This is a genomic window from Posidoniimonas polymericola (assembly GCF_007859935.1).
Taxonomy (GTDB): domain Bacteria; phylum Planctomycetota; class Planctomycetia; order Pirellulales; family Lacipirellulaceae; genus Posidoniimonas; species Posidoniimonas polymericola.
Genome location: NZ_SJPO01000011.1, coordinates 173014 through 228702, shown reverse-complemented (window position 1 = coordinate 228702; position 55689 = coordinate 173014). Strand labels below are relative to the sequence as shown.

Sequence of the window (55689 nt, the reverse complement as noted above, 5' to 3'; positions counted from 1 at the left end):
ACCTCGACTAGATCGCCTCGCAGTGACGAATTGGCGTGCGCAAATCGCGTGCCGAACAGTATTGGGACAGGTCCAGTTTGTGAACCTCGCTTTACTCTAGGTGGTTGAGGGACTTACTGACGACCGGCGGTCGTATGTTTGGTCAGGTCCTCTTGCTCCCAAGTCACTCCGGGCCACTAAAGGTGTCAGGAATCGTTCTCTGCTTCCGCCGGGAGACCGACTCTCACGCCGCGGCACGTGGGCGCGGCGTCGGCGGCTACGAGGCAGGGGCGGGACTCACGCCCCAACTCCTACGTGAACAACGCCGCCACACCATCGAGTGTAACTGAGGTTGGCGCCGTCGTGCTACTCGCGTCGTGACGCCTGCTCGCCGGCGACTGTAGGCGGGGACGGCCCTTGGTCGCGTCGTTTCGCCCCAACTGCCCTGCCCCCCCGCGGTCCCGATAGATGTCGGTCGATGCCTGGGCGCCGGCGATCGACCGGCGTGTGCTGGCGTGCGATTCTTTGCGTGGGCGGCTGACGCCGAGCCGGGGATGACGCTCCGCGGCTGATGTTGGTACCGGGTGGGCCGCCGTGGCAGACGTGGTCGCGCCGCTGTTGATTCACGACGCACTCGGGGCGCGCCACACGCTCTCGCTGCTCGTCGGGATGGCGGTCTCGCCCCTTTTCGCGAGGGCCATCACGGCGGGAATCAACGTGCCACAATCGGGGGCCGCTTGTCATTTCTTTGTAGAAATCGGGCGCCCCGCGCGGTCCAATAGAGGGGCTGCGGGGTCGTTGTTGGAGGGGGCGCTGCTGGCGACCCAGAATCCCGCCGACCGCTGCCGGCGGTCTCTGGGAGAATTCGCAGGCGTCCGCGTCGCTGGTGCTGAACGACTTTTGTCCGCGCTGGCGAGCAAGATCGGACAATAGTCGGCCAGGCCCGCGGCGGGGCGATTCCGCAACCACAACGATATACATCACTTGCGGCGATCGACGCCAGAAATGGGGCCCGACTTTTGTCCTTAGCAATCGATAGCGCCAGGAGGGACAAAAGTCGCGTGGCAGCCAAGACTGCTCGGCGGGGACTCGCTTGGAGCAGTTTGCAGAGCAGCGATGAGCCAGGAGGCCAACGATGAGCCAGGGGGCCCGTGGAAGCCACGGCCAGGAAGCCACGGCCAGGAAGCTCGAGCCCAGAGATGAGGGCCGGCGGAATGGGGCCCCGTGCTCGCCGAATCAACCCGTGTCGGGCCAACCCGCGGCGGCGGAGAAAAGAGAAATCGGGGCAACTGGACGCCAGTTGAACTTTTTCTGGCTCGGCTTGTCGACCTAACGTTGTCACAAGTCAAGGCGATGAAGGAGCTTGCGCAAGATCCGAATTGACTGGTGTCACCGCGGCTTGGCCATCGTGGCTGCGGCCGGGAGAATTGAGGGGCTGCCTTATGAGCCTCTTGCCTTCCGTCGCTGTCACCAGCTCTTTTCTATGATCTTCGTTCGGGCGATGTACTGGACTTTGAAAGCGGCGGTGGCTCCGCGGGCTTGCCTAGCGGCTGAGAACGCCGCGTTGCGGCAGCAACTGGCTTGCTACAAGCGGAAGCGAGGCCGGCCGCGAATTGCTGCCCCCGATCGGCTGTTCTGGGTGATGCTCAAGCGTTTTTGGAGCGGCTGGCGGTCGTCGCTGGTGATCGTGCAGCCCGACACCGTGTGCCGCTGGCATCGGCAGGGCTTTCGACTCTTCTGGAAGTGGAAATCGCGACGGGGTGGCAGGCCACTGATTGACGCCGAAGTTCGGGCGTTGATCCGGCAAATGTCCCGCGAGAATCCGCTTTGGGGCGCGCCGCGGATCCGGGCCGAGCTGCGACTCTTGGGTTATGAGGTCGCCGAGTCGACCGTCGCTCATTACATGGTGCGGCGTCGTGGGAATCCCTCGCCTGGCTGGAAGACGTTCCTCGCCAACCACTCGAAGGAGATCGCCGCCTGCGACTTCTTTGTCGTTCCCACGGCTACGTTTCGGCTGCTGTACTGCTTCGTGATCCTCTCGCACGACCGGCGCCGGGTGCTACATTTCAACGTCACGACCAACCCGACTGCGCGGTGGACGGCCCAGCAGCTCAACGAGGCCTTCCCATTTGACGCGGCGCCGCGCTGCCTGCTGCGCGACAACGACGCCATCTACGGCCAGGTGTTTCAGCAACGCGTCGCGGCGATCGGGATCGAGGATTGCACGACGGCGCCACACAGCCCCTGGCAAAATCCGTATGTCGAGCGGCTGGTCGGGACCGTTCGGCGGGAGTGCCTCGAGCATTTGATTGTCCTGGGCGAGGATCACCTGCGGCGAGTGCTCGAAGAATTCTTCTTCTCTTACTACAACGGTCATCGCCCACACCAGGGACTGGAGGGCGACGCGCCGCTTGGCCGAGAGCCTGAGCCGCCCGACATCGGCCCCGTCGTGGCCACGCCTGTCCTCGGTGGGTTACACCACAGCTACTCACGCCGCGCGGCCTGAGAGTCACTTTTCTCGTCGCCCGCTGCGCGGGCTGCCTCGGTGTCTGCGCCGAATGCGAAAGCAGCGTCACTCTAGGTCGCTGACGGGCTTTCTGACGACCGGCAGTCGTCTGTTTCGCAGATCCTCTTTTCTCCAAAGTCACTCCGCGACGCCTTGCCTAGCTTGCCGGATTGAGTTTTCGGGAGAGATAGGTATTCGGCTATCAGAACGCGGAGCCGAGCGAGTTTGCGACGCTACTCAGATCCTCTTCCTCTTCGTGCTCGTCCGCTTCGCTGCTCTCGCCGCCAACCAATAAGGCGTCGAAGTCTCCCTGGTATTTGTCGAACATCGCCGAGTCTCGTAGCTGCTGTGCGAGAAGCTGCAGCAGCGAATCTGATAAGACGGGCAGGGGGGCCATAGGATAAATATCGGCAGGCGCGGACGGAATCTCGGGGTCTCCGATCGAGCCGAAAACTATGTCCGCAAGCGTGGGTTCACTTTCAGCAGGCAACGACAATTCATTCTCTCCCTCGCTTGCCTCAACTCGCGCTGCGGTGGCTGCGAACGCGGTGTGAGCCGCCTCAGGCGAAGCGGAAAGAGAGGCGCCAAGGTTGTCCCGCCAAATGCTGTAGTCTGCGGAGTCGACTACCCCATCGGCATTTCCATCGGCCCCATCGCCGGCTGCTGCGGGAGTCAGGCCATACTGGTTCTTCCACAGCTGATAGTCGAGCTGATCGACCAGGCCACTCCGGTCGTAGTCGCCCGCTAACGTAGGCGTTGAATTGCCGTCGGAGCCAGGCGATCCACTGTCAGACATGCTGGCTCGCCAGTTTGTCGGATCGTTGGGGTCTCCGGAGGGATCGATGATTTCAAGCGATGGGCCATCACCATCCGGTGCTTCGGGCCAGGGCGCGGTGTCGTCGTAGGTGAAAGACAGGATCTGGACGCCGTTTGCAGCGAACAGGGAGATGGTCTCGCCGCCATTGCTGAGGTTAGCGTCGGCGTACCCGCCGGGTGCGAGGTTGATCCCGGTCCCGTAGATAGATTGGAACACGGCCGGGTTGCGCGCTACGATAATGTATTCGTTCGGGTCGAGCGATAACCCATCGGCCAACAAATACGGCGTGTTCGAGAAGTCGGTAATCTGGACGCCCGACAAGTCCACCGTCTGGGCGCCCGTATTTAGGATCTCGATGAACTCCTGGTCGGACTCGTCGAGGAGGCTTGGGTTGTTGGGGTGGTAGTGCAGTTCGGTTATGGCGAGCGTGGGCACACTAACCGGCGGGCCGGCGATGAATTCGATCGGGTCCGACCAGTGGCTCCAGCGGTCGCGGGAGTCCATCGTTCTTACCCGCGCCCGGTAGGTGCGTCCCTCTTGAAACTGCCCCGCGCCAACCGTGATTGAATCTTGGAACGAGTTAAGTTCCCCACTCTCCCAAACCGCGTCGATTTCGTACTTCCACGGCGCATTGGGGTCGAACCCCGGCGTGTTGGGGTTCGAAACCTCCGCAATCCGCCACTCCATTGCGCTGAATGCTGTCGGTGATCCTGGGAAATCGTTGGTGGTGAACTCCCACCCCCCGAGGGCGAACCCCGCCTGCCCGGTGTAGCTGATGGTCGGCGTATCGGGGATGTTCGCTTCATCAGTCAAGATGTTTTGATCGATCCACGCGCCGCGTGTGATTGAATAGTCTACGAGCACCTGCTTCATCCCCGCGTAGCTTCCGGGCGGTGGGACGCTCCCCCCACCCGCGTAAAAGCGGCCGTGACCTGCCTGCCCTAGGTTCACGTAGTCCGACACGAGAATCGGGTTGAAGTCCCACATCGCTCGATCCGCGTCGACGAGCGAAGGCTGACCCTCCGTGAAGACGAAGGACGACGACTCATCCACAAGCAGTGATACCTGCTCTTCGTTGTAGAGCAAGTCACGGATTTCCCGCATGCGGTTGCGGTAGGCCTGCGCGTAAGCGCCAAAGTCTAGCACCCGATCGCGGAAAGGCTCGGCGCCATTCCCGTATTGATTGTCTGCCCACGTCAGGTCGAGGTCCCATGGCAGCGTTTCCCACTCGTCCGTTTCCGGGTTGTGGTAGTAGTAATAATTCTTGCCGTAGCCGGTGTCATAATGGTGGATCGCTTCGAGGATCGACCGGTAGCTGTAGTAGCTCTCAAGGTTTAGGTTTTGATCCCACCACTCGGCGGTTTGTGGCCCGCTCTCGTAGGTGGTTTTGAACGCGATCAGGTCGGACGAGTCGCTAACCTCGGGGTAGTCGCCCTGGTTGCTAAGCTCGCCGCCAATGCCGCCGACGCCTGTACCGTTCTCCATCTTGTAGAGGTTGCCATCCGGTAGGCCGTGCTGTTCGAGGAAGTTGTCGTTCAGCTGCTCCACTGCAAGGTACAGTCCCTGGAAGTCGCCGCTGTACTGGTCTGGTCCATTCTCGGCGGCACTCTCAACGATGCGGAAGCTGACGTAGTTGGTGTTTGGCGACGCCACCCCCGCCATGTTGAACAGCTTGAAACCCACGGACTCGAACAGCCCTTGCTCGCCCCGGTGCTGCGAGAACCCCTGCGAGATAATCGCGCTTAGGTTCAGCTTGGTCCACGATGAATCGTACGTCTCGCCGTAGTCATCGCGTGCCTGAAAATCGTGACCGCGGTTGAAGTCGAACTTCCACATGTTCTTGCCCATCGCGTAACGCCACGTTCCGCCCCGGGCGCGGTAACGTATGTGGTCGTACACGACGCCGTCGTAAACCAGAGCGCCGTTCCACAAATAATCACTCCCGGCGTAGCCATTGAAACGGGATGAGTCGGGGATGAACTGGGAGTCCTCGTGCGCTTCGCGGGTCGTGATGAGGTGGTAGGTCGAGACCGAGTCGAGCAGCTCGCCATCGTACGTAACCTCCTGGGTCTGCCCTGGTCGCACTGCGCCGGTCCAGTCGGGCGTGTCGTCGTAGACGAAGTAGGCAAAGTTGCGTTGGCCGTCGTCGGCGTAGGGGACCGCGACGCTCTCACCGAGGCTGTCGGTGGCGATTACCCGGTACCGGACCAGGCGCCGGTGCAGTTGGAGGTCGCCCGTTAGCACGGCGGTGTAGATGTCATCCCCCGGCGTCACATCGCCTCCGGCGCCGTCGTCGGTCATCGGCAGCGTGGTCCAGCTAGTCGTGTATCGGGGATCGTCAATTGCGATGTAGTCGCCCGGCTCCACGAGCTGGTACTGCAGCGCCACGGTGGCGACGCCGTCTGGGTCAGTGGCTTTGACCGTTATCGTGACGTCCTCTCCCGAGCGGGGTGAGACCGGGAAGTGATCTACCTTCCTCGTCTGCGGCGGAGCATTAATCGCAAACACGGAGTTCGGGGCGTTCGGCGTCGCCGGCGCCGAGCGCCAGCTGCCCCCCAAGTCGTTCTCCAGCAGCGGATTGATTAGCTGGATGGAGTAGCCTTCAATGTCGCCCACAGTGGGCCAAGGGTAGCCGAGCTGATAGTCGACCTCATCCTGCTTGTCGCCGTTGGCGTCACGGAGTTCAATCGTTTCTCCGCTATTGCTGAGGCGGCCGTCGAACGGACCCAGCACCGGCACGCCGAACTGCGATGTAAACTCCGTGGGGTTCTGGGCGATCACCACGTGCTCACCCGACTGCAGCACAACGTTAGCGGGCAGCGTGTAGCGTACTCCTTCGTCCAGGCTCCAGCCCGAGATATCGATGGCTTCGGCGCTTACGTTAAGAAGCTCGATGAACTCCCAAGGCTGCGAATCGTCTCCGACGTCGTAGCCGATCTCATTGATGACGATCCCGCCGCCCGATAAGATCGCAAAGGTTCCGCTGAACGGTGAGATGGGCAGCCCCGAATCGCCGCCTAGCAAGGCCCCCTCGGCTATCGTGACGGTATGAAGTCCATCCCCGGTGATCACCGGCAGCATGAACTCGATGGAGTCTGAATCAATCATCGCCGCCGACACGGCGGAAATACCATCGACTGCCAGATCCGATGCGTCCAGGCTTGCCGCCGCCAGCGGCTCGCTGAGGTGAACGGTGTAGCTCGTAGGCGCAGAGGTCAACGCCGCCCCATTCACTGGATTGACGCCCACGACGTGGAACGCCGGGTCGCTCTCTACGAATTGGATGGCGGTGAGCGCGTAGCCCTTGGACCCGCCCGCCGCGGTTCCAGTGCCGACGCCAGGGGTCGCCCCAAGATACTGCTCCGACACCACTTCAAACTCGCCGTCGATGCCCGGGTCGATGTCGCTCCAACCGACGACAAACCCTTGATCTTCGAGGTGGTTCTCTCCGGTCCAGAGAGCCACCTGGTTCGCCGGGAGACCGTCCGTTACGACCCCGATCCCTGCGCTGTGATCCAGGCTAAACGAGTCGGCGCCGACGAGGGTTACCAGGGTCCAGCGGCTGGTGTACCCCGCGTTCCCCCTTACGCTGGTGCCGGTGAACTCATAAGAGCGATCTGACGACAGCCCTGAGAACGAGTGGACGTAGCGGTCCCCGCCTGTCAGGGCGATACTTGCGCCGCCCGCGCTGCTGAAGTCGATCCAGCCGTTGAAGGCGTTTGCCGCATCGGTGCCGTTTGCGGGCAGGCCGGTGACGCTCTCGTAGGACGCGCCAATGGAAGTTGTCGCGAGCGTGATCGAGGTCGCTGCGCCGGTTTGGCTGTCGATGAGTTGTCCGGAACTGCTCCCAAAAGCAGCGTATCCAGTGACAAACGGGTGCGTCGCGGCGCCGGTCACGTGGTCGTTGTACATCACAACGTCCCCCGCCAGCAGCACTCGAGACTCGAGGACCTCGAACCGACGCACCCGCCTGACGCGGCCAACTGCGTCGGGTGTTCGGGACCGCGTCAACTTACGCCGCCAGTGCCGCATGCCACTTCCCTCGTCGCGTGATCTTGCAGATGAGAAAGACTGCAGGAGAAGGTGTAGAACGATTTCTGCCTACCAGCAATTCATACTAGCTGGATGCTGCGGTCTTGTCACGCGACGATCAAGGCACAAAGGTACCAGACAACTATGCAACGATGCGAGGAAGTCCTCGTCGGGCACTGTGCAAACTCATGCGGTCCGACAGCGCGGCTAGATGCGATAACAGCAGAAGGCCGAGCGATAAATCTCGGCCTCCTGCTGGCTGATCACCTAGTGCGGGACAACGATCAACTCATTTCTCGGGTCGATAACGCATTGAGCTGAATCGGCTCGATATCGCGAAGAGCACTGACAGCAGTCGCTTCGCCTAGGCGCAAATTCGCTTCCTTACGCCGGCCAGCCCTATAGCGGCCATAGCTAGCAATAGCGAGCACGGTTCGGGAGCAGCCTGGGCTGCCGAAAGGCCGCCCCCAGTCAAGATTGAAACGAAGGGGTCAATGTCGAGGGTGTTGACCACGCCATCGATATTCGTATCGGCCACTTCGAGTAGATCGACCCCGGGGAATGCTGACGCGTAGCCGCCGGGATCAGTTAGTGCAAGGACGAAGGGGTCAATGTCGAGGGTGTTGACCACGCCGTCGTTGTTGGTATCCCCTAGTATGAACATCGGGTCGACCAACTCTTCGTAGCTTACCACCCCGAAGGCAGGCGCCGCGAATTCGTCGGCAAAGAAGAACTCGAGCGTGAGGTCTTCTTCGCCAGCGGTGTCGAAGATGGCGCCCAGGTTGTAACTCGTTCCCTGGGCAAGAACCGTAGACCCCGCCGACTTTAGTTCGCCGAGTTGTCCCGAGTCGGCGCCAATCTCAAGCCAATCGCCTCCGGCGGTGGCCTGATCTTCAAGACTGGTCCACCCACCGGTGAGCAGGGCGCCGCTGGCGGACTTGACCGCGTAGCCGTCGATCGTAATGGAAAGCGGCGATTCGTTCACCAGCACTGCCTCCCCGGTGACGGGGTCGACGTTGAGCACTAGGTTGTTGAACTTCTTGTTGCCGTCGTAGACCACGACGCCGCCGATGGAGTCGTACAGCTCATTCGTGTAGCTGAAGCTAAGGTCCTCGTAATCCGTTCCGAGTTCTGCAACGGTCGGGTCGAACACGGCCCCAATCGACCGCGAGGCCCCCGCCGCTAGCGACGTAATGCCGCCATTCCGAAGTTCGCCGATAGACTCGTTGGCCAACACGCCGAACTCTCCCCAGGATCCGCCGTCAAGGCTCTGATCGCTGAAGCTGTTAAAGGCTGATGGGTTGATCGATCCAAGCCCCGACTCGATGACGTATCCGTCGAGGTCGATGGCGCTGGCAGACATGTTGGTGATTGTACCGACGCCGGTTGAGCGATCGATCGATAGCACGACGCGGTCTTCAAGCTGCAATGTGCCGACCGCGCCATTGGCTCCACCCGCGCTCGTGCGAATCGCATATTTCTGCCACGGGTCGAGGGTTAGGCCGCTACCGACCTCCACATCAGGCATGTTTCCGACCACAGATCCGCCGTCGAAAAGGTTCCATGTGTCCGAGGGTGACGGCGTGTAGCCGAAGTCCAGGCTCACCGTACCGCCGAGAAGAGTAATCGGACCCGGCGTGGAGATCGCGTTGAACGAAGCGCTGTCAAGTTGCGGATTGAAGGTGCTGCCACCGTTGAACGTGATCCCGTCAGACGTGGAGACACTGGCGGTGGATCCCACCTCCAAGGCGCCATTCACGGTGAGGTTTTCCGAGTTGAATGATCCGCCCGACGCAACCGACATCCGGCCGCTGGCGTTGATCGTCGCACCGCCGCTTCCCGCGACGTTCCCAGAAACGACTATCGAAAGCGAGCCGGTGCTGGCCACTTCGACGGCGCCAGCATTGATCGTCAATCCGATCGGCGTGGGCGGGGTGTCGGTGACTTGGGCGATGCTATCAGCATTGCCGATCGTCGCCGTCTCGTCGAAGTCAATGCTCGGCACAAACATGTTGGGAGGGTCGGCGCCGTCAGACCAGTTGGCATCGACGTTCCAGTTTGCCGCCGTGGTCGGCAGGAATGTGTAGTTGACCTGAGCCTGAGCGGGCGCTACCAATGCGGCGACTGCGGCGACCGCCACCAGGGAGGGAACAGACTTAAAGAAGAGACGCATCATATGTCGAGCCTTTATGATTTAGCCAAGTTGCTGTTTCGCCGATGCGGGTCTCACGTACGCCACTTGTTGCGATGTTTGATCGTTCCGAAGAACGCACGTGCCTCGTTGAGGAATCAAGACACGCCAGGCTGACGCTGCCGGCTTCGACCGAGCCGGTGCAAGCCGAGTAAGGAAATTGCACAGAGCGTAAGCGAGTGCGGTTCCGGCACAATGGCGGCGAGTGCTGCAGGGGTCGCGTTCTCTTTCCACAGCTTGAAGTCGGTCCAGTCAACTCTCTTGTCGAGGTTGACGTCTCCATCACCCGGACTAGCGTTCGTCATAAAGAAGTTCGCGCGGATGATATCCAGATCGTCGATGTCGACAACCAAGTCCAGGTTTATGTCACCCAACTGGAATGGGTTGTCTACGATCTGAAAGCCAGCGACCGGTGACCGGTTGTTGTCGTCGATAAACTCGATCGCAAGTGAGCTCTGCGACAGTCCTCGAGTGACAAAGTGGGTGCCGGTTCCTCCCGATTCAGTAACCTCTGTGAAGGTTAGTGGATTGCTGCCGAGAAGCGTCCCGTCAACTCCTTCAACGATAGAGAAGTCGGTGAACGCGCCGCCCGTCTCGGTAAAGGTGTTGTTCTCTCCGCCACGGTCGTGTGCGACGTAGATAAACAGGTCGTACTTGTCGTAGGGAATCTCTGAGACCGTGATTGTGCTGGGCGCCTCGTCCGTGAGGTTTTCGGAGATCCAGCCGTTCAGAAGCACGCCGTCGGAGGTTGCAGGTGTTCCGCCTGCGCCACTCCAGCTTTCCTCGGCGGCCCAGCTGACGTCGATGGTGGTGGCAGTCCCGCTGTCGTCGACGGCGTTGGTTATGGTGCCGCCGGTTCCTGAGGCGTTGTTCCAGTTGGCCTGGGCCACAACGCCAGCAACGTCGGTGGGCGCCAAAGAAGAGAGTCCGCCGGTCCCACCGGCGTCGTCGGCGCCGAAGTTGACTCCCACGGAATCCGCGTAAACCTGGGGAGCCGAGATCCCAGCTACGACTACTGCCGCCACAGCTATACTGCAGGCGGACAGGCGACGCTTCGATCGGGACGCAAACATGCCAAGACCTCCAATAAGGACGAGGCAGACCGCCGTGGGTTCGGGCACGATTGATAGACCTGCGGCCAGACCGGGAGCGGCCTCTGCCTTCCAGATCCGGAAGTCTTTGAAATCAACAGTGAGGTCGTAGTTGAGGTCGCCCTCGGAACGCATCCCAACACGCTGAAACATGTTTGACTCGATGATGTTGTAGTCGTCGAGGTCAACGCTTCCGTCGCCGTCAACGTCGCCTGCGACTTGCCCGACCGTGTTGACCACCTGGAAACCGGAGAATGGGGCTCGGTCGTTGGCAGAACCAAACTCGATTGAAAGAGAGCTGTTGGTGAGCCCAGTGGCCACAAAGAAGTTGCCCGTTCCGCCTGAGAACGGAACCGCGTCGAACTGGAATGGATCGGCCGCCACGGTTGTGCCTGTGACGTTCTCGCGGGCGTTGAAGTCGGCGAAAGCGCCGCCTGCTTCGCCGAAGATGGTGTTTTCGCCGGCGCCGCCGCGGTCGTGGGCCAGGTAGAAGATCATGTCGTACTGGGCGTACGGGATCTGGGAGATCGTCACAGTGCTGGGCGCCGCATCAGTGAGATTCTCGGAAATCCAGCCATTCAAAAGCTTACCGTTGGGCGTCGCGGGCGTGCCGCCGACGCCGCTCCAACTCTCCTCTGCGACCCAGGTCACGTCTAGTGTCGAGGCGGCGCCAGCACTATCGACTGCATCGGTGATTGTTGCCGTGGTTCCTTCGGCATTGTTCCAGTTGGCTTGGGGGATGACGCCGGCCACTTCTGCAGGAGCTAGAGCGGAATTGCCACCCGTGGAGCCCGCGTCATCGGCTCCAAAGGTTACGCCAATCGACTGAGCGTGCGTGGAGCTGGCCAAGAGAGCCGCGGCGAGCGACCACGCCAGCGGGGAAAATCGCGACAATGTTTTCGGATCCATAAGGGCTACGCCTCCAAAGCGTCAAGCGTGCGAATCAATACGGCGTTGCGTGCACCGCCGAAGAACCAATGGAACTGGGACGAGAAGAGACTTGCAGCTGATGAGGATGTCAAATACAAGACCCGCCCCGGCCTCTCCTGGAGAGAGGTCGAGAGAGTCGTCTGTTAGCGACAACGCCGACCCGCGCTGGGCAGCCAGCCGGGCCAACCGCACGCTAGAGCTAAGCGGTCAGCGGACGGAAGCTGGCAATAAGCAGTTTCCTGCCACTCGGCTCAGCGCGGAGTAGTAGAGCTGTCAGTGTTTAAGTGCGATTTGACCTTGGACTATTTCAGTCGAGGAAATCACGATGCCGAAAAGCGAAACGTAGAAAAGAACGCGGTGCCACTAATCTAGCGCGGCACCTAAGACAGGTGAGCGGTCAGTAGTATCGCAGAATCTTAACGGCAGTTCCACCCTTTTTTTTCGATTTTGAATTTTTCCAGCGACCTAGAAATCGTTCGCAAGGCTTGCGTCCTAGTGACGCCGGCTGTTGTTCTTGGACCGCCAGCGGACATCACTTCAACCGCCAAGGTGGTTCGACGCACTGTATGCGTGGACTCGATGCCTGCCGCCGTGACTCAAGAAAGAGAGTTAGCGGCAACGCCTGCGGTGCGCCATGAAGGGTGGTTGTGGCTTTCTTCTGCTGGCGGTATCCCGCCAGGCATCCGCCAGCATGGTAGTGAGTTGCAATTCTGCGATCACAGTGCGTAATCTGAAGGTTGGCCGGCCACGCTCCTCAGATCGATTCGGTTCTACTTGGCCGGGCGCCATCGTTCTTGTCAGATGCCGTGCCTGTGAGCCAATCTATTGCCAGCGTAGGGTCCGCGCTGGCCACGGTTTCGGCGTAGCAAGGTTCGGCGCAAGGCCAACAAACGTTGCCATGAGAGAGCATTCCGAATGCAAAGACGCTGTTTAATGCGCGATAAGAACGTTGGTTTGCCGTTTTTGATTGCCACGCTGTTCGCGTTGGCAAGTTTCGCTGGCTGCAACCACAGCAACTCAGAGCCGACCGCTGCGAGATCGCTTTCGAGTTCCGAGCGGTCCACTTCCGGCAGCAGTCTGATCAGGGACCGCGGGTACGCTGTTTCGAGTCTTTCCCCACCATCGCTGGGAGACTCAGAAGGATTTACACTGTTGTCGACGGCGGACACAGGCGTGTCGTTCATCAATAGGGTTGACGCGGGGCATCCGCTCAAGCGGCTGTACCACTCTGGGTTTGTCTGCGGCGGAGTCTCCATCGGAGACGTGGATGGCGATGAAATCCCCGACCTCTACCTGACTAGTGGGCCCGGCCGAAACCGGTTGTACCGGCAATCGGCACCGCTGGAGTTCGAAGACATCACCGATTCGGCTAGGGTCTCGGGCGGCGATTCGTGGGGCGCCGGCGCAGCGATGGCCGACATCGACAACGACGGCGATCTCGACATCTACGTCTGCAACTACGACTCACCCAATCAGCTGTTCCTCAATAACGGCCGAGGCAGGTTTCGCGAGGCGGCTGACGAGTGCAACCTCGACATTGTCGACGCTTCCATAACGCCTGCCTTCTGCGACTATGACCGCGACGGCGACCTGGACCTCTATGTCCTCACCAACCGGCTCTACCGGCAAGGCGGGAGGCCCAGCCGCCCCCCTTATTCCGTCCGCGACGGGCGCCCCTACGTACTGCCGGAGTACCAGAAGTACTATGTCCTGAAGCACCAAGGAGGTTCGAAGTACTCGATTGATAATACCGGCCGGCCGGACCACCTGCTACGCAACAACGGCGACGGGACTTTCACTGACGTTTCGATCGAAACCGGCATTGTCGAAGCCGGTCATGGACTGAGCATTACTTGGTGGGACTACAATCACGACAAGTGGCCGGATGCCTACATCGGCAACGACTTCAACGATCCCGACCACCTCTACCGCAACAACGGCGACGGGACATTCACGGATGTCGCCGAGTCAGCCATCCCGCACTCGAGCTGGTTCTCAATGGGCGCCGACTTTGCCGATCTGAACGACGACTGCCGCTTCGATCTGCTTGTTGCGGACATGTCGGCAACTTCCCACTACGGGCGCATGACCACCATGCTGGTGATGAATGCGGACAAGATATCTCGCATCACCGCTCGTCCACCACAGGTGATGAAGAATGCCCTGTACATCAACAGCGGTGTTGAGCGGTTCTACGAAGCCGCAGAACTGGCCGGGTTGGCAGACTCTGATTGGACCTGGGCCATTAAGCTGGCCGACTTCGACAACGACGGACGCAACGACGCGTATTTCAGCAACGGAACGGTCCGCGAGTTCACCCACGCCGACCGCCCCATGGAAGCTCAGCAGATGATCGGCAGGACGGAGTGGGATCATTACGAAGACTCCCCCCCGAAGCCACAAAGGAACCTGGCGTTCCGAAACCTCGGAGATCTGCGGTTTGAGAACGTGAGCCACGCCTGGGGGCTCGACAAAGTCGCCATGAGCTACGCGGCGGCCTACTCGGATCTGGATCGCGACGGCGATCTCGACCTAGTTGTAGCGAATCTGGACGAGCCAGTGAGCGTGTACCGGAACGACCTCACATGCGGGGCGCGTCTGGTAGTCGCCCTGCGCGGCGACGGCAGCAACCGGCAGGGCATCGGTGCGACCGTGTCGATCGAGACCGCCGCCGGCCGGCAAATTCGGATGATCTCGCCGCAGACCGGTTTCCTCTCTGGCAATGAGGCCGTTGCCCATTTCGGACTCGGCAAGGATGAGCACGTCGAACGGCTGGTTGTCGACTGGCCCAGCGGCCGGCGGCAAGTGATAGGCGGTATCCAGGCCAACCAGCTGGTGACTGTGCAGGAACCGCCGGCTGCGGGCAGTAACGCGATTGACGAGGGTGGCAAGGCCGAAACCCAAGAAGCCGAATGGTTCAGGCCGATTGCGGCCCCCGGTGGCCTCGAGCATGAGGAAACGGCGTTCGACGACTTCGCCGCGCAGCCGTTGTTGCCGCGTAGGCTCTCTCAGTCAGGGCCTTCGATCGCGGTAGCCGACTACGACGGCGACGGGGACGACGATTTCTACTTCGGAGGCGCCGCTGGTCAACCAGGGCGACTGGCTATCAATGACGGGCAGGGGCGATTTCGAGTGGCCACGATCACCGCTCTTGAAGCAGACGCCGCCTGCGAAGACATGGGGGCGGTCTGGTTCGACATCGAGGGCGATGGCGACCTGGATCTTTATGTTTCTAGCGGTGGTGTCGAGTCTGAAGCAGGCGGAAAAGCCTACGCGGATCGTCTCTACGTCAATGACGGCGGCGGACTGACACCGGCTCTGCCGAACGCTCACCCTGGACTCCGCGACAGCGCTAGCGGCGTGGCGGCCGCCGATTTTGACCACGATGGCGATGTCGACCTCGTTGTCGGTGCGCGGGTGATCCCGGGCGAGTACCCAAAGTCCCCGGCTACCAGATTGCTAGAGAACCGCAACGGAAGGCTGGTTGATGTGACGGAAGAGGTGGCTCCCGAACTCCTGTCAGCGGGCCTAGTTACCAGCGTCATTTGGTCGGACGCCGACGACGATGGCTGGGTCGATCTGTTGTTGACGACCGAATGGGGTCCGGTCCGCCTGTTCAAGAACTCCCAGGGGAGGCTCGTCGAGTCGACCGACGCCGCGGGTCTGGCGTCGCTGACCGGCTGGTGGAACGGGATAGCCGCGCGAGACTTCGATGGTGATGAAGACATCGACTACGTTGTGACGAATTGCGGGCTGAACAGCCGCTACAAAGCCACCGAGCAGCGCCCGGCCGTGTTGTACTACGGCGGCTTTGACGGCCTGGGAGGCAAGCAGTTGCTCGAAGCCGAGTACGAGGGCGACACTTTGGTGCCCGTCCGCGACATGAGCAGCGCATCGCGGGTCATGCCGCATCTGCGGATGATGTTCGACTCGCATGATCGGTTCGCTACTTCTTCCCTGGAGGAGCTCTACACGGCGGAGGCCCTGGCCGATGCGCATAAACTCACCGCCACGACGCTCGCATCGGGGGTGTTGGTCAACGATGGGAGCGGCGGTTTTGCGTTCCGCCCGCTGCCGCGGATCGCCCAAGTAGCCCCCTCGTTCGGGGTGGTGGTATCTGAATTCAATGGCGACGGGGTTCCGGATGTTTACGTGGTGCAGAATTTTGCCGGGGCCGCAGCGGAATCGGGTCGAATGGATGGCGGGATCAGCATGATGCTAACTGGTAATGGCGACGCCACATTTGAGGCGGTTAGCCCTTCGGAGAGCGGCCTCGTAGCGCCCGGCGATGCAACCGCGGTGGTCGAATGCTCTGTCGGCGAGCGGACTCAAGCTCCGCTGTTGTTGGTGGGAGTCAATAACGGGCGGTTGCAGGCGTTTGAGCCGGCGGAGGAGCATGGTTCGGTCGGAGAGCCGAACCATCATAATCTCATCCGCGTCAAGCTTGAGGGCCCCAGGGGCAACCCACTTGGGTACGGAGCGCGGGTGACACTGCGGTCCGCTAGCGGCCCAATTCAGACGGCGGAGTTGTGCGCCGGTAGCGGCTACCTTTCTCAGAGCTCCAGCGTCCTGGTCTTTGGGAATCCGCATCCCACAGATGACTCCGAACTCGAGGTGCGGTGGCCTGACGGCTCCCGCTCGACACACGCAATGAGTCCGTCCCCCATACAAACGCTTCGGTACCCAGGGCAGTAGCTGCCGCAGCAGTCGGCGTGTGCGTGACGCGTCCTTGGCGGCGCATGACGCATGTCACGACCGCGGAAGCCGCTTCCGGAGTTTGAAGAGTTTATGCGGCAACGCCTTCTGGCCGAGAGTTGCTACGACATTCGCGTGGGAGCGGTGAGGTAAGAAACGTCCAGCGAGAACCTGCCGGGTGTAGTGATTGGGCACGGCAGTCCACTCGCCGATAGTGGATCGGGCTTCGATACAAGGGATTGCAAAAGTGGACTTGGCCGCTCGATTTTATCTCTTTCCGCTTGACTTCGGGCGGCGGATCGCTTAGCGTGCGAACACTAGGCCTTTTCGCCGCTGGGTACCGCAGAGCCCAACATCTTTTCTTACGCGGCAGGGGAGCGTTGTCTGCGGCGCTCGGTAGGGAGTTTCTCCATGCGCGATTTCGTCGCACACTCGCGTCGGCGTGGCATTGATTCTGCGAACGCTGCCGAGCGTCTCGCAGCACCGCCACGTGGTTTCACCTTAGTTGAGCTGCTGGTGGTTATTGCCATCATTGGCGTCTTGATCGCGTTGTTGCTTCCCGCCGTGCAGTCTGCACGCGAAGCCGCCCGACGCATGCAGTGTGTGAATAATCTCAAGAACCTCGCGCTAGCTTCGATGAACCACCACGATATCGCGGGCCATTTTCCCACGGGTGGGTGGGGCTGGTGGTGGGTTGGTGACCCCGACCGCGGTTTTGGACGCGATCAGCCCGGCGGATATGCGTTCAACCTCATGCCGTTCACAGAAGAGAGCGCACGGTACGAGTTTGCCTCGGACGGGCAGCCCGATGTCATTACGGAGCAACAGAAAGAGCGGGTCCGGCAGATCGTAAGAGACCCGCTCCCCCTGATCGCGTGCCCCTCTCGGCGGCCCGGACAAGTGTTCCCGAAGCCTGTTGACGGAACCTTCGTCGCGTTCAACGCCGGGAGTAATACGGATGGCCCGAACGTCGCAGGACGCAGTGATTACGCGATCAACTGTGGTGATACAAGCGCCAACGAGGTGGGCCAGGCAGGATTCCCTGAGGAGGGTGAGTTCCCCCCGATTCGACGCAACTTCTGTTTGTCTGTCACGGGGGAAGTGCTAACTGGCAGAGGGTTCTCGTGTGGGAATGCCGCGCGTGCTGCTAACGGCATCAGTTTCCAACGCAGCGAGATCGCCATCAAACACGTTACCGACGGCACGTCGAGCACGTTTCTGATCGGTGAAAAGTACATTAATCCCATCAACTATGAAACGGGCGCGGACGGGGGCGACAACGAGACTTGGTGCACCGGCTACAACAACGACAACTTCCGCTCGACTTGGCGCCTGCCGCAGCAGGACCGGCCGGGCTTCGCCGACGCACTGATCTTCGGGAGCACGCACCCGGGAGTGATGAACATGTCGTACTGCGACGGGCACGTCGGTCAAATCAATTATAGCATTGATCACGCAGTTTACCGGGTCATGGGCTCGCGCAACGACGGATTGGTTTCCAGCGATATCGAGTAGCGTGGGTTGCCACGGCTCTCCATACCGGGGTTCTTTGGCTCAGGCGTCTGTCTGCATCTTCCTTGATTTGAAGGCTCTATGAGAGTGAACCTGAAGTCCTGGGCACAGCCCCGGGTTGGGCAGTTGGTAGCCGCTGGGGTGGTGTCGTTGTCGCTGGGGTGTGGGGGCGGGGTTGCGCCCCCGGCGCTGAACCCTTCCGACGCCGCGGCTCAGGCTATCGCCGAGTACGACAGTGACGGCAGTGGCAGCCTGAGCCAGGAGGAAGTGGCGAAGTGCCCCGCCATCGCTGAGCTTTTCGCGCAGTACGACGCGGATGGCAGCGGCGAGGTCTCGCCCGATGAGATCAAGGGACGCTTTGAGCAACTTAAGGGCGCCGGCGTCGGGCTCACGTCCTTCGTGTGCGATGTGAGCAAGGGTGGGCGCCCCCTCAGTAATGTGACGGTCCGCATGACGCCGGAGCCCTTCATGGGGGGCGCACTACCCGCTGCCAGCGGCGTCACCGATGGTTCGGGCCGAGCGGAGATGTCGGTCGAGCCAGAAGCACTGCCCAAAGATTGGGGCGGCGCTGGAGCAGTGGCGCCTGGAATCTACCGCATTGAAATTGATCACCCCGAGGCAGCGGCTAGCGGCGATTTGTTCGGTGCGGAGGTGAACCCCATCCGGCGTGGCGGCGACCGGGCGTCCATCAACCTGTAGCGACGACCCTGCCGTCACCAGAGGCTTTCCCCAGCTTCCGGTGAGCCTGACGCCAGACAGCCCCCGACTGTACAAAGCGGCCTTGCACGATCGTGCTTGATCGCAACCTGTACTCTTCTCCTTTTCTTTTCAAACGCAGACGGGCGACGACCTCGAGGTTATGAGGCGATTTCTAACCGACCTTGGAACCGCTCATTTCTCGGTAGAACCAGGGGAAAACTTGCTTTCACTGTAAGTGAGAGTCTATCAAACCGTATCAAGGATTGTCAGGTATTTCGGTACAGGCGGCCTTAGAACGGTACAAGCGGTACGCGGAGCCAGACCCCAAGCTTGGCTATTCCGGCCGTTGCGAATTCTTTGAAAGCCATACGGGGAATGATGCTTGAAGCCAGCGTCATTGCTGAGAGAATCAAGCGACATCAGGGGTTCGGAAAGATTGTCACCCCAGTTTCCCGGGGAATCTCGCCAGGATGGTTGCTTGATGAAGGGTTGGTTTACGCCGCTGTTGTTTCTGCTGGCGCGTTCGGGGGAGGACCATCTTCGGCGGCAGATCCTGTTTCTCAAAGCCGAGCTGGAGATGACCCGGGCTCGGGTTCCGCAAACCCGTATCTTTCTCAGCTATGAAGAGCGGGAGCGGCTGTTAGAGTTGGGCGACGGCATCGGCTCGGTCGTGCTAAAGCTGGTTTCAATCGTGCATCCCCGAACGTACCAGCGTTGGCTTGAGCGGAGAAGCCAAGGGCAGCCCCCGGCCAAAAAGATGGGCCGCAAGGGCACTCCCGAGAACCTGCGGCAGATCGTTGTTCGACTTGCTACCCAAACTGGCTGGGGGTACGGTCGGATTGTCGGCGAGCTCAAGAAGCTCCGCATTCAGTGCGTTGGCCGCACCACGGTGCGGACAATCCTCAAGGAAGAGGGCGTCTCTCCCAGTCCTAAGCGGGGCAGGGGGACTTGGGATGAATTCATCAAGATTCACGCTGACACGCTATGGCAGTGCGACTTCTTTTCAAAAATGGTCGTGACAAAGACTGGTTTGAAACAGGCCTACGTGCTGGCGTTCCTGCATGTCGAGTCGCGGCGAGTCATCTGCTCGCCAGCCACTTTCAGGGCGGACGATCAATGGATGGTCGAGCAGGCCGAATCGATGCTCAAACAAGCCAAGGTGATGGAGTTGCCGGTCCGATACTTGGTGCGAGATCAGGACTTCAAATACAGCAAGCGGTTTGATCGAGTTTTTTCAGCCTCAGGCGTCGCCGTCGAGCCAACGGCTCCTCGAGCTCCGAATCAGAACGCGTTTGTGGAGCGTTGGATCCAGAGCGTGAAGTACGAATGCCTGAATCACTTTATCGCCTGCGGCTTGAATCACCTTGATTACTTGGTTTCTGAATTCGTGGACTATTATCACGAACGACGCCCGCATCAGCGGAAAGACAACAAGCCGCTACTGGGGGTCTGGTCCGATGCCGACGATCCTCCGAGCAGCGGCGACGAAGTGGTCTGCCGGGAGCGGCTCGGCGGTGTCTTGAAGTGCTACGAAAGGAAAGCCGCCTGAGAAGCTGCTGAGGCAACTCCCTAGCCGGGGGCGCGAGGATTCGCGCCCCGACTCCATGCGCCGTTGATGGATCGGCAGCGATTCGCGACAATTGGCGTCGCCCCAAGAGCCATTCCCGACCTTGAATCATCGGGCTGGCTCGTCGGACAACCTTGTTGAACACGACGCTGGTGTGACGATCTGGGCGACGTGGGCTCAGCCGGCGACACAAGAAGTTACCGTTCCGCGAGTTGCCGAGCGAAGCACGCAGAATCACATTCCGCCGGGGCGTAAGCCATTTAATCGTAAACTCTCTTCGCTACACGATGTGCGGGCGGGCCGATTCCGCATGGGTTACTGTTCGCTCTGCAGAAAGCGCCAGCGCGGAATTGTGTGCGCTGCCTACAGTTTCACTTTTCCGGCCGCGATAACCACCAACGCCCGGCGAGACCGGGAAGCAACCAAGCTGCGGCAGGTTCTGGAACCTCTCGCGCACCTCCGGTGCTGGGCGCCGCGGCAACCGCTCCGTAGTTTTTTCGCCAAGTCTCATAGTCTTGTTCAGAAACAGTACCCGGCGTTACCGACGGGTCTTCGTTTGGGAGTGTGATAGATGCGCCTAGGTTGTCGCGCCAGACGGAGTAGTCAGCGGCATCCACCACCCCGTCGTTGTTGAAGTCTCCCAACAGCGGTTCGGTGACCAGTGCGTAGCCGAGGCCGTCGTACCAGACCCTGCCTGAGCCCGAAGTGCTGTAGTCGTCGATAAATGCGGCAATCGATCCACCATCAGCGACTGAGGCGCGTCCGAGATACGCCTGGTACATTCTGCGATCTACCTCGCTTGCCAAGACTTCACCCTCGAAACGGCTCTCCTCGACTTGCTGGCTCCCTCGCATCCGATATACCGATAGATCGTCTTGCGAGAGCCCAGCGACGACTCGCCAGTCTTCCGAGTCCCCGACCCAAAAGTACGCGAAAACATCGTAGACGCCTGCGTCCAGACCTTCGACAGAGGTTTGAATTGTGGGAACCTCTTCACCTCCAACCTCGTCCGCGGTGAAGACGTCGCCGCCATTCCCGACTCCCGTGCGGACATGCCACAGGTCGTCGATGGCTCCCGCCCCAGAGCCGGACGTCATTGTCAAGGTCCGACCACTGGTGAGCGTCGTATTACCCGCTGTCGCATCTACATAGTGGATATCGCCCAGGGCCTCGTTGCCATTGAGCAGGAGCCCGACTACAGCTGCGTCATAGTTCTGCGAACTACTCATTGATCCACGCCACCATAGCAGTGCGGTGTTCTCCTCGTCCCATTGCGGGATGATCGGACGGAGATTGTCGACCGAGGAATTCTCCGTGACGGCCGACCAATTCCAGGTTAGCCCATTGTCGCCGGTGACTCCCTTGTAGATTTCGTGGTGGTCGGTCTCGGTGTCATCGCTCGGATTGATGGGCGAGGAGATGAAGATCGTGGTGGGATCGCTAGGATCGAGGGCGCCGAGGCCGGTGTAGTCCTGCTCGCTGCCAAACAGGCGGGCCCCTGCCTTGGCAATCTCGGTCGTGGTCCACTGCTGCGTCGTCGGGTCAAACCGACCGTACCAGACGCGGTGATCGTCGGTATCGACGTTGGCGTTGTTGTCGTACGGGGCCTCTCGCGTCTTGAAGAGGGTGGCGATCGTTCCGTCCGGGTAGCGCATCACGTCGGTGTTCCAGGCGCGGGACTGGTTCACGCCGTTGGCGCTGAAAACCGGGGTGAAGTCATCGGTCGACGGGACTAAGCTTGCATCGAACGAACCGGCCGCGTCGAAGATGTCCGCGTCGATCTCGTTGCCCAAAGAATCGTACATCTTGCCGCCCTGGATGTAGGCGTGGTAGATGCTGGTGTTGAAGTCGCGAGGGTGATACTCGGTCGCGATGAAATCGATGCGATCAACGCCGTTCGACCAGTACTTGTAATACCCGTTGACATAGTTGCCTCCGGCCGGCTTCGCCTCGGGCTGCTCGGTGAGCTGACCGCCGTACTGCCAGGTGCTCCCGTTGTTGTCGGAGTACATGATGTGCGGGCTCTGCTGCGTCCTCGCTATGTTGTACAGTCGGCCGTTGCCGTCGCCGTCGGTGTCTTCGGCCGAAAGCTGGAAGACATTCGAGTAGGTCGTGCCGCCGGATCCGGGCGCGTTGCTGGGGATCTCTGGCCACCAGTGGTACTCAGACTCGGGGCCCCAGGTCTCGCTGCCGGCGTTGAAGGTGCGGTAGTAGCTGCGGTCATCTTCCACACCGTTGCGATTGTTGTGCGGCGCGTAGAACGCGAGTATGTCGCCGTCTTGTTTTTGCAGGTAGGCGGGGACGTTGTGATCATCACCCGCGCCGTAAGACTCGAGGTCGTTGTGGGTTACTATACTACGGGTGCGAGTGGCGAGGTCGAAGTGGCTGGTTTGGACTTGGCCGTCTGCCACTTCCCCGCCAAGGCCACCCCGGTTGGCGATCGATCCAACCAACAACTCCCCCCGCGATTGATCCACGATTGCCCGTTCATCCTGATACCAGCTCCAAGCTCCGTTGGAATTGAACTGCACCAGGTCCCCATGGACCACGTCCCGCGACGGCAATGGCGGTAGCTCGTCCAAGAGCTGGGCGGTCAGTGAATCGAAGTTGACGTTCCTTGCGGATCCAACACCGCCGGTAGTACGCTCGCCCGCCAGAGTAAACTGGATCAACCTCGTCGTGGAGGGCACCTGACCGTATAGGGAGTGGTTTGCCCAGGAGGCACTCGCCGTTGGCTTCGAACTGGTGTTGAAGGTGACGCCGAAACCAAGCGCGCCACCGATCTCATCGAGGAATCCGATTGATACAACGCCATAGTCGCTAGGGTCGGCCGCGTTGTATGCGAATGAGAGGTCGAGGTACTTATCGCCGGCGTCGATCAATGCTGCAAAAGCCGACACGTCCACGATCTGGGAAATACTCATGGCCTGAGCTTGGTCGGGGAAGGTGTCGCCCCCTGCTAGGCGATTCATCGTCACGAAGTTGTCGCCGGAGAATGCGGAGGTGGGATCGACTGGGCTGAGCCCTGAGCCTCCGGTTACGTACGCTTTTCCCTCACTAGTTGTCCAACCGGCGGGCGGTGATGCGATGGGCGAGTCGAGCTCAAACCCACCATTGATCATGCTCAGAGTTTGGGCGGCGCCCCTTGGCACGAGGCAAACGCAAATCAGTGTGGTCAAGACTAGGTTGCCTAGCGGCCTCATCATCAACGGCTCCAATGTGCAAAGCTCAGGTAAGAATTCTCTCTTGCGCACCGTCGATTCGCTCTCGGGCCTGTCCGCCGCTTTCGACCGCCATAGCGGGCGCCGGCTACTGTGTCAGACCCCCGGTGCGGAAATGTTCTTGTTTGGAACCCCGGTGCTGACTCAGGTCTGGTCGGACCCATAGCGAGACCGACACCGTGGGCGATTCTCACATTTGACGGGCGGGAGCGAATCGGCAGGGGGGCAACGCCTAGGTCTTGCAACCGGCGTTGCCCCCTGCGTTACCGGTCCCGCTTACGTAATGCGGCCCCGGCGCCGATTGCAAGCAGGATCAACGCCGTCGGTTCGGGGACCGCTTGCGAGCCTGCACCCACAATGGACGTCGCGCCGTAGTTATTTCGCCAGACTAGGTAGTCCGCTTGATCCACGCCGTTCATGCCGTCGCCGTTGCCGTTGAGCGACTCTTCATCGCCGGCGCCCTGGTTGTCCCGCCAAACGGTGTAGTCGGCCGCGTTCACGACGCCGTCACCGTTGAAGTCGCCGGGCAGGCCGATCGCTACGACCGCCAGCTCGCCGGTCACCAGCAGGTTGCTGGTGTCCCAAGACAAGCCGCTAGTAAGGTCCGGAAGCGTGATATTGTCGAATTCGCCGGAAACGGCGCCGAAGTCAAGCACATCGAGCACGTCTCCAAGGTTAAACGCGGAGCCGGGAAGCTCAGATAGCAGAAGTGTTCCGTCAGCGGTTAACAACCCTTCGACAACAGCAGCGCTAAACGAGTCCGCAGATGCGACAATTAGCTCGAGCGTCGAACCAGCGACCATAGATAGATCGCCCTCCACGCGCAGGTCGGCGGTGGCATTGAACCCTTCACCGATTGTGCCTGCAAGATTGTCTATCCAGAGGTTGGTTTCTGACCCTCCGGTTCGCAGCGTGTCAATCTGGATCGATACGCTGCGCGCCCCGATAGGCACTAGGCCTCCAACCAGTTCAGGCGAACTAACGAAGGCGAATCCGTTGTCGTCATCGAGCGCGACGCTCACGCCTGCCCCGAGCTCGGCGCCAGAGCCGTCGGTCGTGCTGAAGAATTTCATAGAGAAGATGCCAGTATCTCGGCTGTCGTCGCTCCCCCAGTCAAAATCGATGAAGAGCTGCTGGTCCCCATCATCGATATCCGTGGCGAACGATGAGAGGTCGATGGTTTGAACCAGAGACCCTTCTGTCGGCTGCGCTTCGACGCCAGCCGAAAGCCGAGCAGTGGTGAGAAAGTTCCCACTGAATCCAGCGAGCGCCGCCTCGTCCGCTGTTGCATTGCCGGGTTCGTCGGCTACGCCAACCCAGAAACTCGTTTCAGTCGACAGGTCTGTCCAGCCGGTGGGTGGGGCGGTGTTGTCGGGGTCGGCTTCAAAATCGCCGTTGATAATGCCGGCCGGGCTCAGGTTCTCGCCAATACTACCTACCGTCAGAACGCCCGAGATGGCGATATCGCCGGTGCTAGCGGAGGAGGCGAATCGGAGACTGCCGCCACTTCCAACGGTTGTGGCTCCGGTGTAACTGTTGCCGGTGTTGGCGAGTGTCACCCGTCCGGCGCCAACGACGCTGACATCGCCGGTCCCCACAATTCCGCCGGCCCCTGCGAAAGTGTACTCGTTGCTCGAGTTCGAGAACGTGACCGAACCGGCAAAGCGAGGGCCGTCGACAACAATGCTAGTTGTCCCACTGGCCGTGTCATCGAATGTGAGTCGGTCGAGATCCCGGTACTGCTGATCTCCCTCCTGCCAATTGTTCATGGCGGCGATATCCCACACGCCGGACACGCCACCGTTCCAGGTGCGGGTAGCTTCTTCACCGGCAACAACGACATTGACCTGCCCAGCCGAGCTCCCGTTTACCGAAACGCTCTGACGAGTGGTGAGCGGCGCGCCTAGTGCATCGGTGATCTGTACTGCCATCCCATTCACTGCGGTCACCGCGCCGCCTGAGTGCGACAGCACCATATGGGAGCCGGCGTCAATGTGCCCATGGGCAGGCGTGACGTTGACTGCCAACGCAGGAGAACCGGAGGCAGTGAACGATCCAGAAACAGCCAGCTGATCGTTGCCTGGATTGCTTGAGTTTCCGAGGTCAAAACTCCAGGCGCCTTCACTTCCTGGGGTGGCGAACGAAGAGAGCGTTGCATTGCCCGTCACATTTAGCGTGCCGACTTGTCCGGGACCGTCACCGGGGGCCAGCGAGGCATCGTCAAACAACTGCAGCGTCCCGGAGCCAACATTGATCGTCCCGGCGCCGCGGAACACCTGGGCGACCTGCTGGGCGTACTGACTGAATGACGAAACATTTAGTGTCGCACCACTGCTGACCGCGATCGAACGGCTTTGCAATTCGCCCGCGTCTCCGCTGCCGGCCGCAACCGCGAGGACTCCCTGCTCCACCACTGTGCCGCCTAACCAATAGTCCTGCACGCTATCGGTGCCAGTCGTGATAGTGAGAGTGCCGCTTCCGCGTTTAACGACGGTGATGGTGTCGTCGCTGCTTGGGCCGGTGACAACGCCGTCGACGTCACGCGTCCCATCAGAAATCATTGCAACACTAAAGTTGCCGCCACCGCTGAACACGATTTCGCGATCGCTCGAGTCTGGAGTCGAGATAACACCGCCCAAGGCGAGCGTGCCCGACGTCGACTCGATGTTGTACTGCGTGCCGCCAACATCTCCGATAATATTACCATTCCAGCTGTTGTTGCCTGAGCTGGTGAGGTGCACTGCGTCAAAAGCGGCGTTCTCCCGCCCCTCCAAAACCAGCACCTCGCTGGAAATATTGACGCCGCCTGTGAGAGCGACACTTCCCGACGCCTCGCCGCCATCGACTAGCGTGCTGTTGAAGGACTCCCCACCGATGCCAAGGGCGGCGCTGTTGCCAACCGCCAGTTTCCCGCCGTTCACTACAGCCTGTCCATCGTAACTCGCGTTGGCGCGGTTGATCGTAACCGTATCCGCGTCCTCCAGGTCGTTGTCCAGCTGAATCCGTCCTATGCCGGTCAGTGCTGCCGCCAACGTTCCGGTAGCGCCAGCGGAGACGGCGAATGTTGCGTCCTCCGTTTCGAGGTTGACGACGCTGCTGGTCTGGTTGTCGATTGACTCCAGGTTGTTGATTCTCAGCGTGCCGCCCTGGATTGCCGTATTTCCGGTGTAGGACTTGGCGCCTTCGAGCAGGAGCGTGCCCGCTCCCGACTTTACCAAGCCGGCCGTCCCCGCAACGTTTGCCGAAATCGTGTGGACACCAGAGCCAACGCTGACCTCGTGGTCACCTGCCAGTGTGAGGGCTTCTGGCCCGGCTAAGATGTACTGGCTGGGATTCTGGAATGTGACGCTGTTGAGCGACAAGGGGCTGTCCAGCGTGACCGTCGCGGGGGCATTGGCGGCCGTCAGGGCAACACCGAACAAGGGGTCTTGCGTTGGAACGGTGTTGCTGGACCAGTTCCCCGACAGATTGAAGCTGCCGCCTCCGTCTACGTCCCACTGATTGGCCGACAGTGGCATGAGGGGAGTGAAGGCTTCTAGGGCATTGACCAACGCCTGCTGTCCCGCGGAGTTGGGCAGTGTCGTAACGCTCCCAACCTCAGACAAGTTGAAAAGCAAACGATCGCTGCCGAAGGCGACGCCGGAGCCCGAGAGCTCGCCAGCGTCCCAGTGGGCCGCGAGGATGTTGCCGCCAATTGTCGCCAGGATATCTCCTTCGCCGACGGAGCCCGAGCCAGCCGCGTTGAACATATCTGGCTCAGGATACCAGTCAAAATCGCCGCTTGCCAATCCAAACGCAGCCGCGCCAGCGGATGTTACTGTGGTCTCATTTCCAACCACGGACAAATCGGCGATCGCCGGACCGCCATGCCAACCCCACCGATCAGAATCGGGCCGCGTCACGTAGCTCGTAAACGCCACCACAGGAACTGTTAACGCGTTGAACGAACCGGCGCTCGTCGCATCTGCGTACGCGGAGCTTGTCAATCGTCGACCGACGATGAACAGGTCTGCGTTCTCAATCACGGCAGCATTCGTCGCGTAGTTGCTAAAATCGCCGTAGTTGATGTTCACGTCGTCAAAGCTGCCCTCAATAAGGCTGATAATTGCCTGATCGGCAGTCTGGCTGGTGCCCGAGTAGACGATGTTGATTGCCTGCGCGGGGACACAAAATGCAATGGCCACAAGCATGACTGCGAGTAGGCTTTTTAGATACGACATGTTGTAGTCTCTGAGTATCGTGGGGATTCTTCTAGCCAGGTGATGGTGCGGGGGGGCCTGAAAGGCGAAGCGGATGTTACCGGCCCCCGCCACCGCCTCCGCTTCCGCCTTCTTGCCGGCCCGAGAACGTCCCTTGCTCTAGGTCGTAGATCTCGCCTCCGGCACGTGTCACAACGCAGTCAAGAACTCGAGCGTCGACATTTCGAGCGATCGCCTCGACATGGCCGTCGCAGAATGCAAAATTGACGACCCCTGGGTGAGCGCCGCCGTAGCCGATGTCGCCACTGCTCTCCCGCTCGCGGGCGTTGTAGCTTGGGTGTCCCTGTGTGCCCGGGCCGTAGGGCAGTGTGCATCGCTCACAGAACGGCGCTTCCTCGCCTAGGCCGATGTCCCAGTCGTGGTCACCATTGAAAGCGTGCCGCGACTCCGAAAGTGCGAGGCTTACCTCGCTAGCCAAGCCGGTGTGGCTCGTCCCATCCGAGACTCGCCGCAGTGGCACGGCCCCTTTAAAACCCACGACACCCCGGCCGCTCGGTCCCCCCAGGGAGACGTTCTTTGCCCCGACTATCGCTCCATCAAGCAAGTCGTAGCGGCGTAGGCTTCCACGCTGGCTGTATAGGCCTGCAGAAATTACGTCACCGGATGGATCGCGGAGCGGAAGAGTGGAGCGCGACACGCCACGATAATCGGCGATCGACCCTTGCCAGTTTCCCGGGACTTCGGGGTCTGAGGTGGAGGAGTGGTAGCCGTCGCCGGGAGGGGCATCGGACGAGATGATTCGGCTGTCGTGCAGCTGCGACGGGCAGTAGTACGCCTCAACAGTCGCGGTGCGGGTAGAGTGGTACTGGTCGTAGAAATTGCCGAGATCCGGGTTCCACAGGTCTTTGACCTGCGCACTCTCGATGTAGTCCAGGATCAGCATAAGGTATGTCTGCTGGGCGTCGGCGACTCGCATCGGCGGCAGCGACTTCATTGAGTCGTGATAGTTGAGGGTGGCCAGCCCGATCTGCTTGAGATTGTTCGTGCATTGTGAACGTCGGGCGGCTTCTCGGGCGGATTGAACGGCCGGCAGCAGCAATGCGATCAGCACGCCAATAATGGCGATCACAACGAGGAGCTCGACCAGGGTAAAACCGCCATTCGACCGTACCTCGCGGCGACCTATCGCTGAGAGACTCTTCATCCTTAATCTCCGAACTTGTGGGGCCATCTACTTCTTCGCTAATAGAAATGCTTAGGCGCTACTACGAAGACTCACTACTTAATCGACCGCGTGCGTCTCTATTCAAGTGGAACTGGGAACGGTCGTCTGCTGAATCGATTGACGAGAAACGCTAATGTTTTCCCTGGAACCCGGGGCTTGAATCGACCTGTCCCGACTACTCGAAACTTGGGCATGACGCTTCCTCGAGAACGTGCCCAAGGAGCCAAAAAGTCTCGATCTCCCCAGATATTCCGCGTCCACCGGCGAGCGCAGCTGCCCCGCTACGCTCGCCGGCGCTTAGCGATTCCGTTCAGGTGAGCATCAGAACGGCTGCGTGGGCTATCGACTAGTAGCGCGAGCGGCAATCAAGCAAGCCCCGAATGCAATCAGCATCGCCGCGGTCGGTTCGGGAACGATCGCTCCGCTGAAATCATCGAAGTGCACATTGCCAGCAGACCCCGACGCCCGCGTATTAACCAGTTCGATCTTGACCGACCGTGCCCCCGTGGGCACAACGCCAACTAGGTTCCGGATATCCCAAGGCGCCATCGCAGTGTTGTCGGGGGCGGTCGGCGCTAGGACGCCAGACGCGAGGTCTCCTGCAAGCGGTGAAATGCCGGCGATGTCCGAATAGAACAACGCTTTAATCTCCCCATCGTCATTCGGGTCACTATCCGAAAACATAAAAGACAGCGAGAGTCGAGCCGCGCCCGAGTCGACGAGTGCAGCGTCGGCAGAAATATCTACCAGCTGCTCGATCACCTGAGGGTTGCTGCTTGAACCGGCGCCCGTCGCCAATCGATTGCCCGAGAGCCAATTGGCGCCTTCAGCCGCAGCATCGGGGTCGTTGGACGAATCGGGCTGGCCCGCGGTCGTGGTGAACCAGTCGGTTCCGCCAGAAGTGATTGTCCAACCCGTCGCTCCCACAGCGGGCGCCGTGTCGCTCTCGAACCCTGCATTCAAAATCGTAAGCGTCGAAGCTTCTACCGAGAGGCCGACTAAGGATGCGGCGGAAAGCATGCAGGTGCCGCACAGGCGATGAAGTGTCAGGAGTTTTTTCATGAGAAGCAACCTTCAAGTGATGGAACAGAAATACAGAAGAGTGGGGATCGAAAAGTCGTCAGTCGCCCGAAGGCGACGAATTTCGCAGAGAATCGTCATCTAAATTGCGTCAGGCGTCGCTGCGTTCGAAGCGCCTGCAACGAAGTGTGTTCTTACCTCCGACTCGGTCAGCGCGTGCTCGTAAATAGCCAGCTCATCCATCTGACCCACAAACAAGCGCTCCGAGCCGTGGGGGTATAGACGGCCGCAAACGATCTGCAATTCACTTGCAATGACGCGGCTATCGCCACCGTCGTCGACTGCTACCCTCGCTCCGTTCCGGAAGAGCTCAAGGCGGTCGTCCCGTTTGACATAGACAAGATGCTGCCAGCGGCGCACTTCATAGCCATTTGGAACGCTGGATCCAAACTCTCCCTCTTGATCTCCGGACGGCGGAGAACGCAACAGGTAACGCAGGGAATTTAGCGGAGTGAGCGAACGCCAGTGCGACTGGGCGCCGCCCAGCTCTAGCAGCATGGCGTGATTGGGGTATTTCCCCCGTGCGTCACGTTCGGTAGTGAGAGCAAGTATCGACCCGTTGTGGAAATGGCTTGGTTTGACCCACACTTCGGCAGAGAATTCACTGAGTGGAGTGGCTGGCCACAGAGCTTCCGAATACAGGTACCCCGCGTGCCGGGTCATGCCGAATTCGAGGACCGAATTCGTGCCGTAGCTGACCGTCGATACCTCTCCTCCCATCATTAGGTTGACGCCGCCAGCAACCTCGTTCTCGAGCACTCCGCTCGGCGTGCGGGTGAATCTCCAGTAGCTCGCTGGTTTCGCCGCCATCACAAGCTCGGCGTACCGATCACCGACACTCAGTCTGTCGGTCGCCATACCACGTTCCTCGGCGAAGACGCTGATGTCCGCCGATGATTTTTGAAACCTCACCGGCCGGGATCCGGCGAAACCGCAAGAAATCGCTTCGCCTTGTTGAATTGGGGCCTGCAATAGGCTGGGGGCCGCAGCAGCGTTTGGCCAGTGTGCAACCCCTTCAAGAAGATGAACTGTGCAGCTGCCCTGGTCTCGAACTATCCCTAGGGACGCATCTTCGAAGAGCTCTAGCATCCCCAATGGGGTGTGAATGCGGACAGGCGTTGTGAACACGCTGATATCCGCCACCATGCGCCCGGATTGCAGCTCAGGCAGACCAGCCGAACGCACCGCCGCAGTACACGGGCCCAGCATCCGCACGCTTGCCAGGGCATTGCTATCCTGCAGGTCGATCTCCGCTATCCCCTGCTGGAGTTTGAGAGTGTCTCCACCCGACAAGGCGCCACCTTTCACAGGCGTCGATTCGCTCGAAGGATCCCAGATGCAGCCGGTGACCTTCGTCAGTCTCGCGTCTTGAGCAACTGAATTGGAATCAACTGCCAAGCCGCTGCTGTTCACTTCTCCGCGCCACTGAAGAACATTCAGCAACAACGAGCACGCCAAAATCGATCCGCCAACAGCTGCTGCATAGCGGTATGGAATACCGGTTGTGGGAGCAATCTCGACCCGGCGAACGATGTCAGAGCGGTTCTGGGTAAAAAACTGCTCTGCGACTTCACCACTTAGGCCCGCCAGCACAGCCGCCTCCTGATGCAGGAGCGACTCTTCGCAAAGCCACCCGGCCGCCTTTGTGCGCAAACCTGAATCCGCCAAGAGCGCGGCGTCTAGCTCGGCATGCTCCTGCTCCGTGAGCGTTCCTTCGCTCATTCCAGCTAGCAGCTGTTCCAGTCGATCAGGTGTCATTTGCGTACCAAACTTGCGACTAGTTTATATAAGACATCAAGAAACGCCGAAGGAAGACGAACAGCCCTGACTTACTACATCACTCGCAATTCACGGACGGCTTCGCATCCGCCATCTTTCGAGAAACGCATTCGTGCAGCAGTCCCCGCAGCCGACGAACGGTTGCCTTAACCGCTCCTGCCGACTTGCCAAGCCTTGCGGCAATTTCAGCCATCGACAATTCTTCGAAGTACCGCATGCCAATCAACTGTCTTTTCTCTGCGGGCAACTGCGACAAGCATTTACGCAGCGCCAGCTGCCTGTCGCCCAGTTTTTTTACCTGCTCTTCCGCGGCATCGGACATCAACTCCACGAGGTCGGGGGAAAAAGACAGACGCTCTCGCTGCCGATCGCGGATGTGCGCCAGCACTTCGTACTTGGCGATTCCGATGGCCCAGGCATCAAACTGACCGGCCTCGGCATAGTCGCCTGCCTTTTTCAGGAGGACCACGTTCGTCTTCTGCAAAATATCACCCGCGTCACTGTAGTTGCCCACGCTCGCTAGGATGAACGCGCGCAGACGATCTTGAGAGTTGGTCAAGAACCCCACGAATGAGTCGGATGGAAATCGAGAGTTCGACAAGGCTAGTAACTCGCGAAGAGTGGTGCGTAGCTCGTCTCCGAGCTACGCCAGGCATCGCATCAGCTAGAAGACAACGGGGCGACGTGGCTTTATCTCTCGTGGCAGGATTCTGCTGAGATACTCTCCCTAGTGTTAATCTCCAAGAGGGGTACGGCAGCTACGAGGGGCGAGACGGCAGTTCACGTACTCCAGACGCCAATTCAGACGGTGCTTCGGACTCGGTGGGCGACGTTAAGCACTTGCTGGTAAAGGGCTTAGCTTCGCTGCTTTACTCGCAGCGGGGTGCCGCTGGCCACCGCCGAGATTCGGGGTAAAGATTTTTTTCCTGGATAAGATGCGTGTTGGCGAGCCATCGCCGAGGGCCCCAGTTACTGGCGGGGTTCCGAGGGCACGGCGGTGACGATTGTATCGTCGCAGGCGCTACTGAAGTGGCAGTCGCCCGGATCATCCCCGTCGCTCTCAGCGGCTTGAAAAGAGGCCGATTCCGAAAGCTGCTGGCTTCCGGTTTGCCCTATGGTGTGTTGGTGTCGACTGCAATGCCGGCGTGGACTTCGTGCGGCTTCAGTCTTTCTTTCTGAATGCCTAATGACCTGTATTTGCATTCCGACAACCAAATCACCGGTGCACGACGCCACGCAGAATTCCTGATGCGTGTCGTGGACGTAGCCCGTAGTGGGAGTTGCGCATGAGCCACCTTGGTAACGTCGCTTGTCTAGCGGTGCTTTCTTCTGCCTGCCTAACCGGTCAGGCCGAGACGAGCGTCTCTCACGCGACCAACGCCCGACAGCGTCCGCGCATCCTTGTCACGAGCGATGGCGAGATCGATGACGAGTGCTCAATGGTGCGGTTCTTGCTCTATGCGAACGAGTGGGATAGGGGCGCAGAACTTCTTGCCCCCGCTGACCGATGTAAATACGGCGTTCGCGCCCCCTATGCTGGGTCTTGTGGGAAGACGGACGATACACCCAGACGTCTGCCGATCGCTCAACGTCACAAGGTCGGGCCAGACAGACCTCTCCGGGACGCATACCGGTCAACCTCTGCAGACGGACCATATCGGCCACGATAGGTGGCAGGAAGGGCAGGGTCGCTTCGACCACCGAGTCATCGACTGGCAGCACTGGGGTCCCTTCGCGGGCGTCCGTTCTCCCACGCCGCAAGCCCGGGACTAGCTTCAGGGCGTTGGCGACCTCCCCCGACACCAGCTGCTCGCTCGCCCCCCATACGAACATCCGCACAATTCGACCGATATTCTGGTTGACGGTCGACCTCGCTAGCCCTGCCTCAGTCATCTTTGCTCGGACCGCCTTGACGGCAAGCGGCCCGAACGACTCTACCGAAGTGTTTCGATAGAGGGCTTCGATGTAGCGGAGCGCGCATTTGATTGCGGCGTACTCGCCCGTCGCCACACCATCACGGCGGTAATAGTCGGCCGCGTAACGGACGTAGGCGACCATCAGTTCGGCAACGGAGAGCCCTGTGGCGTCGTCAGCGGGCCTCTGGCGGCCATTGGCGAGCCACTCTGCGATAAGCCGGTCGTACTCTTGTCGGCTAGCCTGAGTGCCGTGTGGCCCGAGATAGAAATCGCGGCCGCCCAGCGTCACGAGGGCCTGGCCGCTCGCGCGGTGCTTGCGGTACTTCGGGAGAGATTGAGTGAGTCTTGGCATATGCGGTGCTCCTGAATCTCCAAAACGGTATGTACCGTTTTGGCTTCCGGGAAAACGCCGCACTACCGAAGACCGGCAGGTATCGCAACAAGCGATTCAGCAATGAGTTACGTAAAGTCGGGCCGACAGGATTCGAACCTGCGACCTTTTGACCCCCAGTCAAACGCGCTACCAGACTGCGCCACGGCCCGAACTTGATTGAGATTTTGCCGCGTAGAAAGCCCCCGAGAACGAGGGTCCGCGACTTCTTGTAGCTTACTAAAAGTCATTCGGCTCGGGAAGCCCTGATCGTCCGGGAAAAGCCGGGGGAATCAGGCCGCTCGCGGACCGACGGTACTATTCTTCCAGCTCCGCCATGATCGACTCGTCGATGCTAAAGTTCGCGCTGACCTTCTGGACGTCGTCGTGGTCGTCGAGGCGTTCCATGAGCTTGAGGATCTTGCCGGCGTCCTCCCGGGGGACCTCGACGTAGTCGTTTGGGAGATAGGTGATCTCGCTGCTCTCGGTCGCTAGCTCGGCCGCCTCGACCGCGGCGGTAACGTCGTTGTACGCGTCGATTGGGCAGGTAACCTCGAAGTTCTCGCCCTCGTGCTTGACGTCGTCGGCGCCCGCTTCGAGGGCGAGCTCCATCAGCGACTCCTCGTCGGTCTCGCTAGCAGGGATTATGAGCAGGCCCTTGCGCTCGAACATCCACGCGGCGCAGCCCGTAGCGCCGAGCTTGCCGCCGCAGACCTCAAAAATCTTGCGGATCTCGGGCGCGGTGCGGTTGCGGTTGTCGGTGAGGATCTCGCACATGAAGGCGACGCCGGACGGCCCCATGCCCTCGTAGATGATCTCCTCGTAATTGTCGCCGTCGCTGTCTCCGGCGCCCTTCTTGATGGCCCGCTCAATGTTGTCCTTGGGCATTGAGACCGCTTTGGCGTCGTTGATCGCGTAGCGGAGGCGCAGGTTGGCGTCGGGGTCGGCTCCGCCCATCTTCGCCGCGACGATAATCGCCTTGGAGAGCTTGCTCCAAACCTTGCCGCGTTTGGCATCGATCGCCGCCTTCTTGTGCTTGATGCCCGCCCAGTGTGAGTGGCCTGCCATGCTAAACCCGCGTCTAAATGTGAACTAGTGAGGATTCTTTTCCGGGGCTTCGCCGACGCCGGCTTGCCGCGCCAAATCTTGCAGCCGCTGCTCGATCTCTGCCCGCAGCAGCCCCTGCTGCGCGTCGTCGATCAACGACAGTGCACGCCGCCAATCGCGGAGCGCCGCCCCGCGATCCCCGAGCGCCAAGTGAGAATAGGCCAAGTGGTTGAGGATTTCTGGGTCGGCCTCGTCGGTTGCGTTGACGGCCGCAGCCAGATTATCCCGCGCCTCGTCGAAGCGGCCAAGCTTAAATAGACCCCAGCCGCGACTATCGAGGTAGGCCGGGTTGTCGGGTTCGGCCGCGACAGCCGTCTCGGCCAGGCGGAGGGCCCGCTGCAGGTGCAGCCCGCGATCGGACCATAGGTAGCTCAGGTCGTTGCTGGCGCCGGGGTCGGAGGGGAATTCGTCGAGCACCTGCTGCAGCTGCTCGACCGCATCGTCGACGCGATCGTCCTGCAGGAGCAGGTAAGAATAGCTGAGCCGCGTCTCGCGGAGCGTGGCCCGCGTGGACGGGTCCGGGTCGGATTCGAAACGCCGCAGCACCGCCGCGAACTCGTCGGCGGCGGCCTGCGTCTGGCCCGCTGCCTGGAGCACCCGAGCCACGTTCGCCGCGAACTCGGGGGACGCGGGGGCGAGCTCGGCCGCCCGCCGTGCGGCGTTCACTGCCTCGGTGTCGTCGACGCCGCGCAGCCCTGCGCTGAGGTAGTACCACGCGGCGGGGCTTTCCTCGTCGACTGCACCCTGCTCGAGGGCGCGGCGGATTAGGCCGGCGCCGGCCTCCCCCTGATCGGCGAGCAGCAGGCCGACCGCAAAGCTCAGCAGGTCGTCGCCCTCGACGTTCTTGTCATCCGCGAGGCTGCGTTCTGCAATCGAAGTCGCGAGGTCGATCTCACCCGCGGTCAGGGCGAGGTAGGCCGCCGGCAATAACTCGGCGGGGTTGGTCTGCGGCTGATCGGCCACTAGTCGCAGCCGGGCGTTGACCTGCGCGGCGAACGCGTTGTCGCTTATGGCCGCCTTGATTACGTTGGCGTAAGGATCGAGGGACGGGTGTACCTTGCCCAGCTGCGAAACCAGGGGGATCACCCGGTTGGCTTCTCCGGTGGCCGCGTAGTGCCGTAGCAGCCAGACACCACACGCTGCAAACGAGTCCTCGTCGATCGGCGCCGCCTCGGACAGAGCGTCGTCGATCAGCCGGCGGAGCAGGGGGGCCGCATCGTCGGCTTTGCCCGCGGCCGCCAGCGTCTCGGCCTCTGCCTGCAGGCCGTACAGGCTGTCGGGGTGCTGCTCACGCAAGCGGCTGAGCTCGGCGGGCCAGTGCTCACGGTCGTTGATCTTAACCAGCACCTTGCGGAGAAGTTCGTACGGCGCGGCGCCGAGCGGGTCGCCCGGCGCCGCAAAGTACTGCTGCAGGTGGGCGTACGCGTCGAGCGGCTGCGACCGCTCCAGCTCGAGCAATGCCAACCAATAGTTGGCGGCGGCGTCGGTCTCGAGCTCGTCGCGCGCCTGGCTGAATGCCTCGGCGGCGAGGTGAAGCTCTCCCGCCTCGAGGTGGCACTTGCCAAACATCTCGTAGACCTGGCTGAGGGAGCCCCCCAGGCCGGTGATTATCTGCCGCGACGCCTTTGAGTTCGGCGCCGCCAGCAGCTTCTTCTGGATCTTGGCCAGACACGCGGAGGCCTCCGCCGCATTACCCTGCCGACGGTAGAGGCGGCCGAGTTCGATCCGGACCATGGCCCGCTCGAACGCGTTGCTCGACTCGGGCGTCGACTGCAGCCAGAGCTCGTAGAGGCGCTTCGCCTCGTCCCACTGCTCCGACTCGGAAGCGAACAGGGCGAGCCGCCGCAGCATCTCGGGGGACACGCTGCCGTCCCCGGCCCTGATGAGTGCGTAGCGGATCGCCTCGTCGGCGCGGCCCAGACTCACCGCCAGGGGGACGATGCGGTCCAGCAGTTGGTCCTCGCCCGGGTCCCAGCGCCAGGCGCGTTCGAAGGCGTGCAACGCGGCGGGGAGGTCGGAACTTGCGAAGAGCGTCGTGGCCAACGCGTAGCTTGCGGCCGCGTCGATCTGGTCGCGCTGCCGCTCGCTGAGCGGCTCGGCCGGGGGCGCCGCGGACTCTGCCAGGAGCGGCGGCGTGGCCGGGACGCACAGGCAGAGCAGGAGTAGGTGTCTCAGAGCCACGGCGAGCACGCGCTACTTCGGTTTGCGTTTGGCAGCGGTCTTCTTCTTGACGGTCTTCTTCACGGCCTTCTTGACCTTTTTCTTCTCCGCCTTCTTAGCGGTGGGGGCTTTGGCGGAGGCCTTCTTGACCTTCTTTTTGACCTTCTTCTTCACCGGCTCCGGAGCGTCCTTCTTCGCAGCGGCGGGCTTGCTCTTCTTCCCCGCGGGCTTGTCGGCAACCGGCTTGTCGGCGGTCTTCGTGGCGGTCGCGTCGGGCTTGCCCGCGACCTTCTTATTTGCGACGCTCGATTTCTTGGTCGGCCTGGCGGGCTCGGGGGCCTTGGCCGGGCGCTTCGGCAACCGATCCTTGCAGCCGGGATCGAGAGCCAACAAGATCTTGCGGGCCCCCTGACCGTACGGGTTCTTGCCGACCTCCACGCCGAGCTGGTGCAGCATCGAACCAACTTCGATCCCCTTGGACTTCGGGATAGCCCGTTCGAGCCCCGGGGCGGCGCCCGCCTTGGCCTCGGCGGGCGTCGTGATGTCGAGCGTGACAAACGCCGTAAACAGCCCGAAGTTCACTGGGATCGAGTGCCCCCCCAACGAGGTCTGGGTGACGTACGCAATCGCGAACGGGCTGATGCCCTTGTACGACTGGAACTGCTTGACGGTCTGGCCGAGGTTCTGCTTCTTGAGCGGCTCGAGGTCAAACGTGTAGACGCCCTCGAACATGCTCTGCAGCGATCGTTTCAGCCGGTCCGCGGCCGCCTCGGGGTCGTTGAGCATTCTCAGCTCGTCGCTCAATTCGCGACGCGTGCTGACCCGCACTTCGTTCCAGTCAAAGTAGTTCGCCTTCAGCCGCTCGAACGCCTCTTCGGCGGCCTCGTGGGGCGAGCCCTCCAGCAGGCAGGCGAACACCAGGTTCTCGAGCAGCGTCCGGTCCTTCGACGCGGGCACGGGTTTGTAGTGCTTCTTGAGGCTCGAGACGAGCTTCGTGATTCGGTTTGCGCGATTGGATGCGGCCATTTAAACTAGGGGCCCATTGGAATTGGGGCGTCGAGTGTCGTTCGTCTTGGGTGGTTTACTGGTCGTCGGAGTCGGACTGGGCGTCTTCACCAGGCGGCTCGGGACCATCCTCGAGGACCTCGCTCAGCAACTTCGTCATGGCGATCGAATTCTTCACGCCCATGTCGAGCTCAAACTTGAGCTGGGGGGTGTAGCGGGTGTCGATCCGTTGCGAGATCCTGCTCTGCAGGAATCCCGCGGAGCTCTGCAGCCCGTGCAGGCAGAGCTTGCCCTTGGCGTCGTCGCCCATCACCGAAACGTGCACCTTCGCCTGCCGCATGTCGGCGGACACCTCGACGTAGGTCACCGTCACGTCAGAGACGCGCGGGTCGCGGATCTCGGTCAGGATCGCCATGCTGACGACTTCGCGGATCGCTTCGGCGGCTTTGAGTACTCTTCGGGAGGTCATGGTCGGCGTGCTTGCTAGGGGGATACAGTCCCGCGGACGATTTGTCCGGGGGGTTGGCGATCAACTACGGGCGCCGCCCTTCGGGAGCGGATGGCGCCGGGCGTCAGTCGTCAAAGCTCCTGGCAATCTCCTCCACCTTGTAGACCTCCAGCAGGTCGGCTTCCTTGATGTCGTTGAAGCCGGACAGCTTGATGCCGCACTCGTAACCTTCACGGACCTCTTTGGCGTCGTCCTTCTCGCGTTTCAGTGCGTCGATCGGGTAGTCGCCGATGATCGTGCTGTCGCGGATAACGCGGGCCCGGGCGTTGCGTTCCACGACGCCCTGGATCACGCGACAACCGGCAACCGAGCCGATGCGGCTGATGCGGAACACCTGCTGGATCAACGCGCGACCCAGCGAGACCTCCATCTTCTCTGGACGGAGCATGCCCTCCATCGCGGCGCGCAGCTCGTCGGTAATCTTGTAGATAATGTCGTAGCGGCGGACCTGGACGCCCGACTGCTCCGCGAGCGAACGGGCCGATTCCTCCGGCACGACGTTGAACGCGATGATGATCGCGTCCGAGGCGTCCGCCAGGTGGATGTCCGCGGCGGTCACTCCGCCGACGCTCGCCTGCAACACCCGCAGCCTAACCTCGGGGTGCTCGAGCTTGGCGAGTTCCTTCTGGATCGCCTCGATCGAGCCCCGCACGTCGGCGCGGATGATCAGGTTGAGTGTCTGCACCTCCTCGACCCCGTCCAGGCGGTCGAAGAGGGTCTCGAGCGTGACGTGCTGGTAGCCGGTCTGGCCGAGGAACTCGGAGCGGGTCTGGTGCGCCCGCGCCTCGGCGATCTCTCGCGCCTGGGCCACGTCGTCCAGCACGTAGAAGCGTTCGCCGGCGGGCGGCGCGACGTCGAAGCCGGTCAGGTTGACCGTGGCGGTCGGTCCGGCCTCGTCCATCTTCTGGTGCTTGTCAAGCGTGTTGCTCATCGAGCGGACGCGTCCGTAGGCGTCGCCGCAGACAACGATGTCGCCGATCCGCAGCGTGCCGGTCTCAACGATCATCTTGGCCTGCACGCCCTGGTCGGCGTCCTGCGTCGCCTCGAGGCAGACGCCGATCGCGGACCGGTTGGGGTTGGCCTTGTACTCGTGCAGCTCGGCGACCGTGAGGATGGTGTCGAGAAGCTCGTCGAGCCCCTCGCCGGTGGCGGCGCTGGTCTTCACGACCTCCACGTCGCCGCCCCACTCGCTCGGCTGCAGGCCGTTCTGGCTGAGGCCGGTCATCGCCTTCATCGGGTCGGCGCCGGGCAGGTCCATCTTGTTGAGCGCGACGACAATCGGCACGTCGGCGGCCCGCGCGTGGCTGATCGCTTCCTCGGTCTGCGGCATGACGCCGTCGTCGGCGGCGACCACAATCACGGCGATGTCGGTCACGTTCGCCCCGCGGGCCCGCATGGCGGTAAATGCCTCGTGGCCCGGGGTGTCGACGAACGAGATCTTCTTGTCGCCCTTCTCGATCTGGTAGGCGCGGATGTGCTGGGTGATGCCACCGCTCTCGCCACTCGCGACGTCGATGCCGATCAGCTTATCAAGCAGCGAGGTTTTGCCGTGGTCGACGTGCCCCAGGAACGTGATAACCGGCGGGCGGTCCTGCAGGTCCTTCTCGTCGTCTTCTATCTCGTCGAGACGGCGGAGCACCTTGTCCTCGAGCGTCTCGGGCTGCAGGAAGTCGACGTCCATCCCCAGCTCGGCCGCCACGAACTCGGTCAGCTCCGGGTCCATCGGCGTGTTGATGGTGGCCATTACGCCTTCTTCCATCAGGATCCGCTGGATGTCACGGGCGGGGACGCCGGCGGCCTCCGAGAGGTCCCGCACGGTGCACGGCAGCTGGATCTCGATGCGGCCCTTTCGCGGCGCCGCGGTGTTGACTCCGGACCGACGGGTGCGTCGAACGCGGCGTCCAAACCCAGGGCGTTGGCGGCGATTGCCGCGGTCGCGATTGAGTTGCCGGGCCTCGCGTCCGCCCAGCATCGGGCGGCCACTCGCCTTGCGGCGGCTGTCGTCGTCCTCGGTCTCCTTTGCACGCGCGCCGCCGGTCCGCTCGCGGATCTGCTCGGCCTCGAGCGTCCGCTCGGCGCGGCGCAGGTGCTGGGCAAGCGGCTTGCTGCCGAGCTTGTTGGCCCCGAGCACTTCGGTCGGAAGGGTCATGACCGGCTTCTGGGCCTTGGCTTCTTCCTTTGGCTTTTCTGGCTTCTTCGGCTGAGCCTTGGCCGGCACCGCCGCCAGGCGGACCGCAGGCCGGGCCTTGGCCTCGGGCGACTTGCGGGCCCCGCCCTTGCGTTGATCGCCGCCGGCGCCAACAACGGGCATCTTGCCGCTGCCGGAGTTGGCAGGGCCAATGTAATCTTCCTTGCGGACCATTCGGGCGAGCGGGCCGGGCTTGGCGAGTTTCTCGCGGTGCACTTCGGCCGCGGTCTCGGCGGCCGAGGCCGCTTCGGCTGCTTGGCTGGCAACCGCCGCTCCCTGCTCCTCGGCGACTTCTCCAGCGGGAACGCCCCCCGCCGGGGCCTCGGACGCTACTGCTTCCGACGGCGTGGACTCGGCCTGGGCGGCTTCGCCCGGCGCGGCCTCCGCGGGAGGCGGCGTCTCGGCCTCGGTCGGCTGTTCCTCCTCCTCGGATCCCCGCCGCGGGCTAAGGCGCGGCCCACCCGTCTTGGGAGTGACGATCACCTTCATGCGGTCGGCGCCGCGGGCCTCGGTGGGGCGGACCGGCGGGGGCGGCGCGGCCTTGCCCTTCGCGCCCTTGGCGACGGGGGCGTCGCTCGGGCCGCTCATGAACTGCTTGACCTTGGCGACTTCGTCGTCGGTCAGGCTCGCCAGGGCAGACCCCTTGCCGGGCACGCCTGCGCGGGTGCAGATGTCGACCAGCTCTTTGCTGTCAACGTTTAGCTCTTTGGCCAGTGAATAGATACGAACCGCCAAACTGATGTTCTCCGTTGAACTCGTCATGCGTCTGGCATTCGTTCACGTTGGCTCACCCAGCGTCGCCTGCAAGAGGCGCCGCGTGAGGAGTTCTCGTTTTATCTATCACGAAACCATGACGCTTGCCTCCGCTTGAGTGAGCGTCCGGACACCAGACGCTTACAGTGAGAGCACTCACTATCGTGAATGACCACCAAGCCCTTTATCATTATCCCGTGGCCCCGCTGTTAAAAGGGGGGCAGCGTGCCGAGGGGCGGGATTAGCCCAAATTTAACGCCGTTATCCCTCTGCGGGCGCCTCTTTCGGCTCTTCAGAGGGCTCATCGGCCGTTTCGGCATCGGGCTGTGCGGGATCTTCGGATTCGGCGTTCTCGGGCGCCACTTCCGCGGCCTCCGCCTCCTCCGCTCCCCCCTCTGCCGCGGCAGCGGCCTCGGCGGCAGCCTGCTGCTCGGCCTGGCGAGCCTCTTCGTTCTTCTTGCGTCGGGCCGCAGCCGCGGCCGCCTCGGCCTCTTCGGCACGTGCCTCTGCCTGCTCGACAATCTTGTCGACCTGCTCCTCGCTCAGCCCGCCCATCTGCATCAGGTCGTCGGGCTCGATTATGGAGAGGTCGTCGTAGCTGAGGAAACCCTCCTCGACCAGCTTCTCGGCCAGCTCGAAGGTGACCCCCTCGATGCCGCTGAAACCCTCAACCGCCCGATCGATCGACTCGGCCAGCTCTTCCTGGGTCATGATCTCAATGTCCCAGCCAGAGAGCTTGCTCGCCAGGCGGACGTTCTGTCCGCGTCGACCGATCGCCAGCGACAGGTTGTCCTCCCGTACCAGCACGATCGCCCGGCCCAGGATGCGACACAGGATCACCTGCTCGACCTCGGCCGGCTGCAGGGCGTTGGGGATCAGCACCTCGAGGTCATCGTCCCAGCGGACGATGTCGATCCGTTCGCCCGACAGCTCGTCGACAATGTTCTTGATGCGGTTGCCGCGGACGCCGACACACGCGCCGACGCAATCGACCCGGGCGTCGCTGCTGCTAACGGCGACCTTCGAGCGGTAGCCGGGCTCGCGGGCCATGGCGCGGATCTCGATGACGCCGTCGGCGATCTCGGGGATTTCTTGTTCGAACAACCGCTGCACCAGCTGCGGCGCGCGGCGGCTGAGGATGACCTTCACCCGGCTGCCCGCCTTGCGGACTTCGTAGACCGTGCAGCGGACACGCTCGTTGGCGTGGTGGGTCTCGCCAGGGATCTGCTCGCTGCGGGGCAGGATTGCCTCGACGTTGCCGAGCGACACGGTCGCCGCGGCGCCCTCGTACCGCTGCACGATGCCGCTGACCATCTCGCCGATCTGCTCTTCGTACTCGTCGTACAGGGCGTCGCGCTCGGCCTCGCGGATCTTTTGGATCATCACCTGCTTGGCGGTCTGCGCTCCGATGCGGCCCACGACCTCTTCGGAGTCGAGCGTCTCGCCCTCGCAGACGGCGGTGACCGAGCCGTCTTCTTGATTGATCTTGACGTCAATCTCGGCTTCTTCGCCGTGGTATTTTTTCAGGGCCGAAACCAGCGCCGCCTCGATCCCCTCGAACACGATTTCCTTATCGATGTTCTTGTCACGATGGATGGCGTCGACGATCCGCAGGATTTCGCTGGCGTTCATGGCTTCGTGCTCCTTCGCGGCGAATGACGCCCGCCGCCGGGCAAATCAGGTTGTCGGATTGTTTTGCGGACGCCGTGGCTTTCCACGCCGCGGCGCCCCTGTAACGCAAACACTCACCCCCATCGACGCAAAAAGCCGGCTTTCGCCGGCTGTCAGAGGCGCCCATCGGGCGTCCTCAAACGAGGTCAGTGAGTTAACTGCAGACTAGTCCTCATGCGGTCAGCTGTCAACCGCTACCGACCCGTTCGGCGGCTGTCTAAACCGCTGCCGTCGCGACAATCGATGCGGCCTGCCCCTGGGGTGTGACGCTGCTCGCCACCAGGCTGCCGCCCGCCGCGACTCCCTCTTCTCTCACCACCGCGACCGGGCACGCGGGGTCCGGGGTCTGGTAGTTGAGTACACGTGGCAGGACGCCCGCCCGCAAAGCCATGAGCCCGCCGATCAGCTCGACAACGCCGCCGGCGGCGCCGAGGTTTCCGAAGTAGCTCTTCAACGCGGTCACCGGCTTGGCGGCCGCTTCGGAGCCGAGCGCACGGCCAATCGCCCGCGACTCGGCGGCGTCGGATTCAGTGGCGCCGAGACCGAACGCGCTGATGTGACCAAGCTCGGCGGGCGCCATACCGGCGTCCGCCAGCGCGGCGCGCATCGAGTTGCCAAGCGCCGCCTCGGTGTCGCCGGCAAGGTCGGCACTGGTCACCAGGCTGGAGCCGAAGCCGGCGAGCTCGCCGTAGATCGTCGCCCCGCGGGCCTCGGCCGCCTCGAGCGATTCGAGAACGATGGTCGCGGCGCCCTCGCCGGCGACCATGCCCTGACGCTGCTTGTCGAACGGGCGGCACGCCTTGGTCGGGTCGCCATCCGCGGGGGCGAGCTGCTCCAGTTGCATCGAGTGGATCGCCTGCATCGGCATCAGCCGCGTGCCCGTGGCGCCGGCGATCATCCGGTTCGCTCCGCCGCGGGAGACAATCCGATACGCCTCGCCAATGGCCATCAGGCCGGCCGCCTCGCGCATCGTGAGCGAGTTGTTCGGGCCGCGGAAGTCGTTGAAGATGGCGATATGGCTGGCCGGCATGTTGGGCAGGTAGCGGAGCATCCACAGCGGCTCGATCTCGGCCAGACCTTCGTCGCCCCAGCGGTTGTAGTCGAAGCGATCGCCCTCGGCGCACTTGGCGACAGCGCGGATGTAGTCTTCCGGCATGGTCAGCATATAGTCGCTGCCGAGCACCACGCCGGTGCCTTCGGGGTCGTGGTCCGCTTCCGAGACGCCCGAGTCGGCGAACGCGAGCTGCGCCGCGGCGACCGCCATCTGGGTCTCACGGCACATCATCTTGAGCGCCTTGCGGATCGACTTTTTCAGCTTTCCGTCGAGCTCGCCGAAGTCGTCGATCTTGCCGCTAAACGCCTTCGCCTCGGAGGCAATCGCCATCGGGCCGGCGTCTGCGGGGACCAGCGTCGCAGGCCCGACCGCGCTGCGACCAGCCGACAGGTTGCTCCACAACTCGTCGGCAGAGCTGCCGGAGGGACTAATCAAGCCAACGCCGGTGACTACCACGCGCTGGGACGGGGCCACGCGGCCGGACGGAGAGGGTGTAGTCATAGTCAACGCAGCTTACCAAATCGCCGAGGGCGGCAAAATCCTGGGAGACCCCTAAGTATAGCGCCGGGGCGATCAGTATCTACCGCTAAAACCGCCGGTCGAACGCATCGCGGTGGACGGAACGGAGCCTGGGTTCGAGCTCGGAGTGGCGGTGCCCTTGACCTCGATGAACAGCAGGCCGTCGGCACGCGGCGGGGCGTTAACCCCGGGGATCAGGTTGAGCAACTGATTGCCCTTGTCGGGCGTCGGCGGCGCGACCACCCCCAGGCTGAGCAGCAGCACCTGATCGGACGGCCAGCGGAAACGCTCGTGGATCGTCGCCGACGTGAGCTGCGGCACCTCGATTTCCATCCGCTGCGGACCGGCCATCTGAGTCGGGATATCAAGCTGCACCTGCTGCATCTTCTCGACCTGGTTGATCCGGATCTTAACAATCGCGTCCGCCGTGGCGCCGTCGAACGAGAGCAGCGGGCTAAACTCCATGCTGGCGCCTTCTTCCAGAGTGCCCGTCTCGGGCTGGAAGCCGGGCCAGGTGTTCTGCGTGCGGACGATACCCTTGATGTACTGCCGGGGCCGCATGGTCGACATAATGGCGGACCGGCCGTTGAGCACCAACTGACCCGAGGAGCTGTGTTCGCGGTAATCGGTGCGGCGGACCAGGTCAGCCATCAGCAGCGCGGCGTTTTCCTTGGGCAAAATCCAGCCCTGCATGCCGGGCGACTGCACCGGGATGGCGGTCATCAGCGGCATCGCGCGGGCCCGCCAGCCGGGGCTCCGCACGGTCGCAATCCGCAGGGCAAACGCCTTAGACTCGCTCTGAGTATTCACAAACCGGTCGACGATGTCGGCCACCACGCCCTGGGTTTCCGGGGTGTGGTACACCCGCAGCGTGTCGCGGGTGGCGTTCAGGATGCCGAGCGGGTCGGAGTGCCAGGTTTCGTAACCGGTTTCTCGCAAGATCCAGTCGACGATGGTCTGCTCGGGGTGCGGTGTGTTGGCGACCTTAAGCGTGTAGGGGCGGATGTCGTACTCGCGCATCACCTGCCCGTGGTCGTTAGGCAGCGAGCTCGGCCCCTTGCTGACGCGGGCGCGGCTAGGAGCAGAGCCGCCGAAGGGGGCCATCGCCTGACCGCTTGGCGCCGAACCGGTCGCCGGCGGCGTAGAGCCGGGCAGCGGCGTGATGCTCTGGTCTGGCGTTGGAGGCGCGACCGGCTGAGCTGGCTGGCCGTAGCGAGGTTCCGCAGGAGGGCCCGCGGCGCCGCCGGCGGGGCTAGCGTACCGGGAATCGGCCGACGGGGCCGACCAGTCTTGCTGCTGGGCGGCGGCGAAGGACGCGGCGGCGCAGAGACTCAACAGGGCGGCGGTACGGAGGCTTCGCATCGGGGGTTCTCCCATCGGACGGGCGGACACTTCCACCAGCAGGATGACGAGCCAAACCCGACCCGCTGGGCGGCGGATGGTACGGGGGGGTGGCAGGAGAACGCAATACGAGTTGAGCCGTGCTGTTAGCTTCGGCGGAGGAGAGCCGCCGTGGCAAGCGAGAGAAGGAGGGCGCCCCCGCCGGGCGAAGGCGCCGCTGTTGGAGCTAGCGACGGCCCGGCCTGCCCGTAGTTCTCGGCCCAAACCTTGTAGTCGCTGGCAGGGTAGGGGCTCCGTAGCCCCTCGCGCCAAACCGTGTAGTCGGCGGCGTTTGTCCGCAGGTCGCCGTTGAAGTCACCCGCTACCAGCGCCGGCAAGCCGACGCTCCAGCCAAGGTCGGACAACCCTGCGGCGTCTAGCATTGTCAGCTCCTTGCGGACCGAGCCGTTGAAGCTTGGGTCGTAGAGGGTTTCCTGGGTGGCGCCGGTGTCGATCGCGACCGACATCGTGCCCTCGGCCCAGTGCCCGCCCCCCGACTGCATCGGGACCGGGGCGCCGAACGCTTCGACCGCGGCGGCGCCGACGAAATTGCCCGCCGCGTTGACCAGGCCAAGATTACTCAGGGAGCTGCCGCCGAATCCCAGCACGTGCCCCAACTCGTGCAGCGCCACCGAGTACAGGTCGCTCTCGCCCGTCGACGGCGCCGAGTTGAGGTCGAGGTGCCAGTCGGTGGTGCCGTCGTTGTCGAAGGAGATCGTCCCGCCCCAATGGGCAAAGCCGCTCGCCTGGCCACGGGATTTGTAGCTGCTAACAAAGTCGTCGTATGACTGCACGAAGGTCGCGATGTCGGCCGGCAGCAGGCTGTACTGGTAGTTCGACCAGCCGAGCCCGGCGCTCGCGATCTGCTTGCCGGTCGAGCCCGACAAGGGGGCCCCGCCGGCGAACACGACATACTCGTTCTGAGCGATCGTGAACTGGTCTAGCTTGACCGCGGCATTTTGGTTGGTGGGGTCGTTTGGGTCGGCAAACTCCAGGAAGATGTCCCCCGTGCCGCCGCCACCGCCGTAGAAGCGCGCCGGCACCGAAACCGGCGCCAGCGAATCAGTCAGGATCCCGCTGTAGTAGTCGGCGGCCGCGTTCAACGCGGCGCGGGCCTGCTGCCCCTGCGATGTCGATGCACTGAAGAAGCCCGACCCATCCTGGCTGTAGTCGATGCGCAGATTAGCCGCCTGGCACGCAACCGCTAAGTGCGCGAGCACAGCGGCGGTCAGAATTGCGAGAAGAGAAGGGCCCGCAGGCCGAGGACGCATCATGGTGTCTTATCGTGCTGTTCCCTAAGCGGGTCCTAGGACCCACTGCCCCTGCCGAAAAGCTAGGCGGACCTTGACGATAAAGCAAGAATCTGACGAGAAAACGCGTTAATCCGCACCGCAGAAATCGGCAGCGTCGATCAGACCTTGGCGGCGACGATTGACCCGTTGTGGCCGCCGAACCCAAAGCTATTGCTCATCACCACCTTGACCTCCCGCTGCTGCGGTTCGTTCGGCGTGTAGTTGAGGTCGCAGGCCGGGTCGGGGGTGTGCTGGTTGATTGTCGGCGGGCAGACCCCGTCGTTCAGGGCCTTGATGCTAAGAATCAACTCTACGCCACCGCTCGCGCCGAGCAGGTGCCCGAGCTCGCTCTTGGTGCTCGAGACATTCAGCTTGTAGGCGTGGTCGCCAAAGACGCTCTTGATGCCGACCGTCTCGGCCTTGTCGCCCAGTGGCGTGCTGGTCCCGTGGGCGTTGATGTAGTCGACTTCGGTCGGCTCGAGCTTGGCGTCCCGCAGGGCGCAGGTCATCGCCCAGGCGCCGCCCGAGCCATTGGGGTCGGGCTGGGTGATGTGCCCGCCGTCGGCGCTGGCGCCGTAGCCGACAATCTCTGCGAAGATCGGTGCGTTGCGGGCCTTGGCGTGCTCGTACTCCTCGAACACCAGCACCCCCGCGCCCTCGGCCAGGACGAAGCCGTCGCGTTCGGCGTCGAAGGGGCGGCTGGCGCCCTGCGGGTCGTGACCCCGCTCGGAGAGGGCCCGCATGTTGGCAAACCCGGCCAGGCCCATTTCGGTACAGGCCGCTTCGCTGCCGCCGGTAATCACGATGTCGGCGTCGTCGTACTGGATGGAGCGGAAGGCGTCGCCCATGGCGTTAGTAGCGCTGGCGCACGCGGTCGCAACCGCGACATTCACGCCCTTGAGTCCGTAAAGGATCGAGACGTGTCCCGACGCCGCGTTGACCATCAGCTTCGGGATCGTGAACGCCGAGACCTTGTCCGGCCCCTTCAAAATCAAGCGGGTCTGCTGGGCCTCGATCTCGGTCAGACCGCCGACGCCGGAACCGATGATGACTCCGCAGCGGCGCGGGTCGATGGTCGAAAAATCAACGCCCGACTGGTTCACGGCTTCCACCGCCGCGACGTGGGCGAACTGCGTGAAGCGGTCGAGGCGTTTGGCGTCCTTCGGCGAGATATACTCCGACGGGTCCCAGTCGTGGATGTCGCCGCCGAACTTGACCTTGTGACGCGTCGTGTCGAAGGCCTTCAGCTCGTGGATCCCGCTCTTGCCGGCGAGGATGTTCTGCCAGAGCTCATCGACCTTGCACCCCAGGACGGTCACCGCGCCCATTCCGGTAACTACAACTCGCCGTTTCATAGCACTCGTCCGCGGTCTTGTGTGGGAGGAAGGAGCCGGGGCGCCCCCGGCCCGAACCAGGTCTCAGGATCCAAAAAAAAGGGCGCCGGCCCGCGAGGCCCAGCGCCGAAGCACGCGCCGGCAACACCCGGCTTCCCCGGGCCCGGACTGACAGGCGACCACGCGGGCGCGTGGCCGCCCCCGTCACGCGACGCGTCAGACGCCGCGGGGCGGAGACTCAGCTTCCGGAGTTTGCCTCGATAAACTCAACCGCCTGGCCGACGGTCTGAATCTTTTCAGCCGCGTCGTCGGGGATGTTGATATCGAATTCTTCTTCCAGCTCCATGACCAGCTCAACCGTGTCGAGCGAGTCGGCGCCGAGATCGTTGACGAACGACGTCTCTGCTGAGATCTTTTCTTTGTCGACGCCAAGCTGCTCTGCCACGATGTCCGTGACGCGTTCCAATACCGAGGCCACTACTGTTCTCCTTGAATCCGCTAACAGGACGCTATCGATCCGGGCGTCGGGCGTGGCGACTGGGAGGACCCAGCGGAAGGCCCAGCGGGAAGCCCTGCCGACCACTACCAGGGGCCGCTTGACGGCCCCCGGATGACGTCCGGAATTGGTTAGTAGAGTAAATTGCCTGCGGGCCCCTGGGAGGGCGAATGACCCCTCAAAATAGAGGGGCTCCACAAGCGAGGTCAAGATATAGCTGTTTGGGTTGGGGCTGTCTAGGTCGACCCGCTAAGCCTGAGAGCCGCGGCGATCAGCCGGTCATGCCCCCGTCGATGGTGAGCACCTGGCCGGTAATGTAGGCCGCGGAGTCGCTCGCCAGGAACAGGGCCGCGTCGGCCACCTCGTCCGGCTCGCCCAGCCGCTGCAGCGGGATCCGCTGCTTGACGACGTCGTGGAAGGCGTCGCCGCCGGCCTCGGCGAGGATGTCGGTCATGTCAGAGCGGATGAAACCGGGGCAGATCGCGTTGACCGTGATCGGCCGCCGCTTGCTGCCGAGCTCCTTCGCGACCGTCTGGGTGAAGCCGATCACGCCCGCCTTCGAGGCCGAGTAGTTGGCCTGGCCCGGGTTGCCCATCAGTCCCGAGATGCTAGAGATGTTGATGATCCGGCCGCTCTTGGCCCGCACCATCACCTGGGCGACCGCGCGGGTGAACAGGAAGACCGAGCTGAGGTTCGACGAGATAACGTCGTGCCAGTCGTCGTCGGACATCCTCAGCAGCAGCGTGTCGCGGGTAATGCCGGCGTTGTTTACCAGGATGTCGATCGCGTCCCACTGACCGTGGATCTGGTCGACGGTCGCCTGGATCTGCTCGGCGTCGCAAACGTCGCACTGGTGGACGCTCGCCTGACCGCCGGCATCGCGGATCTCCTGGGCGACCTCCTCCAGCTTCTCGGTGTTGCGGGCGACGCAGGCCACCGTCGCGCCGGCCCGACCCAGCCGGGTGGCGATCGCGCGGCCGATGCCCCTCGAGGCCCCGGTCACTAACGCGACCTTCCCTGAGAAGTCGGAAGTTACAACTGCTTTACTCGGCTCAGCCATCGTGGCTCCTGACAGAAACTTTTTTGCGGATCGTCGCCCGGCGTCGTGTAGAAAGGGGACTCGGGCTAGGCGGGGACACTCTCGCAAGGGAGCTTGCGGTTGATCCGCTTCAACAGGCCTCGCAGCACTCGGCCGGGGCCCACCTCATAGACCGATTCGACGCCGTAGTCGTCGATCATCCGCCGCATGGAATCTTCCCACCGCACCGGGTTCACTACCTGCTTCGCCAGCAGTGCTCGAATCTCGTCGGGGTTGTCGTGGGCCTGGGCGTCGACGTTGCAGATCACAGGGATCTGCGGCGGGTTAATTGTCACATCGGCGAGCTTCGCCTGCAGCCGCTCGACAGCGGGCTGCATCAGGCTGGTGTGGAACGCGCCGGCGACGGCTAGTGGTACGACCCGCATGGCTCCCGCCTTGTCGGCCAGTTCGGCCACCCGCTCGCAGGCGGCAGTCCCGCCAGAGACCACCGTGTTGCCCGGGCACAACAGGTTGGCGATGTTGAGTACGTCGTCGCCGCGTGCTTGGTCTACCAGATCGGAGATCTGGGGCACCTCGAGTCCGAGGATACTGACCATGCCCGACGGGGTCGCCTCGGCGGCGTCCTGCATGGCGGCGCCCCGCTCGGCAACGACCCGCAGGCCGTCCTCGAACGAGAGAGCTCCGGCGAACGCCAGGGCGGTGTACTCACCCAGGCTTAGCCCCGCGGTAACCGCACAGCCGTCGATCACCGCCGGCTCGTCGAGCTTAAACTGCTCGAGCGCGGCGAGGCTGCTCACGTAGAGCGCCGGCTGGCTGTAGGCGGTCGAGTCGAGGTCCTCGGCCGGGCCCTGCGAGCAGAGCTTCAGCAGGTCGTACCCAAGGATCTGGGCGGCGGCGTCGAACTGCTCGCGCGCAACGATCGACCGCTCGCACAGCTCGGCGGCCATGCCCACGGTTTGGGCCCCTTGGCCGGGGAAGAGCAGGGCGGTTTGAGAGCTCATGATGCTTTGCCGAAGATTGCACCGCGACGCGCCGCAGTAATGGGGGTCGCAGAAACGGGTTTAAGTCGCCTCGACCACCGTGCGGCCCATATAGTGGCCGCAGTTCGTGTTCGGACAAACCGTGTGCGTCGGGATCATGGTCCCGCACTTCGGACAGGCGTGGAGCTGACGCGCCTGCAGCGCATCGTGGCTGCGACGCTTGCCGCTGCGTGAGTTGGAGTGCTTTCGCTTGGGAACAGCCATTTCAGGCGCCTTCTAACTTGTTGGCCCAGTTCCAGAGACGCCCATCCCTCGGGCATCCCCTGCGTGGTCACGGGGGGTCATCGAAGCCCCATAGGGTAGCCGCCTGGCGGCAAAGCTGTCAATGGCCGGCCAGCGGGCCTAGCCGAGCCCCGCCAATCGCGGGCAGCCGCCTCCCTACGGGCGGTACTGCCGGTCGGGGGTCGAGCCTCCTCACCAGCCCGCGCACGAGCCATCCACCGCCCGAGGCGCCTTGCCGTAATCCGCTAGAAAGGCGACCCTCAACCCGAGCCCCTCGAAGGCCTTAAGAAGTCCGCCAACGCGTCAGGAGACCCCGTGGCCCCTCACGTCCAGCCGCTCGACTACAACTCTGCCCAGCACCGCCAGTCGCTCGTGGATCTGCTGGAGTCGTACGCCAGCACCCCCGAGGGGAGCGGCACCGGCATGACCGACGAGGCACGCCAGAACGTCGCGGCGATGCTCAAAGCGACCCCCCATGCGTGTGTCCTGGTGGCGGTGGAGGAGGGCGATCCCTGCGGGGTCATTGTCTGCGTCGAGTCGTTTAGCACCTTCTACGCCAAGCCGGTGCTGAACATCCACGACCTAGTAATCTCGCCGGGCCACCGCGGGCAAGGGATCGGACGGATGCTGATGCAGGCCGCCGAAGAGGAGGCCCGGCGACGTGGGTGCTGCAAGATGACGCTAGAGGTCGTCGCCAGCAACGCCCCCGCCAAAGGGCTGTACCGCAGCTGCGGGTTTCAGGGCGGCGACTCGGCCATGCCAGACAACGCGATGCTTTTCTGGACCAAGCCTCTCGTCTAACCGCCTGATTGTTTCCGCCATGGGCAGCCGAGTGTGCAGCGGCTACTCGAGCATCGACAACGCCCGCTCGATCCGCGCGACACAGCGGTCGCGGCCAAGGATAGCGAGCGACTCGTAGACCCCGAATCCAACCGCCTTGCCGGTCACAGCGACCCGCAGCGCGTGGATGATCTGGCCAATCTTGATCTCGCGGGCTTCGAGGAACGCCTGCAGCGAGGCCTCGATAGCCGCGCAATCGAACGGTTCCACGGCCGACAGCTCGGCCGAGTAGTCACGCAGCAAACCAGCCGCGTCTTCGGGGTTGGAAATCCGTTTGGCGAACGCCTTCTCGTCGTACTCGAGCTGCTCATCTGGCACGAAGAACTCGCGGTACTCGAGGATGTCGCCGGCAGTCTTGAGGCGGTCGCCCGCCGCATCGACAATCGCGGTCACGTAGGGCCCTGCGTCGCACGGGGCTGGCGAATCGAGGTACCCGGCGCGTTTGAGAAAGTCAATGCACCACGCCGCTTTGGTCTTGAGCGGCAGCTGCTGCATCGCCCGATCCTGGAACGCCTGCAACTTGCTGGGGTCGAAGCTGGCCGGCGCCTTGTTGACCCCGGCGAGGTCGAAGCACTCGATCATTTCCTCGCGGGTGAAGTCCTCCCGCGAGTCGTCCAACGACCAACCAAGCAGCAGCAGGTAGTTGAGGATCGCGTCCGGCAAGTATCCGACCTGCTCGTAGAAGTCGACAATCACCGGGTTGAAGGTCTCGGCGGCGGTCTCCAGGCCGAGCAGCTCGGCGACCCGCTGACCGTGCTGATTGAGGGCGGCGAAGTCGCGGTTCTTCAGGTACTTGTCGAGCTTCCGCTTGCTGAGCTTGGTCTTGCTGCCCGGCTCGGCAACGAATGGCAGGTGGGCGAATTCCGGGAGCGGGTAGCCGAGCCGCTCGGCGATGAAGACTTGTCGCGGCGTGTTGGAGAGGTGCTCCTCCGCCCGGATCACGTGCGAGATCTGCATCTGGTGGTCGTCGACCACGGTGGCCAGGTGGTACAGGCACGACCCGTCCGCCCGCTGGACGACGTGGTCCTGTTCGCCGGACCCGGCGAACCGGACCTCCCCTCGCACCAGGTCGTTGAGCACCAGTTCGCCCTCGCGGGGCATCTTCAACCGCACCACGCCCTGCCGCCCCTCGGCCTCAAATGCCGCGGCCTGCTCCGGCGTTTCGGCCATCCAGCGGCGGCTGTAGGTGAACGCGCCGCCCGACTGCTGGGCGGCGTCCCGCTCGGCCTGCAGCTCTTCGGTGGTCGCGTAGTCGCGGTAGGCGTCGCCCTGCTCGAGCAGCTGGTCGACGGCCGCCTGGTAACGGTCGCCGCGTTGCGACTGGTAGTACGGGCCGAACTCGCCGCCGGCTTCGGGGCCCTCGTCCCAGTCGAGGCCCAGCCACCGGAAGCCGTGTAGGATCGGCGCCAACGCGGCCTCGACGTTCCGCTGCTGATCGGTGTCGTCGATCCTCAGCAGAAACTTCCCGCCGTGACGGCGGGCGAATAACCAGTTGAACAAAGCCGTGCGGACGCCGCCGATATGGAGGTAGCCAGTCGGACTCGGAGCGAAGCGGGTGCGTACAGTCATTGCGGGTGGTTGGTAGGCAGGGGCCGGTTGCGAGGGCCTGATTCTACGCCATCGCCGCTAGGCGGCGTAGCGTCCGCCTGCCTTGGACTTCCGCAGCCGCTTGCGTTCGGCCTTGGAGAGCTTGCGGCGCGGGTTGTCGTCGTCGTAGTCCGCGTCTGCGTCGGAGCCGTCGGTCCACCTGGAATCCTCGGAAGCAGCGGCCTCGTTGCTGGTGTCACGCCGTAGCGATGGCGCCGGCGACTCTTCTTCGGCAACCGGTTCGGCCGCTGCCGGCTTCGACTCGAACCGCACAGTGGCGGGCTTCTCGCCGACCTTCGCCGGTTTGCCCGCCTGCTTGGTGGCCGCGGCGTCGGGGCTCGCCTTTGTCACCTTCTTTGCGGGCTTCTCCTTCTTCTCCGGCGCGGCGATTACTCCGTCGGTCTCGAGGAGCACCCGACGCACAAACGCAAGCTGAGCCGCCGCCGCCATCACCAATCCGATCAGCAGCCCGCCGCTCTGTACCAGCTGGGCGTGCTCGGACGCCTGGGCGGGAACCGCCCCAGCGGCCCCACACCACGACACGATTACGGCCGCCGCCGCCAGGACCGAGAACGCCAGCGACAGCCGGCTCTCCGCCAGGTCGGCGACGGGCCGGAACCCGAGCACCAGGGCCGACAGTGCCAGGGCGGTGATCCACCACCCCGAATTGCCCACTGCAGTCACGCCGGTCAGACGCGTCAGCTCGGCGCCGACCAGCGATCCGGCGCCGACCGAGTACGCCGCGCTGAGCGCGACTCCCGCAATCGCCGCGGTTAGCCACCAGCGGTACAGACCCCGGACGTCGTCCGAGCGGTTGGATCGCAGCCCGTAGATGACTGCGCACAGCAGAGCTACCACCAGCATGAGCGAAGCTACGAGCCAGCCACCTACGGAGCTAGGCGCCGCCACGCTCAGCGGCCCCGCCAGCGCCGCGGGCAGCAGCGGCTTGAAGTAGTCACCCGCCAGCACCCCGCCCGACAGCAGCAACCCAGCCGAGACCGTTCCGGCCAGCGAAACCCCGCTGGTCGGCAGCACGGACCGGGCCACCGCAAAGCTGGGGCTGCCCGGATCCGGGGCGAACCGACGCTTTTTGAGGCCCGACACTGGGGCCTCGGCGGAGAAATCCTGTTCGGAAACGCCCGCGGCGGTTCGTGTCCCGTCATTCAGCATGCGACGTCGGCGACCATCCCTTGCACCAGAAGCCATCAGCGTTCCCTCGCCTGAAGCCCGCCATCCGGGCGGGGTAGATAGTTGATTCGAGACAAGCACGGCGTCAACGGCCGTGATTCGATTCGTCCGTACAACCATTCGGATCGGCACGTGCGGCCCCGAGTTTTCACCCCCCGCGTTAATAAATCGGATTGGGTAAGCAGCACAAGAACCGACCCTTAGCGGTTACGCGGCCTGCGCCGGGCGTCTGAGATCTGTTGTAAGTCGTTCGGTGAGAGTGGTTTGCCGACCCGCACTGCGTGACCTAGCTTTCCCAGGAAGCGTCCGCAAGAACCAATTGCCAGCCCGGCGAGATGTCCGAAACCCTGCCTAGTCCCCTGGATTTACCGCCCGGTACGCCGGTCGTCGGCCATGCCGGCGCCGACGAACCCTCACGGATTCCGGTGCTGCTGCAATCCCTCGAAGAAACCGCCCGCCTGAGCGGCCACGCCGCGGCCGAGCTCGACCCTAAGGTC

Annotated in this window: 33 protein-coding genes and 1 tRNA gene (1 of these 34 only partly in view); 8 read left to right on the top strand and 26 right to left on the bottom strand. The window is 62.7% G+C overall.

The features are described from left to right. The first annotated feature begins 1462 nt into the window (after positions 1–1462). Positions 1463–2485: an integrase core domain-containing protein gene (locus Pla123a_RS20485; RefSeq protein ID WP_146590469.1), complete on the top strand. Its 1023-nt coding sequence runs from the start codon at positions 1463–1465 to the stop codon at positions 2483–2485. A gap of 202 nt (positions 2486–2687) precedes the next feature. On the opposite strand, the gene Pla123a_RS20480 is transcribed toward Pla123a_RS20485, so the two are convergent. The 3 genes from Pla123a_RS20480 to Pla123a_RS20470 all read right to left on the bottom strand — a co-directional run bounded on the left by Pla123a_RS20480 (position 2688) and on the right by Pla123a_RS20470 (position 11525). Continuing rightward, positions 2688–7313: a lamin tail domain-containing protein gene (locus Pla123a_RS20480; protein ID WP_197528150.1), complete on the bottom strand. Its 4626-nt coding sequence runs from the start codon at positions 7311–7313 to the stop codon at positions 2688–2690. Positions 7314–7698: 385 nt separating this feature from the next. Further along, a complete protein-coding gene (locus Pla123a_RS20475) occupies positions 7699–9510 on the bottom strand; it encodes a hypothetical protein (RefSeq protein ID WP_146590465.1) in 1812 nt (603 codons plus the stop codon). Positions 9511–9623: 113 nt separating this feature from the next. Then, the gene (locus tag Pla123a_RS20470) at positions 9624–11525 is read right to left on the bottom strand and encodes a hypothetical protein (protein WP_146590463.1); all 1902 of its coding nucleotides are present in this window, start codon (positions 11523–11525) and stop codon (positions 9624–9626) included. Between the two features lie 954 nt (positions 11526–12479). Here Pla123a_RS20470 and Pla123a_RS20465 point away from each other — a divergent pair. The 4 genes from Pla123a_RS20465 (at position 12480) to Pla123a_RS20450 (ending at position 20001) form a co-directional block, all read left to right on the top strand. Continuing rightward, entirely contained in the window at positions 12480–16241 is a 3762-nt protein-coding gene (locus Pla123a_RS20465; RefSeq protein WP_197528149.1) for an FG-GAP-like repeat-containing protein, read from the top strand. Positions 16242–16652: 411 nt separating this feature from the next. Next, the gene (locus tag Pla123a_RS20460; protein ID WP_146590460.1) at positions 16653–17756 is read left to right on the top strand and encodes a DUF1559 family PulG-like putative transporter; all 1104 of its coding nucleotides are present in this window, start codon (positions 16653–16655) and stop codon (positions 17754–17756) included. A gap of 78 nt (positions 17757–17834) precedes the next feature. Continuing rightward, on the top strand, positions 17835–18452 hold the full coding sequence (locus tag Pla123a_RS20455; protein ID WP_146590458.1) for an EF-hand domain-containing protein: 618 nt from the start codon (positions 17835–17837) through the stop codon (positions 18450–18452). Positions 18453–18933: 481 nt separating this feature from the next. Then, on the top strand, positions 18934–20001 hold the full coding sequence (locus tag Pla123a_RS20450) for an integrase core domain-containing protein (protein WP_146590456.1): 1068 nt from the start codon (positions 18934–18936) through the stop codon (positions 19999–20001). Between the two features lie 389 nt (positions 20002–20390). Here the strand turns inward: Pla123a_RS20450 and Pla123a_RS20445 are convergent, their stop codons facing one another. From Pla123a_RS20445 to Pla123a_RS20420, 6 genes are all read right to left on the bottom strand, one after another. Beyond that, positions 20391–22943 (bottom strand): sialidase family protein, encoded by a 2553-nt coding sequence (locus Pla123a_RS20445; protein WP_146590455.1) that lies wholly within the window; start codon positions 22941–22943, stop codon positions 20391–20393. A gap of 560 nt (positions 22944–23503) precedes the next feature. Next, on the bottom strand, positions 23504–27460 hold the full coding sequence (locus Pla123a_RS20440; RefSeq protein ID WP_146590454.1) for a beta strand repeat-containing protein: 3957 nt from the start codon (positions 27458–27460) through the stop codon (positions 23504–23506). A gap of 76 nt (positions 27461–27536) precedes the next feature. Then, the gene (locus Pla123a_RS20435; RefSeq protein ID WP_146590453.1) at positions 27537–28643 is read right to left on the bottom strand and encodes a DUF1559 domain-containing protein; all 1107 of its coding nucleotides are present in this window, start codon (positions 28641–28643) and stop codon (positions 27537–27539) included. A gap of 360 nt (positions 28644–29003) precedes the next feature. Beyond that, entirely contained in the window at positions 29004–29726 is a 723-nt protein-coding gene (locus Pla123a_RS20430) for a hypothetical protein (RefSeq protein WP_146590452.1), read from the bottom strand. A gap of 99 nt (positions 29727–29825) precedes the next feature. Beyond that, complete coding sequence (locus Pla123a_RS20425; protein WP_197528147.1) at positions 29826–31466, bottom strand: LamG domain-containing protein; 1641 nt, start codon at positions 31464–31466, stop codon at positions 29826–29828. 115 nt (positions 31467–31581) lie between these two features. Beyond that, positions 31582–32091 (bottom strand): sigma-70 family RNA polymerase sigma factor, encoded by a 510-nt coding sequence (locus Pla123a_RS20420; protein WP_261342768.1) that lies wholly within the window; start codon positions 32089–32091, stop codon positions 31582–31584. A 718-nt stretch (positions 32092–32809) separates the two neighbouring features. On the opposite strand from Pla123a_RS20420, the gene Pla123a_RS25370 reads away from it, so the two are divergent. After that, the gene (locus Pla123a_RS25370) at positions 32810–33193 is read left to right on the top strand and encodes a nucleoside hydrolase-like domain-containing protein (protein ID WP_146590449.1); all 384 of its coding nucleotides are present in this window, start codon (positions 32810–32812) and stop codon (positions 33191–33193) included. Positions 33194–33908: 715 nt separating this feature from the next. Here the strand turns inward: Pla123a_RS25370 and Pla123a_RS20410 are convergent. The 15 genes from Pla123a_RS20410 to rpmF all read right to left on the bottom strand — a co-directional run bounded on the left by Pla123a_RS20410 (position 33909) and on the right by rpmF (position 51559). Next, positions 33909–33982, bottom strand: a tRNA-Pro gene (locus Pla123a_RS20410). Positions 33983–34127: 145 nt separating this feature from the next. Next, positions 34128–34877 carry a YebC/PmpR family DNA-binding transcriptional regulator gene (locus Pla123a_RS20405; protein ID WP_146590448.1) on the bottom strand — a complete coding sequence of 250 codons (750 nt, stop codon included), beginning with the start codon at positions 34875–34877 and terminating at the stop codon, positions 34128–34130. Between the two features lie 24 nt (positions 34878–34901). Further along, on the bottom strand, positions 34902–37097 hold the full coding sequence (locus Pla123a_RS20400; RefSeq protein ID WP_146590447.1) for a tetratricopeptide repeat protein: 2196 nt from the start codon (positions 37095–37097) through the stop codon (positions 34902–34904). 12 nt (positions 37098–37109) lie between these two features. After that, positions 37110–38102 (bottom strand): tetratricopeptide repeat protein, encoded by a 993-nt coding sequence (locus tag Pla123a_RS20395; protein ID WP_146590446.1) that lies wholly within the window; start codon positions 38100–38102, stop codon positions 37110–37112. A gap of 55 nt (positions 38103–38157) precedes the next feature. Beyond that, the gene (gene rbfA, locus Pla123a_RS20390) at positions 38158–38550 is read right to left on the bottom strand and encodes a 30S ribosome-binding factor RbfA (protein ID WP_146590445.1); all 393 of its coding nucleotides are present in this window, start codon (positions 38548–38550) and stop codon (positions 38158–38160) included. A 103-nt stretch (positions 38551–38653) separates the two neighbouring features. After that, complete coding sequence (gene infB, locus Pla123a_RS20385) at positions 38654–41539, bottom strand: translation initiation factor IF-2 (RefSeq protein ID WP_231956573.1); 2886 nt, start codon at positions 41537–41539, stop codon at positions 38654–38656. A 252-nt stretch (positions 41540–41791) separates the two neighbouring features. Beyond that, complete coding sequence (gene nusA, locus Pla123a_RS20380) at positions 41792–43162, bottom strand: transcription termination factor NusA (RefSeq protein ID WP_146590444.1); 1371 nt, start codon at positions 43160–43162, stop codon at positions 41792–41794. 256 nt (positions 43163–43418) lie between these two features. Continuing rightward, positions 43419–44756 (bottom strand): beta-ketoacyl-[acyl-carrier-protein] synthase family protein, encoded by a 1338-nt coding sequence (locus Pla123a_RS20375; RefSeq protein ID WP_146590443.1) that lies wholly within the window; start codon positions 44754–44756, stop codon positions 43419–43421. A gap of 72 nt (positions 44757–44828) precedes the next feature. Beyond that, positions 44829–46136 carry a hypothetical protein gene (locus tag Pla123a_RS20370; protein WP_146590442.1) on the bottom strand — a complete coding sequence of 436 codons (1308 nt, stop codon included), beginning with the start codon at positions 46134–46136 and terminating at the stop codon, positions 44829–44831. Positions 46137–46261: 125 nt separating this feature from the next. Further along, positions 46262–47374: a matrixin family metalloprotease gene (locus tag Pla123a_RS20365; protein ID WP_146590441.1), complete on the bottom strand. Its 1113-nt coding sequence runs from the start codon at positions 47372–47374 to the stop codon at positions 46262–46264. A gap of 191 nt (positions 47375–47565) precedes the next feature. Then, a complete protein-coding gene (gene fabF, locus Pla123a_RS20360; RefSeq protein WP_146590440.1) occupies positions 47566–48801 on the bottom strand; it encodes a beta-ketoacyl-ACP synthase II in 1236 nt (411 codons plus the stop codon). Positions 48802–49018: 217 nt separating this feature from the next. Beyond that, complete coding sequence (locus Pla123a_RS20355; protein WP_146590438.1) at positions 49019–49258, bottom strand: acyl carrier protein; 240 nt, start codon at positions 49256–49258, stop codon at positions 49019–49021. Between the two features lie 289 nt (positions 49259–49547). Next, the gene (gene fabG / locus Pla123a_RS20350) at positions 49548–50336 is read right to left on the bottom strand and encodes a 3-oxoacyl-[acyl-carrier-protein] reductase (protein ID WP_146590436.1); all 789 of its coding nucleotides are present in this window, start codon (positions 50334–50336) and stop codon (positions 49548–49550) included. A gap of 65 nt (positions 50337–50401) precedes the next feature. Further along, the gene (gene fabD, locus Pla123a_RS20345; RefSeq protein WP_146590434.1) at positions 50402–51316 is read right to left on the bottom strand and encodes an ACP S-malonyltransferase; all 915 of its coding nucleotides are present in this window, start codon (positions 51314–51316) and stop codon (positions 50402–50404) included. Between the two features lie 60 nt (positions 51317–51376). Beyond that, positions 51377–51559 (bottom strand): 50S ribosomal protein L32, encoded by a 183-nt coding sequence (rpmF, locus tag Pla123a_RS20340; RefSeq protein ID WP_146590432.1) that lies wholly within the window; start codon positions 51557–51559, stop codon positions 51377–51379. Between the two features lie 333 nt (positions 51560–51892). Here rpmF and Pla123a_RS20335 point away from each other — a divergent pair, with 333 nt between their 5' ends. Further along, a complete protein-coding gene (locus Pla123a_RS20335) occupies positions 51893–52378 on the top strand; it encodes a GNAT family N-acetyltransferase (protein WP_146590430.1) in 486 nt (161 codons plus the stop codon). A 42-nt stretch (positions 52379–52420) separates the two neighbouring features. Here the strand turns inward: Pla123a_RS20335 and gltX are convergent, their stop codons facing one another. Together gltX and Pla123a_RS20325 are read right to left on the bottom strand one after the other, a co-directional pair. Further along, entirely contained in the window at positions 52421–53986 is a 1566-nt protein-coding gene (gltX, locus tag Pla123a_RS20330; RefSeq protein WP_146590428.1) for a glutamate--tRNA ligase, read from the bottom strand. Positions 53987–54043: 57 nt separating this feature from the next. Further along, a complete protein-coding gene (locus Pla123a_RS20325; protein ID WP_146590426.1) occupies positions 54044–55108 on the bottom strand; it encodes a hypothetical protein in 1065 nt (354 codons plus the stop codon). Between the two features lie 509 nt (positions 55109–55617). Between Pla123a_RS20325 and Pla123a_RS20320 the strand changes: the two genes are divergently transcribed. Beyond that, a protein-coding gene (locus Pla123a_RS20320; RefSeq protein ID WP_197528143.1) for a diguanylate cyclase domain-containing protein crosses the window boundary here: on the top strand, positions 55618–55689 show its 5' portion. 2061 nt of this gene lie beyond the right edge of the window; 72 of the gene's 2133 nt are visible here — the first part of the coding sequence; its start codon is at positions 55618–55620; its stop codon lies off the right edge, out of view.

Excerpts from the sequence above, each read along its gene's own strand:
- nusA (WP_146590444.1), bottom strand. The coding sequence starts at position 43,162 with ATGAACGCCAGCGAAATCCTGCGGATCGTCGACGCCATCCATCGTGAC.
- Pla123a_RS20375 (WP_146590443.1), bottom strand. The coding sequence starts at position 44,756 with ATGACTACACCCTCTCCGTCCGGCCGCGTGGCCCCGTCCCAGCGCGTG.
- Pla123a_RS25370 (WP_146590449.1), top strand. The coding sequence starts at position 32,810 with ATGAGCCACCTTGGTAACGTCGCTTGTCTAGCGGTGCTTTCTTCTGCC.
- rpmF (WP_146590432.1), bottom strand. The coding sequence starts at position 51,559 with ATGGCTGTTCCCAAGCGAAAGCACTCCAACTCACGCAGCGGCAAGCGT.
- Pla123a_RS20475 (WP_146590465.1), bottom strand. The coding sequence starts at position 9,510 with ATGATGCGTCTCTTCTTTAAGTCTGTTCCCTCCCTGGTGGCGGTCGCC.
- Pla123a_RS20485 (WP_146590469.1), top strand. The coding sequence starts at position 1,463 with ATGATCTTCGTTCGGGCGATGTACTGGACTTTGAAAGCGGCGGTGGCT.
- Pla123a_RS20435 (WP_146590453.1), bottom strand. The coding sequence starts at position 28,643 with ATGAAGAGTCTCTCAGCGATAGGTCGCCGCGAGGTACGGTCGAATGGC.
- Pla123a_RS20460 (WP_146590460.1), top strand. The coding sequence starts at position 16,653 with ATGCGCGATTTCGTCGCACACTCGCGTCGGCGTGGCATTGATTCTGCG.
- Pla123a_RS20405 (WP_146590448.1), bottom strand. The coding sequence starts at position 34,877 with ATGGCAGGCCACTCACACTGGGCGGGCATCAAGCACAAGAAGGCGGCG.
- fabF (WP_146590440.1), bottom strand. The coding sequence starts at position 48,801 with ATGAAACGGCGAGTTGTAGTTACCGGAATGGGCGCGGTGACCGTCCTG.
- fabG (WP_146590436.1), bottom strand. The coding sequence starts at position 50,336 with ATGGCTGAGCCGAGTAAAGCAGTTGTAACTTCCGACTTCTCAGGGAAG.
- Pla123a_RS20440 (WP_146590454.1), bottom strand. The coding sequence starts at position 27,460 with ATGTCGTATCTAAAAAGCCTACTCGCAGTCATGCTTGTGGCCATTGCA.
- gltX (WP_146590428.1), bottom strand. The coding sequence starts at position 53,986 with ATGACTGTACGCACCCGCTTCGCTCCGAGTCCGACTGGCTACCTCCAT.
- Pla123a_RS20370 (WP_146590442.1), bottom strand. The coding sequence starts at position 46,136 with ATGCGAAGCCTCCGTACCGCCGCCCTGTTGAGTCTCTGCGCCGCCGCG.
- Pla123a_RS20445 (WP_146590455.1), bottom strand. The coding sequence starts at position 22,943 with ATGAGTATTTCCCAGATCGTGGACGTGTCGGCTTTTGCAGCATTGATC.
- Pla123a_RS20430 (WP_146590452.1), bottom strand. The coding sequence starts at position 29,726 with ATGAAAAAACTCCTGACACTTCATCGCCTGTGCGGCACCTGCATGCTT.
- rbfA (WP_146590445.1), bottom strand. The coding sequence starts at position 38,550 with ATGACCTCCCGAAGAGTACTCAAAGCCGCCGAAGCGATCCGCGAAGTC.
- Pla123a_RS20455 (WP_146590458.1), top strand. The coding sequence starts at position 17,835 with ATGAGAGTGAACCTGAAGTCCTGGGCACAGCCCCGGGTTGGGCAGTTG.
- Pla123a_RS20470 (WP_146590463.1), bottom strand. The coding sequence starts at position 11,525 with ATGGATCCGAAAACATTGTCGCGATTTTCCCCGCTGGCGTGGTCGCTC.
- fabD (WP_146590434.1), bottom strand. The coding sequence starts at position 51,316 with ATGAGCTCTCAAACCGCCCTGCTCTTCCCCGGCCAAGGGGCCCAAACC.
- Pla123a_RS20465 (WP_197528149.1), top strand. The coding sequence starts at position 12,480 with ATGCGCGATAAGAACGTTGGTTTGCCGTTTTTGATTGCCACGCTGTTC.
- infB (WP_231956573.1), bottom strand. The coding sequence starts at position 41,539 with ATGACGAGTTCAACGGAGAACATCAGTTTGGCGGTTCGTATCTATTCA.
- Pla123a_RS20395 (WP_146590446.1), bottom strand. The coding sequence starts at position 38,102 with ATGGCCGCATCCAATCGCGCAAACCGAATCACGAAGCTCGTCTCGAGC.
- Pla123a_RS20425 (WP_197528147.1), bottom strand. The coding sequence starts at position 31,466 with ATGAGCGAAGGAACGCTCACGGAGCAGGAGCATGCCGAGCTAGACGCC.
- Pla123a_RS20450 (WP_146590456.1), top strand. The coding sequence starts at position 18,934 with ATGAAGGGTTGGTTTACGCCGCTGTTGTTTCTGCTGGCGCGTTCGGGG.